Source organism: uncultured Shewanella sp. (assembly GCF_947491715.1).
In the GTDB taxonomy this organism is placed as follows: domain Bacteria; phylum Pseudomonadota; class Gammaproteobacteria; order Enterobacterales; family Shewanellaceae; genus Shewanella.
This window is the reverse complement of record NZ_CANLKR010000006.1, coordinates 1-57,671: the sequence shown is the minus strand read 5'-3', so window position 1 is coordinate 57,671 and position 57,671 is coordinate 1. Positions and strand designations below refer to the sequence as shown.

44 protein-coding genes (1 of these 44 running past the window's edge) are annotated in these 57,671 nt (G+C 39.7%); 18 read left to right on the top strand and 26 right to left on the bottom strand.

The annotated features are described in order from the left end of the window. A protein-coding gene (locus tag Q0779_RS07070; RefSeq protein ID WP_298770985.1) for an amino acid adenylation domain-containing protein crosses the window boundary here: on the bottom strand, positions 1–1,052 show its 5' end (the start). The gene continues 2,866 nt to the left of window position 1, outside the view; only the first 1,052 of its 3,918 coding nucleotides appear in the window; it begins with the start codon at positions 1,050–1,052; the stop codon falls past the left edge of the window. Between the two features lie 270 nt (positions 1,053–1,322). On the opposite strand from Q0779_RS07070, the gene Q0779_RS07065 reads away from it, so the two are divergent. Then, positions 1,323–1,817: a MarR family winged helix-turn-helix transcriptional regulator gene (locus tag Q0779_RS07065; protein ID WP_298770983.1), complete on the top strand. Its 495-nt coding sequence runs from the start codon at positions 1,323–1,325 to the stop codon at positions 1,815–1,817. A 693-nt stretch (positions 1,818–2,510) separates the two neighbouring features. Here the strand turns inward: Q0779_RS07065 and Q0779_RS07060 are convergent. The 6 genes from Q0779_RS07060 to Q0779_RS07035 form a co-directional block, all read right to left on the bottom strand. Further along, a complete protein-coding gene (locus tag Q0779_RS07060; protein WP_298770981.1) occupies positions 2,511–3,590 on the bottom strand; it encodes an alkene reductase in 1,080 nt (359 codons plus the stop codon). A 12-nt stretch (positions 3,591–3,602) separates the two neighbouring features. Beyond that, positions 3,603–4,508 carry an EamA family transporter gene (locus Q0779_RS07055; protein WP_298770979.1) on the bottom strand — a complete coding sequence of 302 codons (906 nt, stop codon included), beginning with the start codon at positions 4,506–4,508 and terminating at the stop codon, positions 3,603–3,605. Continuing rightward, entirely contained in the window at positions 4,505–5,167 is a 663-nt protein-coding gene (gene upp, locus Q0779_RS07050; RefSeq protein ID WP_298770977.1) for a uracil phosphoribosyltransferase, read from the bottom strand. The genes Q0779_RS07055 and upp overlap by 4 nt, the downstream gene beginning before the upstream one ends. A gap of 96 nt (positions 5,168–5,263) precedes the next feature. Next, a complete protein-coding gene (locus tag Q0779_RS07045) occupies positions 5,264–5,938 on the bottom strand; it encodes a phosphoribosylanthranilate isomerase (RefSeq protein ID WP_298770975.1) in 675 nt (224 codons plus the stop codon). A gap of 336 nt (positions 5,939–6,274) precedes the next feature. Further along, positions 6,275–7,429: an amino acid permease gene (locus tag Q0779_RS07040; RefSeq protein ID WP_298770973.1), complete on the bottom strand. Its 1,155-nt coding sequence runs from the start codon at positions 7,427–7,429 to the stop codon at positions 6,275–6,277. Positions 7,430–7,812: 383 nt separating this feature from the next. Then, the gene (locus tag Q0779_RS07035) at positions 7,813–8,133 is read right to left on the bottom strand and encodes a hypothetical protein (RefSeq protein WP_298770972.1); all 321 of its coding nucleotides are present in this window, start codon (positions 8,131–8,133) and stop codon (positions 7,813–7,815) included. Positions 8,134–8,995: 862 nt separating this feature from the next. Between Q0779_RS07035 and Q0779_RS07030 the strand changes: the two genes are divergently transcribed. After that, positions 8,996–11,194, top strand: coding sequence for a hypothetical protein (locus Q0779_RS07030; protein WP_298770970.1), 2,199 nt, complete (start codon positions 8,996–8,998; stop codon positions 11,192–11,194). Between the two features lie 193 nt (positions 11,195–11,387). Here the strand turns inward: Q0779_RS07030 and glyS are convergent, their stop codons facing one another. Beyond that, positions 11,388–13,460 (bottom strand): glycine--tRNA ligase subunit beta, encoded by a 2,073-nt coding sequence (gene glyS / locus Q0779_RS07025; RefSeq protein ID WP_298770968.1) that lies wholly within the window; start codon positions 13,458–13,460, stop codon positions 11,388–11,390. 11 nt (positions 13,461–13,471) lie between these two features. Beyond that, positions 13,472–14,377, bottom strand: coding sequence for a glycine--tRNA ligase subunit alpha (gene glyQ / locus Q0779_RS07020; protein ID WP_298770965.1), 906 nt, complete (start codon positions 14,375–14,377; stop codon positions 13,472–13,474). A 426-nt stretch (positions 14,378–14,803) separates the two neighbouring features. Here glyQ and Q0779_RS07015 point away from each other — a divergent pair, with 426 nt between their 5' ends. Then, positions 14,804–15,367: a DNA-3-methyladenine glycosylase I gene (locus tag Q0779_RS07015; protein ID WP_298770963.1), complete on the top strand. Its 564-nt coding sequence runs from the start codon at positions 14,804–14,806 to the stop codon at positions 15,365–15,367. Between the two features lie 85 nt (positions 15,368–15,452). Here the strand turns inward: Q0779_RS07015 and Q0779_RS07010 are convergent, their stop codons facing one another. From Q0779_RS07010 to Q0779_RS06990, 5 genes are all read right to left on the bottom strand, one after another. Continuing rightward, positions 15,453–18,653, bottom strand: coding sequence for an amidohydrolase family protein (locus Q0779_RS07010; protein WP_298771158.1), 3,201 nt, complete (start codon positions 18,651–18,653; stop codon positions 15,453–15,455). Positions 18,654–18,868: 215 nt separating this feature from the next. After that, positions 18,869–19,132, bottom strand: coding sequence for a sulfurtransferase TusA (tusA, locus tag Q0779_RS07005; protein ID WP_298770961.1), 264 nt, complete (start codon positions 19,130–19,132; stop codon positions 18,869–18,871). A 238-nt stretch (positions 19,133–19,370) separates the two neighbouring features. Further along, a complete protein-coding gene (gene ybaK, locus Q0779_RS07000; protein ID WP_298770958.1) occupies positions 19,371–19,838 on the bottom strand; it encodes a Cys-tRNA(Pro) deacylase in 468 nt (155 codons plus the stop codon). Further along, positions 19,835–20,320 (bottom strand): GNAT family N-acetyltransferase, encoded by a 486-nt coding sequence (locus Q0779_RS06995; RefSeq protein ID WP_298770956.1) that lies wholly within the window; start codon positions 20,318–20,320, stop codon positions 19,835–19,837. The genes ybaK and Q0779_RS06995 overlap by 4 nt, the downstream gene beginning before the upstream one ends. Before the next feature lie 87 nt (positions 20,321–20,407). Continuing rightward, on the bottom strand, positions 20,408–22,441 hold the full coding sequence (locus Q0779_RS06990; RefSeq protein ID WP_298770954.1) for an FAD-dependent oxidoreductase: 2,034 nt from the start codon (positions 22,439–22,441) through the stop codon (positions 20,408–20,410). A gap of 138 nt (positions 22,442–22,579) precedes the next feature. On the opposite strand from Q0779_RS06990, the gene Q0779_RS06985 reads away from it, so the two are divergent. Then, positions 22,580–23,629: an AraC family transcriptional regulator gene (locus Q0779_RS06985; RefSeq protein WP_298770952.1), complete on the top strand. Its 1,050-nt coding sequence runs from the start codon at positions 22,580–22,582 to the stop codon at positions 23,627–23,629. 38 nt (positions 23,630–23,667) lie between these two features. Here Q0779_RS06985 and Q0779_RS06980 read toward each other — a convergent pair whose 3' ends face one another. From Q0779_RS06980 to fadB, 4 genes are all read right to left on the bottom strand, one after another. Next, complete coding sequence (locus tag Q0779_RS06980; protein ID WP_298770950.1) at positions 23,668–24,900, bottom strand: kynureninase; 1,233 nt, start codon at positions 24,898–24,900, stop codon at positions 23,668–23,670. 26 nt (positions 24,901–24,926) lie between these two features. After that, on the bottom strand, positions 24,927–25,679 hold the full coding sequence (locus Q0779_RS06975) for a tryptophan 2,3-dioxygenase family protein (RefSeq protein WP_298770948.1): 753 nt from the start codon (positions 25,677–25,679) through the stop codon (positions 24,927–24,929). Positions 25,680–25,885: 206 nt separating this feature from the next. Next, entirely contained in the window at positions 25,886–27,049 is a 1,164-nt protein-coding gene (gene fadA / locus Q0779_RS06970; RefSeq protein ID WP_298770947.1) for an acetyl-CoA C-acyltransferase FadA, read from the bottom strand. Positions 27,050–27,070: 21 nt separating this feature from the next. Further along, complete coding sequence (gene fadB / locus Q0779_RS06965; protein WP_298770945.1) at positions 27,071–29,221, bottom strand: fatty acid oxidation complex subunit alpha FadB; 2,151 nt, start codon at positions 29,219–29,221, stop codon at positions 27,071–27,073. Positions 29,222–30,024: 803 nt separating this feature from the next. Between fadB and Q0779_RS06960 the strand changes: the two genes are divergently transcribed. From Q0779_RS06960 to Q0779_RS06900, 13 genes are all read left to right on the top strand, one after another. Then, positions 30,025–30,996, top strand: a complete 972-nt coding sequence (locus Q0779_RS06960) for a hypothetical protein (RefSeq protein ID WP_298770943.1) — start codon at positions 30,025–30,027, stop codon at positions 30,994–30,996. Between the two features lie 133 nt (positions 30,997–31,129). Next, positions 31,130–32,449: a Xaa-Pro dipeptidase gene (gene pepQ, locus Q0779_RS06955; RefSeq protein WP_298770941.1), complete on the top strand. Its 1,320-nt coding sequence runs from the start codon at positions 31,130–31,132 to the stop codon at positions 32,447–32,449. Between the two features lie 353 nt (positions 32,450–32,802). Beyond that, a complete protein-coding gene (locus Q0779_RS06950) occupies positions 32,803–33,417 on the top strand; it encodes a YigZ family protein (RefSeq protein ID WP_298770939.1) in 615 nt (204 codons plus the stop codon). Positions 33,418–33,435: 18 nt separating this feature from the next. Next, positions 33,436–34,893, top strand: coding sequence for a TrkH family potassium uptake protein (locus Q0779_RS06945; RefSeq protein ID WP_298770937.1), 1,458 nt, complete (start codon positions 33,436–33,438; stop codon positions 34,891–34,893). Between the two features lie 13 nt (positions 34,894–34,906). Next, positions 34,907–35,446: a menaquinone-dependent protoporphyrinogen IX dehydrogenase gene (gene hemG, locus Q0779_RS06940; RefSeq protein WP_298770935.1), complete on the top strand. Its 540-nt coding sequence runs from the start codon at positions 34,907–34,909 to the stop codon at positions 35,444–35,446. Between the two features lie 398 nt (positions 35,447–35,844). Continuing rightward, the gene (locus Q0779_RS06935) at positions 35,845–37,152 is read left to right on the top strand and encodes a short-chain fatty acid transporter (RefSeq protein WP_298770933.1); all 1,308 of its coding nucleotides are present in this window, start codon (positions 35,845–35,847) and stop codon (positions 37,150–37,152) included. A 403-nt stretch (positions 37,153–37,555) separates the two neighbouring features. Beyond that, positions 37,556–39,646, top strand: a complete 2,091-nt coding sequence (locus Q0779_RS06930) for an urea transporter (RefSeq protein WP_298770931.1) — start codon at positions 37,556–37,558, stop codon at positions 39,644–39,646. Positions 39,647–39,670: 24 nt separating this feature from the next. After that, positions 39,671–40,309, top strand: coding sequence for a tetratricopeptide repeat protein (locus Q0779_RS06925; RefSeq protein WP_298770929.1), 639 nt, complete (start codon positions 39,671–39,673; stop codon positions 40,307–40,309). Positions 40,310–40,318: 9 nt separating this feature from the next. Beyond that, the gene (locus Q0779_RS06920; RefSeq protein WP_298770927.1) at positions 40,319–43,057 is read left to right on the top strand and encodes a hypothetical protein; all 2,739 of its coding nucleotides are present in this window, start codon (positions 40,319–40,321) and stop codon (positions 43,055–43,057) included. A 22-nt stretch (positions 43,058–43,079) separates the two neighbouring features. Further along, on the top strand, positions 43,080–44,639 hold the full coding sequence (locus Q0779_RS06915) for a hypothetical protein (protein ID WP_298770925.1): 1,560 nt from the start codon (positions 43,080–43,082) through the stop codon (positions 44,637–44,639). Further along, on the top strand, positions 44,636–45,616 hold the full coding sequence (locus Q0779_RS06910; RefSeq protein WP_298770923.1) for a C45 family peptidase: 981 nt from the start codon (positions 44,636–44,638) through the stop codon (positions 45,614–45,616). Before Q0779_RS06915 ends, Q0779_RS06910 begins: the two co-directional genes overlap by 4 nt. Beyond that, complete coding sequence (locus Q0779_RS06905; protein WP_298770921.1) at positions 45,601–46,488, top strand: hypothetical protein; 888 nt, start codon at positions 45,601–45,603, stop codon at positions 46,486–46,488. Before Q0779_RS06910 ends, Q0779_RS06905 begins: the two co-directional genes overlap by 16 nt. A 14-nt stretch (positions 46,489–46,502) precedes the next feature. Next, complete coding sequence (locus tag Q0779_RS06900; RefSeq protein WP_298770920.1) at positions 46,503–47,204, top strand: tetratricopeptide repeat protein; 702 nt, start codon at positions 46,503–46,505, stop codon at positions 47,202–47,204. 103 nt (positions 47,205–47,307) lie between these two features. Here Q0779_RS06900 and Q0779_RS06895 read toward each other — a convergent pair whose 3' ends face one another. The 8 genes from Q0779_RS06895 to Q0779_RS06860 form a co-directional block, all read right to left on the bottom strand. Continuing rightward, positions 47,308–48,942: an endonuclease gene (locus Q0779_RS06895; RefSeq protein WP_298770918.1), complete on the bottom strand. Its 1,635-nt coding sequence runs from the start codon at positions 48,940–48,942 to the stop codon at positions 47,308–47,310. 993 nt (positions 48,943–49,935) lie between these two features. Beyond that, complete coding sequence (locus Q0779_RS06890) at positions 49,936–50,085, bottom strand: hypothetical protein (RefSeq protein WP_298770916.1); 150 nt, start codon at positions 50,083–50,085, stop codon at positions 49,936–49,938. A gap of 184 nt (positions 50,086–50,269) precedes the next feature. Further along, positions 50,270–51,712 carry a TrkH family potassium uptake protein gene (locus tag Q0779_RS06885; RefSeq protein WP_298770913.1) on the bottom strand — a complete coding sequence of 481 codons (1,443 nt, stop codon included), beginning with the start codon at positions 51,710–51,712 and terminating at the stop codon, positions 50,270–50,272. Between the two features lie 15 nt (positions 51,713–51,727). After that, positions 51,728–53,137: a Trk system potassium transporter TrkA gene (gene trkA, locus Q0779_RS06880; RefSeq protein WP_298770911.1), complete on the bottom strand. Its 1,410-nt coding sequence runs from the start codon at positions 53,135–53,137 to the stop codon at positions 51,728–51,730. 5 nt (positions 53,138–53,142) lie between these two features. After that, entirely contained in the window at positions 53,143–54,423 is a 1,281-nt protein-coding gene (rsmB, locus tag Q0779_RS06875) for a 16S rRNA (cytosine(967)-C(5))-methyltransferase RsmB (protein WP_298770909.1), read from the bottom strand. Between the two features lie 4 nt (positions 54,424–54,427). Next, the gene (fmt, locus tag Q0779_RS06870; RefSeq protein WP_298770907.1) at positions 54,428–55,405 is read right to left on the bottom strand and encodes a methionyl-tRNA formyltransferase; all 978 of its coding nucleotides are present in this window, start codon (positions 55,403–55,405) and stop codon (positions 54,428–54,430) included. Between the two features lie 7 nt (positions 55,406–55,412). Next, positions 55,413–55,925: a peptide deformylase gene (gene def / locus Q0779_RS06865; RefSeq protein ID WP_298770905.1), complete on the bottom strand. Its 513-nt coding sequence runs from the start codon at positions 55,923–55,925 to the stop codon at positions 55,413–55,415. 418 nt (positions 55,926–56,343) lie between these two features. Beyond that, the gene (locus tag Q0779_RS06860) at positions 56,344–56,595 is read right to left on the bottom strand and encodes a hypothetical protein (RefSeq protein WP_298770903.1); all 252 of its coding nucleotides are present in this window, start codon (positions 56,593–56,595) and stop codon (positions 56,344–56,346) included. A 312-nt stretch (positions 56,596–56,907) separates the two neighbouring features. Between Q0779_RS06860 and Q0779_RS06855 the strand changes: the two genes are divergently transcribed. After that, on the top strand, positions 56,908–57,078 hold the full coding sequence (locus tag Q0779_RS06855; RefSeq protein ID WP_298770883.1) for a hypothetical protein: 171 nt from the start codon (positions 56,908–56,910) through the stop codon (positions 57,076–57,078). The last annotated feature ends 593 nt before the right edge of the window (positions 57,079–57,671 follow it).

Sequence of the window (57,671 nt, the reverse complement as noted above, 5' to 3'; positions counted from 1 at the left end):
GCAACAGGCTTGCCAATTGAAATTGAGTTGGCTCCTTCTGTGAGAGTGTCTTTATTAACGATAAAAGCTGATGAATTAATTGTGCACTCTGTTGGCCCATATAAATTAATAAGATTACAATTTGGTAGAGTATCAAAACATTGTTTTGATAAATGTTTGGTGAGAGTTTCTCCACCACTGAATATATGAGAGAGGGAATGACAATCATGACAGCCAACAGTATCAAATAGCGCTTGAAGTAATGTTGGTACGCCTTGAAAACTGGTAACTTGGTGGCGAATAATGGTTTTAATAAGCCCTTCGGGATCTCGATATATGCCAGGGGAGCCAACAACTACGGTGGCACCAAAACATAATGCTAAGATCTCCCATTGAGCGGCATCAAAACTCATGGGGGTTTTTTGTAAAATAATACTTTGATTATTAAAGTTAAACTCTTTTTTTAGCCAAAGCATCTGATTAACAATACTCTGGTGTTCAATCATAACTCCTTTAGGTTTACCTGTGCTGCCAGAAGTGTAAATAATGTAAGCAAGATTATTTTTATTGAGTTGTTTTTTTATTGGTAGTGAAGTTTGGCTTTTTTGGTTTGACACAAAATTAGACACATCTTTAGACGTAACGATTAAAATATCATCCGATATTATCGATGCTAATTTGGTTTTTAGATTCGTTAAGCAATAAATAATCTTTATACCCGAATCTTCAATCATATATTTTAGTCGTTCTTCTGGGTACTCTGGTGACAGGGGTAAGTAAGCAGCACCTGAGCGGATGATCCCCCATGTCCCTATCATTAGTTCAAGAGAAGGATCAGTAAAAATACCAATACATACATCTGATACCACGCCTAAAGATTGCAAGTAACTGGCAACTTCATTACTGGATTGAGCAAGCTCGCGATAAGTCAGTTGTTCGTGTTCAAAAATAACTGCAGTGTGTTCTGGATTTTTATTTAGTTGTTTTTCGAAAAGTTCAGGTAAACATTCTGTTTTCGATACGTTAAGCGTATTTATGGTTGTCATTTGTGTTATTTCCATATTGCTTGTCATTTTTATATCCATGTTATAAGTACTTAAGTTTCTGTATTAAGTATCTTTTTTATCCTGAGATATTTGGTTTACAAGCGAATAACTAACCAATTAATCTTGTGTTTTCCTTCAAGAGACTCAGTTTTATTGTACGTTTTAAGCTTTATTCTTTACTCAATTAATTTTTATGTAAAGTATTTAAACGTGAAGATACTTTACACAAAGATACACGATGTGAAAATATAGTCAACTATCTTTACGTGAAGAGATATGAATGTTAGTATTTCAAGCATGAAAACAGACCATGTAGACCTTATCCTAGAACAATGGCGCCTTGAGCGGCCGGATATCGATGCTTCTCCAATGGCAGTAATGGGGAGACTAGCTAGAGCCAGTAACCATTTTAATTCTGAATTACAGCGAGTTTTTGCTGAATTTGGTCTTAACAGTGGTGAATTTGATGTGCTTGCTACTCTGTTACGCTCTGGAGCCCCTTACACACTGACTCCTAATCACTTATTACAAACATTGATGCTTTCTTCTGGCGCGATGACAAATAGAGTTGATCGATTAGAAGCAAAAAAATTGGTGCAACGTAATGCAGATCCTAATGATAGAAGAGGCGTATTAGTTTCGTTGACTTCTCTTGGAATGGATTTAATTAATTCTGCTATAGAGCAACATGTAAAAAAAGGCGAAGATTTACTCAGTCCGCTAACGAAAAGCGAACAAGGATCTTTAGCTATTTTACTCAAAAAACTGCTTATTACCCATGAGTCAAAATGACTGAATATTCATGTTGTTAGCTATGTTTGACTTGTAGCTGCTTTGTTGTTTTCTTGTATAAGAAAATTCCATTAATACTGAAAAAAGAAGTAATGCAGTAAAAGGTTGCTTCTTGGTTCATTCTTCCAATGTTATCAATAATCTTCACTTAATTCTCCTGTGATGACATTGCTTTTTAATCATCATTGGTACTTTTATTTTAATAACAATATTCTTATATTATTTTCTTGGTATAATTTCAAAAATCGTTCGATTAAAAGTATTTAAATGCGGTTTAGTCATCTAAGTCGACTTATTTCAAAAAGGATGGCTCTTAACTAGGTTATCTGTTTTCGACATACGACTTCATGGATGGGGAAGGTCGAGCGACGTTTGAATCTAAGCCGAGAATAACGACACTACATAAGCTTTGCCTTGTATATCGATCCGACAAACTGCTGCAGAAACATTCACTAAAGATTAACAGGCCCTAACGATGACGTTATCAAAGATCATTTAATGTGCTTTAAAATTAGAGTGGGAGTCAAAACTGTTGGAGTCTATTAAGGTGAGCTTGAGTGGTATATCAAGGCCTACGATGCATTAAAGGGTGAATTTATACCTTTAAAAGTCCCCCTTTCTTTCAAAAAAGTGCGCTTTGAATTACGCACTTTGAAAATAAGCATCTTAACATATCACAGGTCAATATTTGCATTATGCTGTTTTGTTCATCAAATTTGGATAATCGGTATATCCTCGATGATCGCCACCATAGAAAGTACCGGCATCAAAGGTGTTGAAGGGGGCGCCGACTTTTATTCTATTAACAAGATCGGGATTCGCAATGAAAAGAGAACCAAAACAGACTGCCTCAGCGAGTTCATCTTTTAATACTTGCTCTGCAATTTCTGGTGTGACTGCACCTTCCTCTTGGGTTTTATGTGGATTAAGAATGAATGGGCCTTGCCATTGGTGACGAATTTTCAGTGTTTGCTCACGGTTATTGGCTTCCATTACGTGTAAGAAAGCAAGTTTAGGTAATCGAGTAATAAGGTTGTTATAAAGCGCTTCGCTATCTGTTTCTTCTATATCATTATAAGGGTTATTTGGGGAGATCCTTATACCTGTTTTGTCTGCGCCAATGGCATTCGCGACAGCTTGTGTCACTTCAATGACAAAGCGATTTCGGTTTTCAATACTGCCGCCATATGCATCGGTTCGAATATTGGTATTACTGGCCATGAATTGATGTAATAGAAACCCATTTCCAGCATGAATTTCAACACCATCAAATCCCGCGTCAATGGCATTACGCGCAGCTAACACAAAATCTTGAATACATTTTTTAATTTCATTTTGACTCAATGTCTTAGGTGGAAGGTAATCCTGCATTCCATTAGGCGTGAAGGTTTGTCCTTTGGCTGCAATGGCTGAAGGTGCAACTGACTGATGGGCACTTTCGTACAGTGATGGGTGACCTATTCGCCCTGAATGCATCAATTGAGCGACAATCAAACCACCTTCATTATGGACAGAGTGAGTGACTTTTCGCCATGACTCTTTTTGTTGCTTACTGTGTAATCCTGGCGAATTCATAAAACCTTGGCCTTGCACACTGGGTTGTATACCTTCAGATATAATCATGCCGGCACTGGCTCTTTGTGCATAATATGTTGCCATTAAATCTGTTGCTAATCCGTCATTAGTTGCTCTATTGCGGCTCATTGGAGCCATGATAATTTTATTTTCTAACTTAAGTGAGCCAAGGTGAGTGGTATTAAATAATTTTTTCATAATAAGTCCCTTTTACTTCACTGGAATGGGTGAATTTGCTATGTCTGTTTTCACAGGTTTTTTTGGGCGTGGTTGAGCCATTAAAATGGCGATAATAATTGCTACAGCTCCTAGGATCTGAATGGTACTAAATTGCTCTCCTAGCACAATGAAACCTAAAATACATGCTGCTAGCGGGCTAGAAAATGATATGAATGATACGGTTATAGCGGGTAAGCGCTCTAAGCCCCTAAACCAAATTGCGTAGGCAAACAGTGCGCCAATGAGACTTAAATAACCAAACCCTATTCCATTCAATAAGGTAATTTCAGTGGGAAAGGGTTCAGTGAGTAATGCAATGGGTAATAACGTGATTCCACCGACTGTTAATTGCCAGCCTGTAAAGTTTAATAGGCTCACACCTTCTGGTCGTTTCCAATGTTTACTCAGTACCATCCCTGTAGCCATACTGAGGGCGCCAGCCAGTCCGGCTAAAACACCAATCATGTCCAACTTTACTGAAGATTGAAGCACTAGCATTGCCACTCCTGCAGCACCGACAATACATGCTAGTATCTGTATTTGCATAATTTTCTCTTTAAGTATAAGGCAACCTAATAAGAGAATGATGATAGGTTGGCATGACATGACTAATGCTGCGACGCCACCAGGTAGATGGTATGCTGCGACAAATAGAAAATAGAAAAATGCCCCAATGTTCAGTACTCCCAGTATAATGGAACGGAACCACCAGACACCTGTAGGAAATTTTTTTCCGATCAATAGTAAAATCAGGCCAGCGGGTAAAGCACGAATAACGGATGCTAATAATGGGCTGTCTGCTGGTAATAGCTCAGTCGTCACTAAGTAAGTGCTTCCCCATATAATGGGGGCAAGTGCGGTGATTAAAGAATTAAAAATTACGCTATTCGTTTTCATTTTGCCCCCGAATCAGCGGTACCAAAATAGCGGTCGCCAAAATCTCCGATGCCTGGGATCATAAAAGCATGTTCATTTAATCTCTGTTCTATGGAAGAGGTTACAACGCGTAATTTAGGATATACATCCAGTACTCGCTCTAAGCCTTCAGGAGAAGTTAATAAATTAATAAAAATGATATTCTTTTCTTTTACACCAGCTTGTATTAATACTTCTATTGCCGATAATGCAGATCCTCCAGTGGCTAGCATAGGTTCTAATAGCAAAACGTGACGTTCGTTTATGTCTTCTGGCAAATTTGAGTAAAATAGTTTTGGGAGTTTTGTTTGCTTATCTCGTTGAATGAGTATTTTCCCCATAGGCATTCCCCAGTGCATGGATCTTAATTCTGTTTCCATACTTTCACCTGCACGAATAACCGAAACCGCGCAAAGTTTTACATCTAGTTTTAGGCCGTTGTATGTTTCTCCTACAGGTGTAGTGACTTGGTGTTCGGTAAAGGGAAGTAAATTCGTGCCTGTTTCGAGTAATAAACGGAATATTTGGTCGGAATAGAAAACGAAGTCATCTTGAGTCGCATGTTTGTTTCTAATGATAGAATGAAGAGCACGTAATTGATTAGTTTGGGGGAGTAAATGAATTGCTTGGCCAGTATTCATGATGTTATATCCAGTATTGAGTATTAAGTATTAAGTAATCGATTTTAGAGCGCATCGCTGGGAGATTGGGCAGCAATACGCTCATTTATTTTATATTTAGGCTATTTCTGCAAAAGCGCTGCGTGATTCAGAGACGAATTTTTTGATTTTTTCTCTGTCTTTTCGTCCGTTAGTTCCTTCTAATCCTGTGTGAGCATCAACGGCGGCGGGACGGACTTTTCTAATTGCATCTGCTACATTTTCTGCGGTAAGTCCACCTGCCATCATGAGAGGTTTAGGGGAGCGACGGACCAATTCAGCACTGACATCCCAATTATGCGTGAGTCCTGTTGCCCCTTTTGCACCTGTTTTAGGGTTGAAGGTATCGGTGATAAACATATCGACATATTCAGCACAGTCATCAACAAGCTTGAGTAGTTCTTCGGCATTATCCTCTTTGACAACTAGGCTTTTTAATACATAAAGATCTGGGCGGTTAAGTTTGAGTTTTTTGAGTTCCGCGACTTCTACATCACCATGAAGTTGTACAGCTTTGACACCCAGTTCATCACAAAAGGCGCTTACTTCATCGGCTTTTGTCATATAGCTAATCAATACCCCTGCTTGAGGCGAAGATAAACTTGAGATGATGTTTGTTGCTGCTTCTTCAGTAATATCGTCTTTACCTGATGGTAATCGTAATGGAAATCCTAACCAATGGACGCCTTCTTCTGCGAGGAGTTGTGCTTCTGTTGCATCGATGATCCCTGCTACTTGAATTAAATCTTTCATAGTTTTTTCCCTAAATGTCTATTTTTTTAATAAGAAGCTCTTGACGATTAATTATCTCTCTTTAAAGATGCTTTACGTTAAGATACTTTAATCAAACATACAGCAAAAAATGTTTGTGTCAAGTATCTTTATGTGGAGATATATAGTGTTTTCTAAAAACCGTACTTTACTGATGGAGAGGGTCTTTGGAATTGAAAATGGGCGAATTAGCGTTATCTGGTGAGGATATGGATAGAAATTCTGTTGGTATAAGCGGTGTTAAAAGGGTTGCTTAGCATTAGGGGAGCCGATGAATACTCCCTTAATGGTTTTTACTGTTTTTTAAAAGAAAAAGATCTATAAATACTGTACAAACAGCATCAAGGTACCAAACATAAGTAAGGTAACCATAGCGGGTACGCCGCCGCCAGCTTGATAAATATGTTCACCAAAGGCTTGCTTTCTAACACTTAACACCATTGCCATGGGAATGAAAATGGCTAAAAAAACCAGAATAATGCCCGCATAGCTTAGTGTATTTAAAAATTGTTCTGGTGCCAATATTGCGCCTGCCAATGGCAGCACAAATGTCATCATAAAGGTGATGGCTTTCGTGCTTTTAATCACATCAGTGTTTTGATCAAATAGTGCTAATGCCACGCCGAGAAAGGAGGTAAGCAGGGCTAATGCGGTGAAGATAGACAAAATCAACTCAAGGTTTTGATATTGTATACTCAAGGCTGAAATTAGCTCTGAGACATTTCTAAAATGTAATAATTGCTCCGCTGGAAGGTTACCGACGACGGCATAGAGCCATAAAAGGTAACAGATCAGCGGAATAATCGAGCCGAGCAGTAACATATTTTTAAGCTCACTCTTACTGGCTTCTTTGTTATAAGTCGCCAGTGACGGGATCACCACTAAAAAACAAAAACTGGTAAAGAGTACCGAGCTCGTTTTAACTAATGCAAGATTATCATGGGTGACCACTTGGCCTAAGCTGCTCAGTGATAGATTGGGGACTAAATGTGCAAAGGTGATGAGTAAGGCCAGCAACATGCCTGCAAAAAGCAGCCGGTTAAACTTATCAATGACAGCGGTGCCACAAGAGACAATGAGCCCTGTGATAAACGTAAAACTGATTTGTGCGGTGGTTTTACTTAAGTTAAAGCCAAAGCTGGTGGCAATGTTTTGAATAAGATCGCCCGCGCCAATAATATAAGCCATCATCAAGCAAACCAATAATGCGTAAAGCAGGATATTCGTGACGAGCTGTCCTCCAACCCCCAGCGTATCTCTGGCAACATTACTCATGCTGACACCTCGACCGACTTTTACGCTGGCTTCTAACAATAATAATGCCGCATAAGTGGTACCGAGCCAAATAAATAACATTAATAGCGTGGCCCATATTAGGCCAAATTGAGCCAGTACCATAGGAATGGCAAGCATTCCTGCCCCTAATGCGGTCCCTGCAATGATCAGCGAGCTGCCGACAAGTTTAAGCTTCACGAAAAGTACTCCGAGGTGAAATTGGCGATCTTGAGTATGAAAAAGTGGGCTAATCTAACATGGCAATAGGGCGGCAGTATAGGCGCGATAAGTCTGAATTAGGTCTTTTAACTCGGTGTTAAAAAATGTAGAACCTAGGGTTAACATACCCGTTGAGGAGTGGACTTTTGACTAAAGGCTGGTGGCTTTTTTATTCATTAAGCTTCGCTTAATGAAAGGTCGTGAGTGCCTTTTCACTTTGGGGCAATCTTATCTTGTGTGAATTCAGAAATAGGACGCCTTTAATATATCCCTATAGTCTCTGGCGAAAAGACTTTATTTTATGTTTAAGAATTGATGGCGAATATGGCAATCTAAGTATTGCGATATTCGCCATTGGATATTTACTTAATCCATAAACTATTGATGACAGGGCGCGTACTTGTGCCCCCCCAGAAAGGAATAATTTCACAGCCCGTGCTGTAAAAGCCGACCTTCTTGCCAGAAGCGAAGGCCGTTAGTGCTGCTGAAACTAAATTTTTATGTCCGGGTAAGTCAGCTTGAATATGCACACGGCCGATATCTGCACATTTATCTGGATTCAAGGTTATGCCTGATACCATTAATGTGACATGGCCTTCAGCATGAGTAAAAACGGAGGTAATCGTGGCCTCTGGGTTATTCAGGGAAGTTAAATACCCTGCTGCAGAGATGGTATTACTCATACACAACAGCCCTAGGGTCAATATGATTTTATAATTTATTTTAGTGATGAATGACATTTTGTCTACTTGTTATAAAAATATTAATTTTAAATAAATAGTTAGTGCTTGTCGACTTTATCCTGATTTTTCTTAATTATTTCAATTAGAATGAACTTGATTCGGTTATGCTTTAAAGTTTATTAATATTTGTTTTTGGTATGATGACAGCCTTACTTTTTACTATGTCTAAGCTCTATACTTAATTCATTATTTTGTATAATAAGTAAACGTTCGCATTGTTTGTCGTTAGTATAACATTTTTTTTTGTTATCATTTTCTTCTTTATGTTTGTTGGATTTTTTCAACTTATTTATACCGAGTATTTAGGGTGTCTTTAGTATGAAGTTCATTATAAATAAAATAGAATTTAAGATTAACTTGATATTTTTTTTAGTGAACTGATTTAGTGGTGTTATATTCTCTATTTAATTAAAGTTATTGAATTAATTTTCTTTTGATAAATGTTGCTTGTTTAATGATAATGTTTGTCTTTTTTGAGGTTTGTGTAAGTTAATTAGTGTTTATTATTGTTAATTTCCTTTACTTTTATTGACGGTTATTCCTAATAACATAGCATTTCTTTATATTTTGCTTACGATATGGGCTGTTTTTACTTCGCACACTCCTCTTCTAGTAGGGAAAGTGTCAAGAGTAAAGCATTACGTCAATTTAGTGTTAAAAAAATAGTTTTAAACTTCATTTAAACACTTTTCAAAATTAATATCTATTATCTGAGTTTTTCATTAAACACTATTTGTCTTATTTTAAATGATAAAAGTGATTTGAGAATACTTTAATTAATAGCAGTTATAAGGTTATTATAGTGAACTTCTCAATTAGAACATTATTTTATTTATTTTATTTTGCTTTCTCATTACTGTTAGTGGCTTGCGGTGGCGGTTCTGGTGGCAGTAATAATAGCTCAAGCAGTATTTCACTGACTCCTGCGATAACTCCATCGCCTTTATTGAGTCAAGATGTTGGCTCAGTCACCATTACTGCGAGCCAATCTCCTGCTAGTGATCTTGTTGTGACAGCGAAAGAAAGCGGTAATTTACTGACATTCTCGCAATCCTCTTGCACTATTTCTACCAACCAAACCCGTTGTACTTTACCCATCACTGCAGCAACGGTCGCAAATAACACCGCTAAATCAGGGACTGTATCTTTTACGACTAATGATAGTCAGCTTTCTGTTCCTTCTTTAAGTTTCAATGTTCAGGGTAAAACGGGTACTAATATTGTATTAACACCATCGTTAACACCGAATCCACTGTCCAGTCAGGGACAAGGTGTCATCACAATTAATGCGAGTAAACCCGTTTCAAGTGATACCCTTGTGACAGCGACAGGAAGTGGGGGGCTACTCACTTTTACACAGCAAGCATGTACTATTTCAGTCAGTAAAAAAAGTTGTACGCTTGCATTGACTGCAGGGAAAGTCACTGGAAGTACAGCGAAATCAGGTCAAGTGACTTTTAGTAGCAATAACCTTAATGCTTCAACTTCTTCACTTCAATTTAGTATTCAAGCCAATACGCCTGCGGGCCAAGGGAAAATGGGTGCCTTATTTGGTGATAAAGCTGATAAGAATCCTTTAATGTATACACCAAGAGACATTACGCATGGACTCGATCTTATTAAGAAAGAAGGTTTTACCATAGTGAAAACCTTTACTGATTTTGGTAATGGTACGATAGCGAATGTTCCTTATCCTTTTTCTGCTCAGAACACGGTAAAGTGTAATCCTGATTACGCCCAATACGAGGATGGGGGGACATTGTCTCTCTCCCCCTCAGCACTCAATAATTGGTGTGCGTTCGCGTTAGGTGCGGTTAACAATAACTTACAAGTCATTTGGGGACTCGCAGATGGTGATGAAGTACAAAAACCCGGCAATCTCGATCCTAATATTGGCAAGTTAGAAGCTTATATTTATATGATGAAGCATTTAGCCGTGCTTGATACTGATGTGTCACTGAATGGCAAGACTGAAAAGTTATACACCGCTTTTTTGAATAAGGTGAGTGTGATGATGCTCGGCAATGAGCAAACGAAAGGCATGCTGACAAGTAAAACATTTTCTGATACTTATGTACGTTCAATCAATGCCTTTGGGACGGTACTCTCTGGGAGTTATGTTCCACCTTCAACGCCCGTCCCTCCCCAAACATCAGTTCAATTTACTGATAATAAAAGCTTGGTGGATAGATATGGTGCGGTGTTAAAGCGTATTTATTTATCGATTAATTTTAAAGTGCAAAGTGATACTTATGGTGGCGCAATTACCATAGATACTCCTAATGGGGCTAGCACGACTAATAATAACATTTGGACATTTATGGGGCGAAATAAACTCAGTTATCCACCACAAAAAGTCTGCCCTACTGATACGAGCTATCAATTTTGCAATCTTTGGCGAGTGATGAGTGCTATTTATCAATATGATAAAAATATTGTCAATAACCCTTACTTATCTGCGACACCCTTTTATTTACATTCATATGGCTTACTATGGTCACACAGTTATGATGCGAATGGTAATGAGATTGTTTTAAATCCAAAGGTGCTTGAAACCGATCAATCGATGCAGATAAAAACCAAACGTTTTTTTGCGAGTATGTATTCTCAAGTTGCCGATGCGTTTGCCGCAGCGGATATTGGTAATACTGCAGCGCAGCCGATTTCATTGCAAATCGGCGAATTTGGTTGGCCAACAGTTTGCCCTACCTCTGCGCAATATTGTACCCATTCGGAGTATGCCAATGAGCACTGGGCTGGGGTTGTTGATAATGCTGTCATCAATGCATTTCAGGCTGCTCAATCATCAACTTTGCCTACAGGGATCGCGGTTCCTACGCAGATCTTATTTGATGAAATGTTTAATGAAAATGGGGCTGGAAGTGGTAATCCCTACGCTGCTTATGAACCCTATTTTGGTTTATATAGCGACGCACGCTGGGCACAGAATGGAGGTAAACCGCCGGTTAAAAAGAACATTACATTAATGATGCCAAAGTAGCGTACTCTTTACTTGATAAGGTGAGTCACAAGCTTGATAACAATCTAAGTTGTGGCTCTGATCATTTATACGATTAAGGCTTTTCACTTAGCTGAGGTTTTTGATTTAGCTGGAGGCTATATAGAATGCTCGCTTTTTATGATAAAAAGCGAGCATTGTTATTGATTAACCATTACTCTGCAATGGTTAACATCTAGCCTTGCAACAGTGAAATATCGGCGACGTGTAAAAACTCGTTACGTAGCTGAGTCAGTAAGGCTAAACGATTATTCTTAAGTGCCACATCATCACACATCACCATGACATCTTCAAAGAAGGTGTCGACACTGTCACGCAATGCGGCCAATAAGCTTAAGGCTTGTTGGTAATCACCCGATGCAAACAAAGGGGCGAGTTGTGGCTGTAGCGCGTTGAGTTGCTTTGAAAGCGCGATTTCAGCGGCTTCTGTAAGCAGGCTGGCATCGATATTGCCGGGCAATTCGCCTTCCACTTTTGCCAAAATATTGGATACTCGTTTGTTTGCTGCGGCAAGTGAGGCGGCTTCATTCAGGGCTCTGAAATGCGTCACAGCTTGAATACGGCTATCAAAATCAGCAGGCTTGGTTGGGCGACGGGCTAATACTGATAAAATTACATCGACATTAATGCCTTTATCTTGGTACCAAGCGCGGAAACGCGCCATAAAGAATTCAAGGACTTGTTCGGCCGCGTTGTCATTGCTTAAGTTTGTACCGTGTAGGCTTTGCGCTTTAGCAATGAGGCTTGTCAAATCAAGAGGCAATTTATTGTCGACGATAATGCGTAAAATGCCGATAGTGGCACGTCTTAGTGCGAAAGGATCGGCTGCACCTTTAGGGGCTTGGCCAATACCGAAAATCCCCACTAACGTATCGAGTTTTTCTGCCAATGCAAGGGCGATACTCACAGGCTCTGTGGGAACACTATCACCGGAGAACTTAGGCTTGTACTGGGCTTCAATGGCTTTGGCGACGGCTTCATTTTCACCATCGAGGCGAGCATAATGCATACCCATAGTGCCTTGAATATCAGTGAACTCCATGACCATGTTACTCATTAAATCAGATTTAGAGAGTAATCCAGCACGGGCTGCGTCGATTTCATTGGCATTGATGAGCGGTGCAATAAAACCTGCCAGCGCTGATATGCGCTCTACTCTTTGCTTTAACGTGCCTAATTGCTTTTGAAAGACAACGGTTTCTAAGCTTTTAAGACGTGACTCAAGCGTTTGTTTTTTATCTGTTTCAAAGAAAAACTCTGCATCGGCTAAGCGAGGACGAACGACTTTTTCATTACCAGAGATAATTTGCTCGGGATCTTTGGACTCAATGTTAGTCACAAAAATGAAGTGAGGCAGTAGTGCGCCCTTGTTATCAAAAACAGGGAAGTATTTCTGATCGCCTTTCATGGTATAGACTAAGGCTTCGGCAGGCACATCCAAAAACTTCTCTTCGAAGTTAGCTGTTAATACCACTGGCCACTCGACGAGTGAGGTTACTTCTTCGAGTAGTTCATCTTCAAGATCGGCGACGCCATTAATCTTTAAGGCAGCGGCTTGAGCATCGGTTTGAATGATTTGCTTACGCGCTTCATAATCGGCGAGCACTTTACCTTGCTCTTTTAACGCTTGTAGATAATTATCGGCATGATCCAGTTCAAAACTGGCTTGTCCCATAAAGCGATGACCACGAATAATACGATTAGACTGTACGCCTAATAACTCGCCTTCGACAATATCACTGCCTAATAACATAGTGACTGTGTGTACGGGGCGTATAAACTGGGTTTTATTGCTGCCCCAACGCATAGGTTTAGGAATGGGCAGTTTATCGAGCGCACGTTGGGCCATATCTGGGATCAGTGACTTAGTGGCTACACCTACCACTGACGCTTTATGCAGTAACCATTCACCTTTATCGGTTACTAAGCGTTCGGCTTGCTCAACACTGATGCCATTACCTCGTGCCCAACCTTGGGCGGCTTTGGTTGGATTACCTTCATTATCAAATGCTTGCGCTATTGCGGGACCACGTTTTTCAACTACTTTATCTTGCTGAGCTGTGGCTAAACCTTGAATAGAAAAAGCCAGACGGCGCGGCGCGGCGTACCATTGACTGGACTCAAAATGTAATTGAGCTTTCGTCAGTTCTTCTTTGAAGTTATTCAAAAAAGCGGTAGCGAGCGTACGCAGGGCTTTTGGTGGAAGTTCTTCAGTGCCTACTTCAATGAGTAAGTTTTCAACATTCATTTTTTTTACCTCTACTTACACATTGGGAAGCCTAAAGCTTCACGGGCTTGATAATAAGACTCTGCCACACCTTTGGCTAAGGTGCGCACACGTAAAATATAACGTTGGCGCTCAGTGACTGAAATAGCATGACGGGCATCGAGTAAATTAAACGCATGAGAGGCTTTCATGACTTGCTCATAGGCGGGCAATGGCAAAGGCTTCTCTAATGCTAATAATGTTTGGCATGCTTTTTCACAATCATCGAAGGTGCGAAATAACACATCAACATCAGCATGCTCAAAGTTATAAGTGGATTGTTCCACTTCATTTTGATGGAAAATATCACCATAGGTGACGCGTCCCATAGGGCCATCAGTCCAGACAAGATCGTATACACTGTCGACTTCTTGAATGTACATGGCAAGACGTTCCAGACCATAGGTGATTTCACCAGTAACAGGACTGCATTCTAAGCCGCCAACTTGTTGGAAGTAAGTAAATTGAGAGACTTCCATACCATTTAGCCAAACTTCCCAACCTAAGCCCCAAGCACCCAATGTAGGGGATTCCCAGTTATCTTCGACAAAACGAATATCATGCACTTGAGTATCGACGCCTAGCGCTTCAAGAGAGCCTAAATACAATTCTTGAATGTTATCTGGTGAAGGCTTTAATACCACCTGAAATTGATAGTAATGTTGTAAGCGATTAGGGTTTTCACCATAACGGCCATCAGTGGGTCGACGACACGGTTGGACATAAGCGCTGCTCATTGGCTCTGGGCCTAATGAACGTAAGAAGGTTTGTGGATGGAATGTTCCCGCGCCTACTTCCATGTCTAAAGGTTGTACTATTGCACAACCTTGCTGTGCCCAATATTCCTGCAGGGTAAGAATAAAGCCCTGAAATGTTTTTACGTCGTGTTTGGTCGTCATTTTTGTTGCGCCAGGCCCTAATAGAAAATGGGACTGATTATACCCTATGTCGGTTATTTTTTACCAGATGCCACAAGCGTATATTGGTTGAAAAGAACATGAGTGGCCAAACAGAGGAAATATTTAATGCAGTGTTTAACGTTAACATTGTCTCAAGATGTAAAGCAAAATGCAGAATTAGACATATTTACATTTTAAAGCACTGTATATCAATCACTTTATATATGACTTAACGTTACACTATAAAAAACTAAATGTGTGCTATTCCTTTATAATTAAGGTGTGGTTATTAATACAGGCTCAAGCCGTTATGTTTAAATTTAATTGTCGTCAGTTTACTCATACGATAGAAAAAATGAGTCAATATTGCGATCAACATCACTGGGGGTTATCTTTAGTTTTTGTTGTTTAATTAGGGAGAAAGTAATGGATATACAGCGGTGTCAATGGGTAAGCGAAGATCCTCAATATCAAGACTACCATGACAAAGTGTGGGGCAGGCCTGTGTATGATAGCCAAGAACTCTTTGCTAAATTATGCTTAGATGGACAACAAGCGGGTTTGTCTTGGTTAACGATTTTAAAAAAACAGGCTAATTATGAGGCTGCTTTTGCTCAATTTGACCCTGCTAAAATTGCTTTATTTGATGAAGCAAAAATTGAGTCTCTGATGCAAGATACCGGTATCGTCCGTAATCGATTGAAGGTTAACTCTATTATCAAAAATGCGCGAGCTTATATGGCATTCATTAATGAAGGCCATAATTTCTCTGATTTTTTATGGAGTTTTGTTGGTGGTGAAGTCAAATTTAATGCTTTTGTTCATGGCTCTGAAATTCCCGCTCAAACTAAAGAGTCTTTAGCGATGTCCAAGGCATTAAAAAAACTGGGCTTTAATTTTGTTGGGCCCACGATTTGTTATGCATTCATGCAAGCGGTGGGCATGGTGAATGACCATACTTTAGATTGTTTTTGTTACAGTGAAGGATAGTTTTATTGAACAAAAAAGCAGATGTTCCACGTGGAACATCTGCTTTTTTAGTTTTGGTAACTCTTTTTAAATGAAAATGATTTATCTATTCAAAATAAAAAGATTGCCGCTCAGTTTCATTATTTTGATTGATGAGGTTCATGGTTTCACTGTTATACAGCTTGCCATTGACCATGGTATAAATGACTTTATCTGTGGTGCGAATATTGTTGAGTGGATCGCCATCAATTACGATTAAATCGGCCAGTTTACCCACTTCAATAGAACCTAGCTGTTTATCCATACCAAATGTCATCGCGGGATTAATGGTTGCCGTTTTGAGTACATCGAGATTATCCATTCCCCCTTGTGCGAACATCCACATTTCCCAGTGTGCCGCTAAGCCTTCACGTTGCCCATGGGCGCCGATATTGGGATGAATACCGACATCATTAAGCTGTTTGGCCACTCTTGCAACAGCAAAGTGATTGTAGTGTTCATCGGGAGCTTTGGTTCGGCGCATTGAGCGTGCATTAAGAATATCGGCTGGCACATATTGAGATAGTCTTGGATGGCTCCACACATCGGTTTTATCATACCAGTAATGTTCACCTGAAATCCCTCCGTAGGCCACCACTAGTGTAGGCGTGTATCCGACTTTTGTTTGGCTCCAAAATTGTTCAATGTCTTGATAAATTTTGGCGACAGGTAAAGAGTGCTCAACTGTAGTATGACCGTCAGCTACCATGGTTAGATTATGTTGTAATAAACTACCGCCTTCAGGAACGACCATCATTTCTAACTCGCGAGCGGCTGCAATGACTTGCTGACGTTGATCACGTCTCGGTTGGTTGTAACTTTTGACACTAAAAGCCCCCACTTTTTTCAATCGTTCTAGATGAAATTTAGCATCATCGAGTGAATCAACGTGAGAAGTATAACCTGGAAGGTTTGCGCCATAGAGAATAGTGCCAGTTGAGAATAACCTCGGTGCTGTGATCAGTCCTGCTTTTTGTTGTTCGGCCGCGGCAAATATTTCAGTTGTATCATTGGAAGGATCATGGATAGTTGTCACGCCTAGCGATAAGTTTGAAAATTGCTGCCAGTTTTGTTGGGGAATGATTTCATCTTCTGCTTGCGCCCCATGAGCATGAGCATCAAATAATCCTGGCATTAAGGTTTTTCCGCTGATGTCGATGACTTGTGCATAAGTTGGCACATCGATGTCTTTTGCCTTACCCAGTTTGACGATATGGTTATTTTTGACGATGACTGTGCCGTTTTCTATGACCTTATCACCTTGCATGGTGATAATCTTTCCGCCCACAAAAGCAATGGTTCCACGTGGAACATCTGCTTTTTGTGTGAAACCTAAGTCGGTGATTTGAGGTTCTTCAGGTTCGAATTTTGCATCTTGTTTGATATAACTATTATCAATATTAACTTGATATAGCTCGGGGCCAAGGGTCCAATACACTTGTTGATTATCGCCACTCCAGCTGATGCTTTCACCGGCTCGAACACTGAGTTGTCTTACAGGTAAGTTCGTCGCCTTGGGGCCAATCTCAATGGTTTCTGCATGTTTAGCAAAAGGCGTAATCCACACTTTAAAACGTTCAGCAAAGGCGAGTTCCTTACCGTTGGGAGATAGCCTAAACTCGGTGGCATGCTTGCTTGTGTAATGAATTTTTTTGTCGAAACCGTCTAAGTTAATGGATGCTAATTCAGGTGTTTCTCCAGAATCCATAAAATAAACCCTATTCGAACTGGCGCCAAATTGGGGTTGATGTCCTGTTGATGTGATTTTCTTAGTTTGTTTTGTTTTGATATCGAGACGATAGAGCCCCGTATTTTGAGACCATGTTGGTGAGGTCAGGTAGCCACCTTTTACCTTGCGATATACGATTAATTCACCATTGGGCGAAAAGGTCGGCTCAACATACTTACCGGGTTCTTGGGTTAAGGTGGTGACTTTTTGGGTCTCTACATTGATTACACGAATGCTTCCTTGCTGTTTATCATCCCATGTTGTGAAGACAATATTTTTACCATCTCTAGACCACTGAGGATAGAGTTCTCTCAACTTTGGAGCGAGTGTGGTGAGACGAGTATGTTTTTCATCTTTTAGATCTCTGAGCCAGAGTTTACCTAATGCTTCAAAGATGACTTGTTCTCCATTGGGGGAGATCTGTGCCATGCGTAGCATTTTTACATTAAATTCATCTTTATCGATATCTTGTTGAAAGCGAACCGCAGGTTGAATGGAGCGTTTGACATCAAGGCTAAAAGGGATCACTTGCGCTCGTTTTGATGCTAAATTGAATTGATTAATTTTACCGTTAGCCCAAAATATGAGTGTTTTATTATCTGGTGTCCAAGACATATGAGGATAGACACCGTGAATGGCCCAAGTCTCTTGCATGTCTCTGTCTAACTTGTCATACAACAGCTCTGTTTTTCCTGAGGCTAAATCGAGTAAATAGAGGGATGATTGAAAGTCGTCTCGTTTGATATAGGCCAGTTTTTTGCCATCTGGGCTGGGAGTTGGCCTTATAGCGCCACCTGTACCTTCAATAAGAATGTCGATGTCGCCTGTTTGCGTATCGTATCGTTTAATTTTATAAATACCTTTCACCGAGTCTTTAGAATAGTGAAAGGTTTTTCCTGGTGTGGCATCTTGGCTGAAATAGATATAGCGGCCATCGGGTGAGTAGGCTGGTTCGCCTAAGTCTTTTTGTTCATTGGGGCGCTCTGTTAACTTGACACCATCGCCGCCTGCAACATGATATAACCAGACTTCACCAGCACCTAAACTACGACTGCCGGTAAAGTGTTTACGTGCGACTAAGTATTGTGAGTCAGGGCTCCATGCTGGGCTATTGAGTAATCGAAATGTTTCTGTGGTGATAGCGCGTTTTTCACTGCCATCGGCTTTCATTATCCAAATATTGTCCCCACCATCTTCATCGGAGGTAAAGGCTATCCACTTTCCATCGGGACTATAGACAGGTTGCATTTGCCAAGCTATGCCGCTGGCGAGAACTTTTGCTTGGCCGCCTTTAATGGGCATTTGATAAATGTCACCGAGTAAATCAAAAATGATGTGTTGACCATCGGGACTCACACTGACATTCATCCATGTGCCTTCATTGACCGTAATGTTGATTTTATCCAGTGGTGCTCCTTCAGGGGCATTAACCTGCCATTTCTGTGTCTCTTCTTCAGTGGCAAAAGTGGATGTGTGAATACCGAATTGCAAGCCAAGTGCGATGGCGATGCTTAAGGGAGTCAATCTTTTTTTCATTATTAAAAACCCAATGACAGCTTATTTATTTGGCGTTATTTATCGCACAAAATCATTAACATTAATACCTCAATTTTGTTTCAATTAATTATAAAAAGGAATATATACTTAAGTGAAGCTTGTACCTTGATTTCACTCGGGTATTAAGAGGGGGATAAAACGAGTATTAAGATGGAAGGGAAGGGGCTGGCAATCTTATGTTGGAGATTGCCAATTTGTTACGCGGATCCTTTTTTAATCAGGTATCGGTAAGGTAATACTGAGGTATCACTCGTAATGAGAGTATGATCCATAAATTCACAAAAACTGGGAATATCGCGAGTCGTTGCAGGATCATCGGCAATGACCAATAATGTTTCTCCATCACTTAGGCGACGGACAGATTTTCTGAGCATCATTACGGGCTCTGGGCAACGAAGGCCCAATGCATCAAGCTGGTGCTGTGCTGTGTCAAAGCTGTCAGTTTCAAAAATGTCGCTCATAATGTATTGTTCTTTATCACACGAATAAAATAGAGAGGCAATTTTACGCTAGCTTGTAGTAATTTCCAACTCTATTTAAAAGTCGGATAAGTTCAACATGATAAGTGTTCCACGTGGAACACTTGAAAAATAATAATGGCTAGGGTACTGAATTAAGTGATTGTCTATCCTGTATCTGAATTTAACGATTAGAATTGATAATCAGAGTCAGTTTATATTGATATTTTGCTGTATTATTTCATGACGTGAGTGCTGCCCATTTTGCTTGAGTGATACAATATAAATCATTGGGACTAAGTTCTATATCTAAACCGCGTTTTCCGCCACTGATATACAGACTGGTCAATTGACTGGCAGAGCTATCAATAAAAGTAGCAAGTTGTTTTTTTTGGCCAATAGGGCTGACACCACCTAATACATACCCTGTGCTACGCAGCACATCTTGAGGTTTAGCCATATGGGCTTTTTTACTGTTAGCCGCTTTTGCCAATTGCTTTAAATTGAGCGTTGAGCTTACGGGAATAATGGCAACCACTAATATGGCATTATCAGTTTGTGCTACTAAGGTTTTAAACACATATTCGGCTTGAACTCCGATTTTTTCAGCGGCTTCTAATCCATAAGATGAGCTATTGGGGTTGTGTTGATATTCATGTAGGGTAAATGAAATGTCATTGCGGGTTAATTGCTTAATTGCGGGGGTCATAAGGTTTTTTCCATCACAAGAACATCGACATTTTTATAAGTGACATGTTCAATCGGTTGCCAACCAAGTTGGGCATACAGGCCACCACTTTTATCTTCTGTCTGCAAGTATAAGTATGGGATTTGATGTTGCTTGGCGAGTGTGATGACTTGATTTATCAGTCTCGTCCCTAGACCTTGCCCTCGAAAGGTTTCATCAATATAAACGCCACCTAGCCAATGTTCTTTGTCGGGGTAAATGTCCATTTCATGGAATTTGAGCTGTGCGGCGCCTAACAAGTTGTCATTGTCTGTAATAAGGACTATGAGCGGTAAGGTATCTCGATTAAGGTAGTCGGTTAATTTGAGCGCCAAGGCTTCAGTGCTGCGGCCTGCATCTATACTTTCACCTATATTCTCATCTATATAGCCCCATTCGTCACTGTACCATTTGGCTATTTGGGGAATGAATTCAGGTTTGTCGGCGAGTAAGTGTAATTCCATTTATGCTTAGCCCTTTTAAACTAGCGCGCTTTTAAAAGATGGTAACTTATGTATACCATCTTTTATTGCATAAATACAATGCCTTGATTATAACGTAGCGGCCAATTCACAGCCTTGTTTAATGGCGCGTTTAGCATCAAGCTCTGCGGCAACATCGGCGCCACCAATGAGATGAACGGTTTGCTTGGCATCTTCTAATTGGTTTTGTAGTTCTCTTAATGGTTCTTGGCCAGCACACACAATGACATTATCAACATCCAATATTTGAGGCTCCCCCGCAATACGAATATGTAGGCCGTTATCATCGACTTTTTCATACTCGACACTATTGAGCATATTGACTTCTTTGGCTGCTAGTCCAGCTCTATGAACCCAACCGGATGTTTTGCCAAGGCCTGCGCCGACTTTGGTTGGTTTACGTTGTAATAAATACACTTTACGATGGGAGGTGACAGGTTTTGCGGGGATTAAACCGCCTCGATGTTCCATGTTTAAATCGACGCCCCATTCATTCATGAAGGCATCGATATTTAAACTGGATGAAAGACTTGAATCGTGAGTTAAATATTCTGCGACATCAAAGCCTATTCCACCAGCGCCTATGATAGCCACTTTTTGTCCTACCGATTTTTTGTCTTGCAGTACATCCAGATAGCTCAGGACTTTTGAATGCGTTATGCCTTCTATTTCTGGAGTGCGAGGGTGAATACCTGTGGCGAGGACAATATCATCATAGCCTTGTTCAACCAGCTCTTTTGCTGTGATGCGTTTATTCAGTACCGTTTCAACATTCAGTTTTTGCGTCATGGTTTTGAAATAACGTAAGGTTTCGAAAAATTCTTCTTTACCGGGGATTAGTTTGGCAATATTAAATTGGCCGCCCACTTCAGCCTTATCGTCAAATAAGGTGACACTATGGCCACGTTGTGCAGCGACTGTGGCAAAAGCCAGCCCTGCTGGACCTGCGCCGACGACGGCAATACGTTTACTGATAGATGACTTGATATAAACAAGCTCGGTTTCATGGCAAGCTCGCGGATTAACTAGGCAAGTGGTGAGTTTCATGCTAAAGGTATGATCTAAACAGGCTTGATTACAGCCTATGCAGGTATTGATTTCATCGGCTTGATTGGCCATGGCTTTATTGACAAATTCTGGATCGGCCAAGAAAGGACGGGCCATTGAAACCATATCGGCATGGCCTTGAGCTAATACGGATTCTGCCACCTCAGGCGTATTAATTCGATTAGTGGTGATGAGTGGAATAGCGACTTCACCTTTGAGTTTTTCAGTGACTTTTGTAAACGCGGCTCTTGGTACTTTGGTGACTATGGTAGGGACTCTTGCCTCATGCCAGCCGATCCCTGTGTTAATGATAGTGGCACCTGCTTGCTCTATCGCTTTGGCAAGGTGAACCACTTCTTGCCACGTACTGCCTTTTTCAATGAGATCTAACATGGAAAGACGATAAATAATGATGAAGTTAGGGCCGACTTTCTCTCTTACTTGACGCACTATTTCCAGTGGAAAGCGGATCCGATTTTCAAAGCTGCCGCCCCATTCATCATCACGCTGATTCGTTCGTTCAACAATAAATTGATTAATCAGATAACCTTCAGAGCCCATGATCTCGACGCCATCGTAGTGGGCATATTGGGCGAGGCTGGCACAATTAACAAAATCATCAATTTGTTTATGTACTTCTTCACGGCTTAGGGCGCGGGGCTTAGCGGGATTGATAGGCGCTTGAATAGCCGATGGGGCTACGGGCTCTTTACTATAGGCATAACGGCCCGCATGTAAAATTTGCATGCAAATTTTTCCCCCAGCATCATGAACGGCCTGAGTAACCACTTTGTGCTTTTCAGCTTCCTTGATGGAGTCCATTTTGGCGCCACCTTGAAATACTGCGCCTTCTGGATTTGGTCCAAATCCCCCAGTGACAATGAGTCCGACGCCTCCAGCAGCTCGTTCTTTAAAGTAGGCCGCCATACGAGCAAAGCCATTAGGCGTTTCTTCTAAGCCTGTATGCATAGATCCCATCAAGACACGATTTTTGATTTGGGTAAACCCAAGATCTAATGGACTCAGTAAATGGGGGTATGGATTGGTTGTTTGCATGCTTCACTCGATAATATATTTATTCTTTACATTCAATTTAGCGAGAGACTAGCCTTCAAACAAGACATTGTCGCTACAATTTATTATCCTTAGTTAGCACTTTTATTTTTAATTGATACATGTTTGAGGTGGCCATTTGTGAGTGAAATTAAAATAAGTTTAGGGGATATTTCAGTTAATTTTATTCAACAAATGGATTTTACCGTGGAGCAGTTAGGGTATGACTTAACCCCTTTGTTGAATAAATATCATATTTCAATTCAGCAGCTTGCTGCTCATAATGGTCGTATTGCCATTCCTAAGTATATGCGACTAGGTTTTGATGCTATTGAACTTACTGGGCGTGCTGATTTGGGGCTAGAGATGGGGCGAAATAGCGGCTTTCAGTATTATGGCGTATTAGGCTTTGCAGCCATGGCAGCAAATAATATGGCGGACATGGCGAAGTTATTTGCTGAGTATGAAATTTTGCTTAGCGATAATATTCGTGGCCAGTCGTGTTTTAATGTGTCAGAGGGCAGATTATCTTTTTATTCGATCGCTCCTTATAACCAATATAATTTTTTTGTGGTCGATTCGGTGTTGGCCAGCTGGCTTTGTTTATTACAATCTCGATGGGAAAAATTACCTAAGCAGTCAAAGCCCTTTTTAAAGGCGGTACATATTGAATATCCTGAGCCAGCGGATCCCGCTCTTTATGAAGCGTTTTTTTCTTGTCCTGTTATTTTTAATTCTCACTTTAATGGCTTAGTGTTTAATAAAACGTGTTTATCGCTTTCATTAGCTGATGGCTGTATGGCGAGCTTTTTATTGGCAAAAACCATGTGTGACACACAAAGAGCACGCTTGATTGATAATCAGACTTGGCAAGTTAAAGTGGCCGATAAAATGAGCCAACATTTAGTGGGGAAAATGCCGAACATTGATGAAATGGCGCAACTGTTAGGCACTACGTCTTGGACGCTAAGGCGACGCCTTTATCAAGAATCAACCAATTATCAAACCATTATGGATACCACTAGGCGAGGTTTAGCGGTTAGCTATGTGAGAGAAACGACACTGACATTCAGCGAAATCGCTTATTTGCTCGGGTTCTCCACTCCCGCTGCATTTTATAAAGCTTTTAAACGTTGGGTGGGAGCAACGCCCAAGCATTATCGACAGCAGTACATTAATAAAAACTTTTAATGAGTGTGAGTGCTTACCAACTCCTCTTGGGTTGTATTTTAGAGTGATGAGTGTATTGGTGGGTTGGTTAGGATTTTATGATGAAGATGCTCTATCACTTCTAGTGTTTCATTGAGTTGATTATTACTCACATAAGGTGCTGGGCCCAATCTGAGCTGATTGCCTCGACTGTCACATAAAATATTGTGCTTGGCGAGCTCTTTTACCCAAATCTGTGCTTGAGGTGCGGTGAGTGATAAAAATCCAGCGTTATTTTCAATACCATGTTGCGGTAAGGACAGAACATTGGGGTTTAGCTTGATGGACTCAATACCTGTGTAGAGTGTTTTGATTTGTGCATGATTGATTTGATGTAAGGCGACATCTGTCAATTGATGCTCATCAAAAAAATCAAACACGGCTGCAGCGCGATAGTGGCTGGCGGGATCGTAGGTTGAGCCTGAAAATGCGCTATGACCTAAACCATAACCCACTGAAGAGGCATGTTTATTCAAGCTTTCAAATTCGGCAAACCAGCCTGTAATTAACGGACTGCCATGATAATTCTTGGGAAGACGCATGAAACAATTGCCTTCACCCGCTTGGCAGTATTTATAGCCACCACCAATGATAAAAGTTGAATTTAATTGCCAATCATTGAGATTAAAAGGAATAACATTCAGTGCGTGGTAAGCATCAACTAAGCAAGGAATGGTTAACTCTTTGGCTGCTTGAGCGACTTGACCTATATCGTTAAATATTTCACTGCTTGAAAAAAAGACCGCTGAGAGCATCACTGCATCGGTCGCTGCATCGAGCTTTTCAATTATGCGTGTTGCTAAAGTTGCACTTGGGGAAACGGGCACTTTTTCTATGATGAAATTAATATCTTGCAATCTATCGAGTTGTCTGCGCATCGAATGAAACTCACCATCTGTGGTGATAATTTTTATCGGTCTATGGGGCCTTTTTGTTTTTAATAGAGGTAAATCAGATAAAAACCGTAAAATGAGCTCATGAGTTGAAGTGCCGAGTGTGATTTCGCTTGTCGGTTCACCGAGTAAATTGGCATAAAAGTGTCTGACTCTTTCGGCTTTTTCAAAGGCAGCTTGCCACTTGTCATCTATGTGTAAAGCTGCATCATTGAAGCTTTGGAGTAATCCATGTTTGGCAACATTAGGCCAGGCTTGGTGTGAATGCCCGGATAATAAAATGCGACTGTCTACTTGGAAGTCGCTGTAGTGAGCTTGTAATAATGGAGGCTTTGGTAATATAACGGAGTTATTAAGCATAATATTATCGACTTTCTGACCTTAGATTAAAGTTTGGCGCGAATATTCCACAGGCTGGGGAATAGGGGTTTAAACAAGGTTTTAGTGAGGTACTCAGCGCCACTTGATCCTCCCGTGCCCATTTTAGTGCCTATGGTACGCTGGACCATTTTAACGTGACGATAACGCCATTCTTGCAAGCCTTCATCGAGATCAACGAGTAATTCGCATACTTGAGATAGCGGAAAGTTGTACTGATAAATTTCAATCAATAAGGCTTCAAGTGCATTATCTTGAAGATGGGGGTCTGTTTGCCAGTGTGGAATAACGTTATAGTTTTCAGTAGCCACTAACGATAAAAAATCACTCCAAATGGAAGGGGCTTCTAATCGTTTTATCAGCTTTTGTTTGCTGATGTCATCATGAATATGAATTAAATTTTCACGTTTATAACCAAGAACAAATTCAATTTCTCTAAATTGCGCACTTTCAAAGCCACTTGCGGTATCAAGCCTGTCTCGAAAACTTTTAAACTCCAGTGGTGTCATGGTTTCTAAAATATCCACTTGACCCACTAAGGTTTTTAAAATAGTTAAGGTGCGTTTTAATGTGTGTAGTGATTTAGGAATATTACCTTGAACGAGACTGATTTTAAGAAAATCGAGCTCGTGTAAAATTTGTTTAAACCAAAGCTCATAGGTTTGATGAATAAGGATAAATAGCATTTCATCATGTTCTTCCGATTTAGGTTGTTGCAGTGTCAGCAGTTCATTGATTTTAAGGTATTCAGGGTAATTCATTTTATTATTATTGTTCGTGAGCGTTACCTTAATGTTTCATATTTACAGAAGAATACCAAGAGGCGGTAGAGTAAGGGATGATAGGTGAACTGTAACGATTTTTTGACTGAGAGAGATAGCTGGAAGGAAAATCTTAGGGAGAAAAAGCCAATCACAAACGGATTGGCTTCATATAGGGATATAATTTAACTAAATGATTTTAATAATTAAACTCTTTCAAATACAGTAGCGATACCTTGACCTAAACCGATACACATAGTGGCAAGGCCTAATGTGGCATCTTTGCTTTCCATGAGATTAATCAAGGTGGTTGAGATCCTTGCACCAGAGCAGCCTAATGGATGACCTAGAGCGATTGCGCCACCATTAAGGTTAATTTTATCATCGACTACATCCATTAAACCGAGATCTTTGACGCAGGGTAATGATTGTGCGGCAAAGGCTTCGTTGAGTTCAATGACATCTAAATCATTAATGGCGATGCCGCCACGAGCTAAGGCTTTTTGCGTTGCAGGTACTGGACCGTAACCCATAATTGCAGCATCACACCCTGCCACCGCCATAGAACGAATACGGGCACGAATAGGTAATCCAAGTGCACGAGCTTTTGACTCTTCCATGACTAACATGGCTGAGGCACCATCAGATAAGGCTGAAGAGCTACCTGCGGTAACGGTACCGTTAACTGGGTCAAAAGCTGGGCGTAAACCTGATAATGATTCCAATGATGTTTCTGGGCGGATCACTTCATCATGCTGTACTTTTATGAGTGCACCTGTTGCATCATGACCTTCGATGGCATGGATTTCATTCGCGAAGCGACCTTCAATCGTTGCTGCATGAGCACGTTGGTGCGAGCGGACGGCGAATTCATCTTGCATTTGACGGCTAATACCGTGCATTTTACCCAGCATTTCAGCGGTTAAGCCCATCATACCAGAGGCCTTTGCCACGTTATTGGCAAGACCCGGATGGAAATCAACCCCATGTGACATTGGCACATGACCCATATGCTCAACACCACCAATAATAAAGGTGTCACCCATGCCGGTCATTATCGCGCGTGCAGCTTGATGCATGGCTTCCATGGACGATCCACAAAGGCGGTTAACAGTGACTGCCCCCGCTTGTTTTGGGATCCCTGCTAACAGCGAGGCGTTGCGAGCAATGTTAAAACCTTGCTCTAATGTTTGCTGTACACAACCCCAGATCACATCTTCAATGGTATTGGGATCCAGCTGTGGATTACGGATCAGTAGAGCTTTCATTAATTCTGCAGATAAGGTTTCTGCGCGTACATTTCTAAATACTCCAGCCTTTGAGCGGCCCATGGGAGTACGAATGCAATCTACGATAACGGCTTGTTTCATTATTTTATTCCTTCCCACTGATTAGGCTTGGTAATAGCTACCGTTATTGGCTGCCAATTCACGCATAGCGTCTGTTACCTGATAAAGGCCACCTAAGTGAGCATATTTGTCTGCTAGTGCGACAAAATTAGCGACACCCATGGTATCAAGGTAACGGAATACACCTCCTCTAAATGGAGGGAAGCCAATACCATAAACGAGACCCATATCCGCTTCAGCGGGTGAAGCTATGATACCTTCTTCTAAACAACGCACTGTTTCAATGATCATTGGGATCATAGTGCGGGCAATAATTTCATCACTTTCAAAGGCTTTTGTATCGCCAAACGCAGTGTTGAGTAATTCATAACTGCTTGGGTCGATATCTTTCTTGGGTTTTCCGCGACGATCGAGTGAATAGGCATAAAAACCTTTAGTGTTTTTCTGGCCTAAACGATCGTTATTGAATAAGACATCAACGGCATCTTTACTGGGTTTAGCCATGCGATCAGGGAAACCTTCAGCCATCACCGCTTGAGCATGATGTGCCGTGTCTAAGCCGACAACATCCAGTAGATAAGCTGGGCCCATTGGCCAGCCAAATTGTTTTTCCATCACTTTATCAATAGCACTGAAATCAGCGCCGTCAACTAACAGACCATTAAAGCCAGCAAAGTAGGGGAAAAGCACACGATTGACGAAAAAGCCTGGGCAATCATTGACGACGATAGGGGTTTTACCCATTTTACTGGCATAGGCAACAACTGAAGCGACCGTTTTTTCTGATGTCTTTTCACCACGAATGACTTCAACTAAAGGCATTTTATGTACTGGATTGAAAAAATGCATACCACAGAAGCGCTCAGGATTTTTAAGGCTTTTAGCAAGTAAATTTATTGAAATGGTGGATGTATTAGAAGTGAGGATTGTCTCATCACCGACTTGTTGTTCCACTTCGGCCAACACGGTGGCTTTGACTTTTGGATGCTCAACAACGGCTTCAACAATCACATCCACATCTTTTACGGCAGCATAATCTAAGGTTGGAGTGATGTTATTCAGTACCTTAGCCATTTTTTCAGGTGTGCTGCGGCCTCGTTTAATTTGACTTGTGAGTAATTTGGAAGCCTCATTTAAGCCTAAATCTAATGCGGGCTGCGCAATATCTTTCATGATGATCGGCGTGCCTTTACTGGCACTTTGATAAGCAATGCCGCCCCCCATGATACCTGCACCTAATACGGCAGCCTGATTAATTGTTAATGCTTGCTTACTGGCTTTTTTGGCTTTTCCTTTGACAAATTGGTCATTTAAGAAAATACCAATAAGTGATTTAGCGACATCACTTTTAGCCAGTGATAAGAATGCATTATGCTCAACTTTTAAGGCATCTGCTCGAGTGCTTTTAGCGGCTTGTTCAACCACATTGACTGCCGCCATCGGGGCTGGGTAATGTTTACCCGCCACTTTAAATACCATGCCTTTGGCGGTGGTAAATGACATGATGGCTTCTAATTTTGGCAGGTTGAGTGGCGCTTGTTTCTTCGCGCGGCGGTTTTGCCAGTCAAGTTTTTCGGCTAAGGCATCTTGCAGCATTTGTAGTGCGGCTGCTTTTAATTGATCTGGTTCAACGACGGCATCAATCGCGCCCACTTTCAACGCCGCTTCTGGGCGATGTTCTTTACCTGTAGTGATCCATTCTAATGCGTTATCTGCGCCAATGACGCGAGGTAGGCGTACTGTACCACCGAAGCCGGGGATCAGTCCTAGCTTGGTTTCAGGTAAGCCAATGCGAGCATTGGTGTCAGCGATACGAAAGTCAGTCGCTAAAATGGTTTCACAACCTCCGCCTAATGCAAAACCATTAATGGCAGAAATCGTTGGAAAAGGGAGGTCTTCTAATTTATTAAAAATCGCATTGGTTTTTTCGAGCCAAGCAATAATCTTGGCGTCATCTTGGGCGAATAAGCCGAGAAACTCTGTGATATCCGCACCAACGATAAAAGTTTGTTTACCAGAACTTAAATACAGTGCTTGAATGTTTGAATTTGACATGATGCTATCGAGTGCGGCATCAAATGATTCGAGGGTTTCTTTATCGAATTTGTTTACCGAGCCTGGTGCATCAAAGCACAGGTGTGCGATATTACCCTCAAGTAACTCAACTTGAATTGTAGGACTTTGGTAGATCATTGCTTGCTTCCTTTTTGCTTTAGAGCCACTCCCGCATATTAGATTCATTTTAAACTGGGAATGATCTTCTATCTCACAGCAGCTTCGGCCATCATTTGACCACTTCCTTCCAGTGTGCTTAAAAAAAGAAAAAAATACAACACCCAATTTAAACGTATGTTTGATTTTTGGCAGTGAAATTTCATTTTTTATGGATAGATTTATACCCGTGATACTTGAAGATGCCTGTTTTCAGAGCCTGTAAAATTGCCTAATTCAAGGCGTATTATTGCAAGAATGCTTATTGTGATACAACTTCGATGTAGGTGATTTTACAGACTCCCAAAGGGCTGGTTTAAAAGCCTTTTATACTGCGTTATTGAACATCAGCTTAGAATGACTAGGCACGCTGTTCAAAGCCTTGTCTAAAAGGCTTTTAATTCCAGCTGAATCCTGCATTTTCAAGTATCACGGGTATAGAGCCTGTTGACCTTTGGAGGTTAAATTATGTCCGAGATAAACGTGTTTTAATGCGACGGGAGGGATGACGCTTAGTGATCTAAGTAAATTTCTCCCAACAAAGAGTAAAACACGTTTAGCCGGATCCTACGGACAGCGTTTGTGGCTCCTTTCTACGGCGTTATCGCTTATTTATGTAGAATAACTACACCGCATAAGCTCTGCCTTGTATAAAGAACCCACAAGCTGTTGCAGAAATCATCACCAAAGATCAACAGGCCCTAGAGCATTATCTTTATTTTTGGACGTCATCATCGCTGAACTTCTATCATTACAGAGGGATATCAACAAAGCTGGGAATAAGTATGTATAAAGGAATAGTGATGATTTGTTGTATTTGGATGAGTTGGGCTGTTCAAGGGAGAAGTGTTGATGACATAACGGCGACTAAAACGGAACATCAGCCCGTTATTTTTGATTTTTTAATGGCCATTAATACTCAATTTCGTCAAACCTACAATGAAGCCGTTTTAGATGAAGTGCAGCAAATTAAAGCGGGAAAAATTCCTGTTATGATTGTGTCGAGTGGTTATCTGACCTTTTACTATCAAGGAAAGAGAAGGCAAGAAAAGATACTTTCTAGTCAATTTCATGAGGTTAAAGCTATAAATCATATCGTGTTAGGGATTTATGTTTATTTGAGTGGTTTAACCGAAGGTGAATTATCTGCTGGATCATTACTCAGACTTGAAGCAAAAAAAGATCAAATCACTAAAATATTGAACTTGATAAAAAAACAACCCAGTAAGCATTATCAACTGAGCATGTTTACCTTGTCTCTACGGTACCTAAATTCTTTAATTGAGACTGGTCATTATTCTTATAAAGGATTAAAAGATTATGTACAGACAATGAGAAGTGAAGTGGATCAATCATTTAAGTTTGCTGCAAAGAGCCAATTGGATTTAATACACCACTATGTCAGCCTTTGGAAAAATAACATGTCGGTTATTGATTGGCTGGCTTTAAAAGTGGTTATTTGTGCTTCTCATCAAGCGAGATATGGTGAGCTTAGTTATAGCTACTTTTCCCGTTTATTGAATGAGAAGCCGACTATTGGAGCGCTTGGAGAGGAGCAAATTATATATTCAGAATCACGATATTCTGAAGAAGAGGCATTAAAGTTACTGAGCAGACACATTATCGATCAGCGTATTGGTCAGGATTTTTTTAATGATCCTTTTAGGATGCAAAAAGACTTGCTGATTGATGTTACAGAGTCTTATTTGAAGAGAATATTGCCTAGTATGACGGAACGTTCATTACAGGATAAGTGAGTTTACCATTCAGTTTGTGAATAATCATCGAGTGACGTGTTAAACTAATGAGAAAATGTTTATTCATCGAATGCATGGCAAAGGTCATATTTGATTGAATGAAGCGTGCATTAATAAAAATAGGATAATAATTATGAATTTATTCGCTCAGCATTACCCCGAACATATACAAACATTGAATCAAAGAGTGGCAGAGATTGTTTCAAGAGAGGGACTGGCTGGGTTGATTATTCATTCTGGTCGCCCGCAGCGTCAATTTTTAGATGATATGGATTATCCTTTTAAGGTGAACCCACAATTTAAGGCGTGGTTGCCTATTATTGATAATCCCCACTGTTGGCTGTTGGTGAATGGTACTGATAAGCCGACATTGTTATTTTATCGTCCGGTAGATTTTTGGCATAAAGTGGCTGATTTACCTGATGCATTTTGGTGTGATCATTTTAATATTCATGTGTTAACAAACGCTGATGCCGTTAGGGATTTTTTGCCAAAAGACCTTGAAGCTTGGAGTTATATTGGTGAACATGTTGAGTATGCATTAGAAGTCGGCTTAACATCATTCAATCCCAGCGCAGTATTAAATTATTTACATTTTCATCGCACGATAAAAACCGACTATGAGCTCGAATGCATGCGTGAAGCTAACCGTATTGCTGTGACTGGGCATTTAGCGGCAAAAAATGCGTTTTATCATGGTGCTTGCGAATTTGATATTCAGCAAGCTTATTTATCAGCCGTAGGGCAGACTGAAAATGAAATGCCCTATGGTAATATTATCGCGCTAAATGAAAATGCCGCGATTTTGCATTACACAGGGCTTGCTCGTCAAAATCCGCAACATAGACATTCTTTTCTTATTGATGCGGGTGCTCAGTTTCATGGTTATGCATCGGATATTACTCGAACTTACTCTTTTGAAAAGAATCTATTTGATGAACTTGTGATGCAGATGGATAACTCACAACGCGCTATTATTGATATGATGGCACCTAATGTCAGTTATGTGGATTTACATTTAGCGTGTCATGAGCAGATTGCACAATTGTTACTGGACTTTAAATTGGCTTCTGGTGATAAACAAGGTCTGATAGAGCAGAAAATCACGGGAGCTTTTTTCCCTCATGGTCTCGGTCATATGTTAGGGCTGCAGGTACATGATATGGGGGGATTTTTAAGTGATGATATTGGCACGCATATCGCGTCTCCCGATGCGCATCCTTTTTTACGTTGTACTCGAACATTAGCGGCTAATCAGGTACTGACTATTGAGCCCGGTTTGTATATTATTGATTCATTACTGTCTGAACTGAAGCAAGATAAGCGGCAATCGCAAGTTAATTGGGATGCTGTGGCATTATTACGTGACTTTGGTGGTATACGTATAGAAGATAATATCATTGTTCATGATACACATAATGAGAACATGACCCGAGATGCGGGGTTGAGTTAACATCATGGTTAAGTCGTTAATACTAGGGGCTGTTGAACTTTGGTGATGATTTCTGCAGCAGTTTGTGGGGGTTTTATACAAGGCAGAGCTTATGGGGTGTAGTTATTCTACATGAATAAGCGATAACGCTGTAGAAAGGCGCCACAAACACTGTCCGTAGGATCCAGCTAAACGTGTTTTACTCTTTGTTGTAGCCCTCTTTATTAAAGAAAGGGGCTTAGAAGACTAGGCAGTACTCACTACGCCGTGATTAAAATACGTTTATCTCGGACATAATTTAACCACGAAAGATCAACAGCCCCTAACCATTTTTAGCTGAAAAGTAAAAATGGCTTTTGAGTTAAGGTATCAATGTGAGTGAGTGTTATTTAATTCCGGCTAGCGAATGTGTGGTGGAAGAAGATATTAAACATAGCCGATTTATCTCTATTTTGTTTCATTGCTCGGATCCACAAATGATGAAAGAGCAATTAGAAACCGTTAAATATCGTTATCCTAATGCTAATCATTATTGCTATGCTTTTGTATGTGGCCAACCAAAATCAACTTTGTCCTCAGGCTCTAGCGATGATGGAGAGCCTTCTGGTAGTGCTGGAAGACCTATGCTGGCGCATTTGCAGGGGAGTGATATTGGCGAAATTGGCGTGATTGTTGTACGTTATTTTGGAGGAACGAAATTAGGCGTGGGTGGACTGGTTCGAGCTTATAGTTCTGGCATCAAACAAGGATTAAAAAGACTTGAAACGACACTTAAGCAGTTACGTTACCCAGGGTTTTTAGAGTGTGAATATGCGCAATTAACGGATGTTGAGTATTTTTTAACTCAGTATGATGCCGTTATTGAAGATAAGTTGTTTACTGATAAAGTGAAAGTTTCTTTTTCGATTGGAAAAGGAAAGGAACAAGCACTCAATCGTGATCTGGCTTTGATGAGTCAAGGTCGCCTAGTTGCCACATTTATCCCTTAATATAAGAAAGCAAAATGAATGCAATATAGAACAATTATAAGAATTACTGGCTTGCTCATTGGACTTTTTTCTTTGTCTTTGCTGCCTTCAGCTTGTATTGCTGTGATTTATAAAGACGGTGGCGGTATGGCATTTATCAAAGCCTTTATGCTAAGTCTCATTTGTGGTTTCGCGCTGTGGTATCCCAACCGCCGTTATAAAAAAGAGTTAAAGACTCGTGAAGGTTTTTTATTAGTTGTATTGTTTTGGGTCGTACTAGGCTCTATAGGGGCTGTTCCTTTCATTTTTACCAGTCAGCCCAATTTAAGTCTTACGGATAGTTTTTTTGAATCTTTCTCTGCGTTGACGACGACTGGGGCGACCGTTATTGTCGGGCTCGATGTGTTACCTAAGGCCATTTTATTTTATCGGCACTTATTACAATGGTTAGGGGGAATGGGGATCATTGTATTGGCTGTGGCCATTTTACCGGTATTGGGAGTGGGGGGAATGCAGTTATACCGAGCAGAAATGCCCGGCCCTGTGAAGGATACCAAAATGACCCCAAGGATCGCAGAAACAGCTAAAGCACTTTGGTATATTTATGTTTCTTTAACTATTGCCTGTGCACTTTGCTATCGGCTGGCTGGCATGGACATGTTTGATGCGATTTGCCATTCATTTTCGACCATTGCCATTGGTGGCTTTTCTACCCATGATGCGAGTATTGGCTATTTCAATAGTACTGCGGTGAATATGACCTGTGTGGTGTTCTTATTGATTGCAGCATTAAATTTCAGTTTGCATTTTGCTGCCTTTTCACGTCGAGGTATGGACTTACGTGTTTATTTTAAAGATGCAGAATTTAAGGCGCTTATTTTAATACAATTATTTCTTGTTGCTATTAGCTTTATTACTTTATTAAAAAGTGGATTATATGATTCTACAGAAGAGACGTTAGACTATGCAGTGTTTCAGGCAGTGTCTATTTCAACGACTGCGGGTTTTAGTATAGAAAGCTTTCACGTTTGGCCCCTTTTCTTACCTATATTGCTTATTTTTTCAAGTTTTATCGGCGGCAGTGGTGGCTCGACTGCGGGTGGCATAAAAGTGATCCGCATTGTTTTATTATTATTGCAAGGTTCGAGAGAATTAAAGCGTTTAGTGCATCCAAGGGGACTATTTTCTATTAAATTAAGTGGTAAAGCCCTTCCCGATCGAGTCATTGATGCGATTTGGGGATTCTTTTCTGCTTATGCGTTGGTATTTGTTATCTGTATGCTCATTTTGATGGGGTTTGGCTTGGATAATGTGACTGCGTTTAGTGCGACTGCTGCGTGTTTAAATAATCTAGGGCCTGGATTGGGTGAAGTGGCCAGTAATTACGCCAGTATTAACGATGGTTCAAAATGGGTGTTAATCCTTGCTATGTTATTTGGGCGATTAGAAGTCTTTACTTTATTAGTGCTATTTACGCCAACATTTTGGCGAAATTAAAGAAGGTTGATTTATGAGTCAAACTCTCGTGATTTACTCTACAGTAGATGGTCAAACTAAGGCTATCTGCCAGAAAATAAAAGAGATTAATATGCAAATGGGAGATGATGTGACTTTACTTTCCCTAGCTGAGGCTAAAAAAGCCATATTGAAAGATTATGATAAAATTTTACTTGGTGCGAGTATTCGTTATGGTAAACATCGAGCGGAACTGTATCAATTTATTGATGAAAATAATGCACTGCTCTCTAAGAAAATCAGTGGTTTTTTTAGTGTGAATGTGGTGGCGAGAAAGCCTGAAAAAAATACGCCAGAAACGAACCCGTATATGTTGAAGTTTTTGACTTTGTCGTCTTGGAAACCGCAGATGTTAGGGGTTTTCGCAGGGAAAATAGATTACCCTAAATATGGTTTTTTTGATCGCTTTATGATTCGGTTTATTATGAAAATGACAAAAGGTCCGACCGATATTAAGGGGACCTTTGAGTTTACTGACTGGGAGCAAGTGACAAATTTTGCAGAGAAGTTTGCGAAACTCAAGCCTGTCGAATAATAGTTCAGATTTTTAATCTCAATGTTGTTGCTGATTTATTGTCGACCTTCGGGGTGAGGGAGGTCGAAACCTAAGCCGATAAGCTAAAGACGCTCTACCTGATAGTTCAATACCGTAAACTGTTGCTTCAATCATTATTGAAGTGCTACATCTACTATCATATTTTGAACTGCTTGCTTATGTGATTTTTCCTCTTATTGCGAGTTTATCTGTGATCTTTTGGCTTGTGTATAAGTCTTTGTAGTCAATTCTTACTAATACTTCCTTTGTTTAATGCGTTTATTTCATGAAGCAGTACTTTATTGTTTTTTACTGTTTTTAATACCAGTATTGAGTAAAAATGATATTGTCTTTACTGTAAAACTGTGAATTGTGCTTATTTTTTACTGGGGATAACTATGTTAACTAATGCGGCTAAACCTCTGGTCAAACTTGTGGATCGTTATTTACCTGATCCTTATATTTTTGTACTCATCCTGAGTTTGATTGTGATGATTGCAGCTGTTCTTTTTGAGCAAAAATCTCCCATTGAAGTGATTGAATATTGGGGGCAGGGATTTTGGGGGTTACTGACATTTTCTATGCAAATGCTTTTGGTGCTTATTGTTGGATTTATTTTGGCAAGCAGTCCACTGATCAAAAAAGGGCTTAACTATATTGCGACTTTACCCGAAAGTGCTTCTCAAGCGATTATATTAGTGACTTTTGTTTCATTATTGGCGAGTTGGATTAATTGGGGGTTTGGACTTGTTGTTGGGGCCTTATTGGCTAAAGCCATAGCACGAAAGGTGAAAGTCGATTATCGATTATTGATTGCTAGTGTGTACTCAGGCTTTTTGGTTTGGCATGGAGGCTTGTCAGGATCGATTCCCTTAACGATTGCAACGCCAGGTAATTTCTCTGAAGCATCTATTGGACTGATCAGTACCAGTGAGACAATTTTCTCCGGTTTCAATTTGGCCTTAGTTGGGATTTTGTTTATTGTTGTTCCTTTGGTTAATCGCTGGATGCTTCCTAAAGCTGAGGACAGTTTTTATATTGATGAGAACAAAATATTAGAAGATGTGAATAAAACATTTGATGCTACTCGGCCCGCTGAGCGTCTGGAAAATAGTCGATTATTAGCTTATTTAATAGGTTTTTGTGGACTCATCTATTTAGGGTATTACTTTTTTCACGGCGGAGGTATTAATTTAAATATCATCAATTTTTTATTTCTTACTTTTGCCATTATTTTACATAAGACCCCTAGAAGTTTTCTTAATAGTCTAAATGAAGCCGTTAAAAGTGGCGGTGGGATTATCATACAGTTTCCTTTTTATGCGGGCATTATGGCGATAATGACCCAATCCGGATTAGCGGTGAGTATTTCTCAAGGTTTTGTCGCCATTGCTAATGCAGACACCTTGCCTTTTTGGAGCTTTTTGAGTGCAGGAGTTGTTAATATGTTTGTTCCTTCAGGTGGTGGGCAGTGGGCTGTACAGGCACCTGTTGTATTGCCTGCTGCTAAGCTGCTAAATGCGGATGTTGCTCGAGTTGCAATGGGAGTCGCTTGGGGGGATGCTTGGACTAATATGATCCAACCCTTTTGGGCGTTACCTATTTTGGCCATAGCGGGTTTAAAAGCGAAAGATATCATGGGATTTTGCTTAATGCAGTTAATGATTTCGGGTGTGATAATTAGTATAGCGCTGACTTGGTTTTAACCGTAAAGCTTTCTGCCTCATCTTTTCTAGGTGAGGTTGAAATTTACACTTAATTATAATAAAAGTGAATAGCTATCAAAAAATACCTCGCTTTAGATTTAAGTCTATATTTTTAATCTGTAAAGTAATATATAAACCGTTATGTACTTTCGTGTTAATTGTAACATTATTTTAGTTGAATATTAGTCGATATTAATATTTAATCAACTTAAATTCCTTAGTTGTTATTCAATAAAAACAATACTATAAAATATAGCCTAAACATTGACGCTTCTTGACAATAGTTTTTATCTGTTTACTTTGTTGATATTGAGAATCATTTTCTTTAATAATACTCTGTTCATCGAAAACTAACCTTTATTTTAGTTGTTAAAACGATGTTTCTGGAAATGATGAACATATTATGACAGTGATTGACGTAAAAAAATGGCGTTTACCGACTCATATGAATGCTATATTGAGTAGTTATTCAGATGTATTTTTTATACAGGGAAAAATATCAGGTACGCTGCTTTTTATTGTTGGGCTGATAAATTATAACACGGCATTATCTGGATTATTTTCCATTATTATTGCTTATGCATTTGCTCATTTTATTGGTTTCAACAAAGAGTTTTTAAAATCAGGGTTCTATACCTATAACCCTTTACTGTCTGGATTAGCTATTGGTCACCTTTATGAGATAAATATATTAACGCTAAGTATTATCGCGTTGGCAAGTATTCTATCATTTTTAATCACAGTTTTTCTTTCTAATGTATTTTATCATTTCCTTGGATTACAAGTTCTCAGTATTCCGTTTGTCATCATTAGTAGTCTAGTTTATTTAGCCAGCGGAAGGCTAAGTAATTTATATGTCAATAGTCTATATACTGATAGTCTTTACGATGATTTTTATTTTTTACCTCATTTTCTTAATGCCTTTTTTAAATCTATGGGCGCAATTATCTTTATGCCCAATGTTATTACCGGCGCATTAATATCAGGTTTGATATTCTTTAAATCTCGACTGATCCTCGTTGTTGCTATTTTTGGTTTTTTATTAGGGTGTGGTATCAATTCTGTATTTAATGGTTCTTGGGAGCAATCATTAAATAATATGAATAATTTTAACTACATTCTAATAGCAATATCTATTGGGTGTGTGTTTAATATTCCATCGCCTAAAAGCCTTATTTTAGCAGGCATTGCTGTCGCTCTTTCTACTTTACTCATCAATGCTGTTAATGTTTTCTGGGCTCAATATGGTATTCCAGTATTTACTTTACCTTTTACTTTGATCACTTTGTCTTTTGTTTATGTACTTGGTGTTGTGGGGTATCCTTTAAGACCCACTGTATTTCGTTCTAGCCCAGAAGAGACGTTGGATCATTATTTAACGGCGAAAGATCGCTTTGCGAATACCTTTATTACTTTAGCTTTACCTTTTTCTGGTATTTGGTCAGTTTGGCAGGGGTTTAATGGTCAATGGACGCATCAAGGTTTTTGGCGTTATGCTTATGATTTTGTGATTACTGATGAGCTGAATAATACTTACAGAGATAAAGGCACTCGTTTGGAAGATTACTATGCTTTTGGGCAAACGGTTTTGTCACCAGTTCGCGGCAGAGTGATTAAAGTTATTTCTCATTTAGTGGATAACCCTATAGGTGCAGTTGATACGATTAATAATTGGGGGAATCTAGTCATTATTCATGATGAACGTGGCTACTTTGTTGAAATTTCACATTTTGCAAAAGAAAGTATTGTCGTTTACGAAGGTCAATGGGTTGAACCAGGTGCGCATTTGGGATTATGTGGAAATTCAGGTTATTCTCCACAGCCACACATTCATCTTCAAGTACAAGCGACTGCTTTTATGGGGTCGGAAACATTGCCTTTTACTTTTGTACATTATCATGAAGAAAATCAATATTTCTCCCATGGTTTGCCACAGGAAATGACGAGAGTTTGTTCAGTGCTTCCTACTGCTTTTCATGAGCAATTAACCACATTTATTCTCGATGAAACATTGACATATAATGTTTATAAAGATGGCAAAAAAATAGACGAAGCGACTTTTGTTGTCAGAATGGCAGCCGACAGTACTTTCTATTTTTCAAGAGGGGATGCAAAACTTTTTTTTGGTAAATATGCAGGAACATTTTTTATCTATCATTTAGAAGGTCATGATCCTTATTTGAAATGTTTATATTTATCGCTTCCATCTGTGCCATTGGCTTATAAAAAGGAACTTTTTTGGAAAGATAATATATCAAACATGACTTACTTAGGGTATTTTAGTGGTGGATTAAGTGCATTTTTAAATGCCTTTACTCCATCAAAAATATCTACTAAAGCAGAGTACAAATTCATTTCTGAAACACAAATATCAGGGCGGATTAATAATCAGTTTTTCAAATCAAAATCAGACACGAATATAGAGTTGGACGCCTATTTGAAACTTAAAAGTTTTAAGGTTAATAATATAGAGTTAAAACGCAAGTCTAATTAATAAATCTATCTTTAGGATGTATAAATGAAAAACCTATGCTGTATCTTTACTGCTATCAGCCTGTTCTTTTTTAGTTTTAATGCTTTCTCTTCGAATGAGGAACTTCAGAAAACCTCTTTTCATAAGTCTTATGGTTATGAAAGGGTCGGTGATTATAAAAATGCCATAAATAGTTTAATTGGTCTTTATAAAAAAACACCTAAAGATTATATTTTAAATCTAAGGTTAGGTTATCTTTATTATCTTCAGGGTAGCTTTTCAAATGCTAAGTTTCATTACTTAGCCGCAAAAAAAATATCACCTAATGCTTTATCTCCTCAGTTAGGGATGATGAGAATATCAAATGTCAAAGAGAATTTCGATGATGCTGAATTATTAGGTTATAAGGTGATTAAAAAAGATTTTTATAACTACTATGCTAATTTATATTTAAGCTATGCATTAAGGAAAAATAAAAAATATGATAATGCTGCAGAAATAGATAAGAAAATGCTTGATGTTTATCCTGATGACACCACTTTTTTATTAGAATATGGGCTGTTAAAATTTCAACAAAAAGATTATGCCAAAACAAAAGAAATTTTATCTTTATTGTTAGTGCTTGAGCCTGAAAATGTTTCAGCAAAAGAAGTTCTATCACAAATTAGTCAAACTCAAGGGTGATATGATTATATGTATCATTCAATAGAAGAAAATTCATTAGTCGCCTTTGATCTTGAAGAAAAAAGGCTTGCTAGTTGGCAGTTGATGGAAGGTTTGTCGAGATCGAACCAATTATCTCATGCCGTTGGTGATGTCGTTGAAGTAGAAAGGGTGTTAGCTTATCTTTTTGAAATAGAGCGGTTTTGGGCGTACCCCGGCTATGGTGTTATGTTACAACTAAAACATTATTTCCATGCGGGTCAATATGAATTGTTTTATCAGTTGTGCCTCAATACTTATACGCAATTACAGTCACTCGATTATCGGCGTCAAAGCTTTGTGCCTTTTAAAACTAATTTATCTGATCTCGACAGACCAATTGTTATCGATCAAACGGAATTACAAGGAAAAAGCAGTCGAAGAACCAGTTGTAAAACTTACTTTGAAGTCTTGATTATTCATCCTGATCCTGCTGATTATGAACTGATTTATCGTAATAGTTTGGCCATGTTTAAATCAGAGCGTGATGAGTTTATTTATGATGTACTGTTTGTGAACAATGCTGAAGATGCCATGGTAGCTATCTTAGCTAACCCGAGTATTCAAGCTTGTGTTTATGTTTATGGGTATCAAATACAAAGCTCTTTTGATACTTACAGTAAAGAATATGCTGACTTTATTAATTATTATATTGATTTTAATGAAATTACCGATAATTCGCTAACGGGGTTACAAAGTGCTCTACACACTTTACGCCCAGAAGTGACACATTATTTAATTAGTGAGCTTGCGCTTGTGGGTATTGATGTCAAGATAAAGGAGCAATTTGACAGAGTGCTTTATCATGTCGAGCCTTTTCAAGAACTACATCATACTATTTTAAGTGGTATAAGAGATCGTTATTCCACTCCTTTCTTCGATGCATTAAGAACATACAGCAAAAAACCCAAAGGGGTTTTTCATGCTTTGCCTTTATCCAGAGGACAATCACTTAAAGATTCTCATTGGATCACAGACATGCTGAGTTTTTATGGCGCGAATACGTTTCTTGCTGAGACGTCCTCGACTCAAGGTGGAATGGACTCGTTATTAGATCCAAAGGGAGCCATTAAGCAAGCACACTTTAAAGCATCTAAAGCGTTTCGATCAAAGGAAACATATTTTGTAACGAATGGAACTTCCACGTCGAATAAAATTGTTATGCAGGCAAATTTAGAGCCTGGTGATATTGTGTTAACTGCGGCTGATTGTCATAAGTCAATTCCCTACGCCATTATGTTGTCTGGTGCTTATCCGCTCTTTTTAGAAACTTACCCACTTGATGAATTAGATTTATACGGTGCGGTTCCTTTAAAGCGAATTAAAAGGGTTTTACTGGATTTACGTAAGCAAGGCCAGCTGCATAGAGTGAAGCAAATTACACTCACCAACTCGACTTTTGATGGTGTTATTTATAACACTAAACGTTACATGTTGGATATTTTGGCGATTAAGCCTGACATTATTTTTCATTGGGATGAGGCTTGGTTTGCTTTTGCTTATTTTAATCCTTTGTATGAACATCGAACGGCGATGAGTGTGGCTAATTTTTTGCAAACATTGCTGCAGCAAACCGATTATCAGCAAGAGTATCAAGCTTGGTTTAAAAAGTTTGGGGATATTTTAGCCAGTGATGAGCGTGACGATCATGACTTACTCATTGATTTACCTTTGATGCCCAATCCTGACTTAGTCAAGCTGCGTGTTTATTCGACTCAATCGACTCACAAGACCTTAACGTCTTTTCGGCAGGGGTCAATGTTGCATATTTTTGATGAGCAATACAATAAAGAGTTGTTTCTTGAGTCTTATCGTATGCATACCTCCACGTCGCCGAATTATCAGATTATTGCTTCATTGGATGCTGGAAGGCGCCAAGTTAGCTTAGAAGGTTATGAACGCGTCAAGCGAGCCATAAGACTGGCAACATTATTACGTCAAAGGATTTCAAAAAATACCGTATTGCAGCGCTATTTTTCAGTATTGGCAGATGATGCTCTTGTGCCTAATGAGTATCGAGATACCAATTCAGCATTAGTACAGGACAGTACATCGAAGAAGGCGTCTTCACACTATTACCGTTATGCAGATCTGCCCAAATTTTGGGGGCAGTCAGATTTTGTGGTTGATCCGACAAAAGTGACAGTAGATATCAGCCGAACAGGAATGGATGGCACTGTTTTTCGTGAGTTGTTGATTAATAAGTATGACATTCAAGTCAATAAGACTTCTCGTAAAACCGTGCTGTTTATTGTCAACATTGGTGCTAATGAATCGACAATTGATTATTTAATCAATGTATTAAGTGAGATTTCTAATCGCTTAATCGACTCGGAATTAGCTGGGCAAGTCAATGATATGCCTCAATCAGAGCAAGTGATTAGTTTGCCATTGCATCGTGATTACCATGAGGCCTTTGTTCCCTATGAAGGGGATCACTTTTCGACGGTTGATATGCGCCGAGCTTATTATGCTGCATTTGATGAGCAGCAAATAGAATTTGTTACCCTTGATACCGATATGATCAAGCAAGTGATGAATGAGCGCCGCTTAGTGTCAGCCTCTTTTGTGACACCTTATCCGCCAGGGTTTCCCGTTCTCGTGCCTGGGCAATTAATTACGTATGATATTTTATTGTATTTACAAAAAATTCGCATAAAAGAAATTCACGGTTATAACCCAGCAGTGGGACTTAAAGTCTTTACCCAAGATTATCTCCAGTCCTTATAATTTTTAGACGTAAAGGTTAAATATGAGCGCTAATACTCAGTTAAGTTCGATTCAAGATGTAAAACAATATTTTGCGACATTAGATACGCCTCATTATTTTATTAGTTCGACTAATTTTAATTTAATGAATTTAGAGCAGTGGGTAAAGCGCTGGACCAATATCAATTTTATAGACTGTTATGATAAGTCGAATACTAGCGTCATGCTGCCTAGTAAAGTGGGAACACCGGTATTTGATAGCATTGAATCTGTAAATGATTTCCTGTTGGGACATAAAGATGTCGTGAGTCAAATTGAGAAGGACATTGCCCATTGGCACGCTGGAGAAAGGCAAGATTCACAAGCAAAAGCCTTGTTCTTGTTTTTTGATAAAACATTGGAAGAGACTTGTCGCTCCATGGATCTTCAAGTTTGTCTACCACCCAATCACCTTGTTAAGAAAATCGATAATAAGATCACGACCACGGAAATAGGCAATGAAGCAGGGGTGGCGAGTGTACCCAATGCATTGGAAAAGGTGACCAGCTATGAAAGCTTACAAGCAATTGCTGAGCAATATCAATTAGGTGAGCGTTTAGTGGTACAAAGTGCGTATGGGGATTCAGGTAAAACGACTTATTTTATTTCGTCGAAAGCAGAATATGACAAAGTTGCGACAGAAATCGAATCTGAAGAACAAGTAAAAATAATGAAGCAGATCCGTTGTGCGGGAACGGCAATAGAAGCTTGTGCGACTCGATCGGGGACTTTTGTTGGCCCGCTCATGACAGAGCTGGTCGGTTTATCAGAATTAACGCCTTATCAAGGCGGATGGTGTGGCAACGAATTGTACCAAGAGGCATTTTCAGATGCCATTCGCGCCAAAGCACAGCAAATGACGGAGAACTTAGGCAATACTCTGTATGACAGAGGCTATAAAGGGTATTTCGAAGTTGATTATTTAATTGATCTCGATACTGGAGAATTATATTTAGGTGAGTTAAACCCAAGGATCACCGGAATTAGCGCAATGACGAATATGTCAGATTTTTGCTATAAGACAGTGCCATTATTTTTATTCCATTTATTGGAATATTCTGATGTGAAATTTAATCTTGACCCTAATGAATATAATCAACTTGCGTTAACTAAGGGCGCGGCGGCAACAAGTGGGCAAATGATTTTTAAATATACGGATCCTGAACTCAAAATTCTCACAGCAGCGCCTGAATCAGGGGTTTATAAATTGCTTGATGATGAGTTAACGCTTATCTCAAAACATCATGATAGACGTCAAGCTTTGGCCGAAGATGAAGTGTTTATTATGCGGATAATGGATACTGCAGAGTATGCCTATAAAGGGGCTGATTTGGCGATTGTATTTACTCATTTTCGACTGCAATCTGCTGAAAAAATGTTAACTGACACAGCGAGAAAACTGCTTGATGCATTACAAGAGCAATTTAGTTATCGGGGATTAACAGAAGAAGAGAAAATCTTGGTTGAGCGTTATAACTCCAGTAGCTCACTAAAAGGAGCCTCTTATGCGGAGAGCATACTAGCGACCACTGAAAGTGATGCTATTGTTGAGGATGTATCATGAACCTCAATAATTCTAAACGATTTCAATTTGTCGAAGAAGTGAAACCGGGCAGTAAATGGCTCGCTTTTTATAATGAGGCTAAGGAAAGTTATAAGCAATGGTTTTTAAAGGAAGGTGAGCTGAATCGTCCTTCTTTTATGAGTTGTAAAAATGCATTGCAAGAGCATATGCCTGAACTTATTCCTTATTGGGAACATTTATTAGAACTGTCTAAAGCGGATGATATTGATGCCCGCTTGCTGAGTTTTTATTGTCCTACGCCCTATGTCAGTGGCGGATCTCAAGCAGTTTGGATACGCTATCACCCTGTTTTGATTAAAAACTATGATAATGCTCCAGCACTTTTTGAGGCACGCATTTTAAAAAGTTGCTGGGATCAAACCCAAGTTATTGCCTCAACGGATGGTCTGTGGGGGGTGCTTGATGGTATGAATGAGCATGGTTTGTCTGTTTCTTGGTCTTTTGGTGGGCGAAGCCGTACGGGTAAAGGCTTTAGCATGTCGATAATCTTACGGTATATTTTGGAGTGCTGTAAAACAACAGAAGAAGCTGTTGCTGTACTTCGGCGAGTACCGGTTAATTTAACCTATAATGTCACGCTGTTAGATGCAAATTTTAATATTAAAACGGTTGAGCTATCACCTTTTATTGCACCTGTTGTGTCGCACATTCCTTTAGCTGTGAATCATCAAGGTGGCTTTGAATTATCAAATTATGCGATGTTTTCTAATTCACATGAACGTAAACAAGAATTGATAGAAAAGCTTTATGACCCTTTAGTTAACATCGACTCTTTCATTAGTGCCTTTGAGTATGCACCGCTGTTTTCAACCGATTATGATCATGGTTTAGGCACCTTGTATACGGGCATTTATAATCCACAATTGAAAGCAATGGAGTTCAGGTGGCCATACTATATAAAACAATATCAATCATTTACTAATTTCGAAGAGAAAGAGTTATGGATCACTTATTAAGATCCTTACTGGGTGGTATTGCTGCTGTATTATTTGTTCCCTTGGCTAACGCAGATGAATCTCCTTGGTCTACTCAGTTAGCTTTGAATTACTTATCAGGGGTTTATTCTGGCGATACGATAAAAGATGAGTTAAGTGGCTATGGTGTTAAAGGTCAATTTAACTATCTAGCTGCTTATGATATTAATTTAGGTTATAGCCGATTAGGGATAGCATTTGATAGTGCTACTTTTAGTGACACGCTTTATCAAGAAGCGTTTCAATTAGAACTGAAGAGTCATTATTTCATTGATGTACTAAATGGTGCTCTAACGCCGAGCATACAGTTTTCTCAAATAGATGGGAATTTATCAGACAGTGCATTAGGCGGGTTATCCTATGTTGGGGGGGCGTTGAATTATATGAGCTATGAGCGCGATCTATCCTTTGACTTGCATTATTCAAGAACAGCTTATGAGTTCAACACTGGTGTATATCAATACGATGCTGCTATAGGTGGTAGTCTTTTTGGCTCTAGAAATTGGGGGCAAGTTAGATTGTATGATATTGCGAGTCAATCTTTTGACCGTCACTATGTATCAGCTGACATGCTCATTAAACACTGGCTCTCTGCTTATTCTTTGTTATTGCCTGATAGCTTATATTTAGCATTTACCGTTGGGGATAGGTTATTAGCGGTAGATCCCGATACGTTAGTGATTGCTAATTTAAATCAAATTCAAAAGCAGTACATTCGAGTGGGGAGTGACTGGGCGCTGCCTAATCGAAGTCAACTCACACTTGCTTTAGCGTACAGCGAATATGAGTTGTCAACATCTAGTAGTGATTATTCCGGTACGTTTTTATTTTTGCAATATGCGACAAAATGGTGAGTTTTTATACTGTTATGAATAAAGAAATTTCCGCTTTAATTTTACTTATTTTATCGTTCCATTGCGAAGCAATAGAGCAAGATTGGAATGCTTCTTATTTATTTGAAGCACAAGGGCTATATGAAAAAGCCATTGATGTTATCCGTGTACCAGAATCTGCTATGAGTGTATCGAATTTGGTGATGAATATTGATATGCAAAAATTTTTAAATGGCGATAGGGTTGAGGCCGTCGAGTGGACGCCAAAAATGGAGAGGATTTCATCAACTTATGAATTTACTCTAATGCGTATCGCTTGGTTATATTTTCAAAATAAGGATTATAGTCAGTCGATTGAAACTTATCGAAAAGCCTTGGCGCTGAATCCTGAGTCGATTGATGCTCAAATTGCACTTCTTTCTCCATTGGCAGCATTGAACCGATGGAAAGAGGTGGCAATGTTATCGAGTAAAGTGCTTGAGTCACAGCGTTTATCCTATCAAGCTCATTTGTTTCTCATGCAAGCTAGGGAGCATACTCAGGCTTGGTTAGCGTTAGAGGATGAAGCGCGAATATTGATTGCGAAGTTTCCAACTGAGGTTGACGCTTGGGTTTATTTAGGCCGATCACTGCGGCATCAGCATAAAACCACAGAGGCGATTAATGCGTATCAGCAGGTATTGGTTCGATATCCGAATAATATGGAGGCTTTGCGCTATTTACAGAGTGAATTGTAGTTTACATTGAATGTGATATTGAGCCTTGTCTTATCGTTGAAAAAATCGGTGCTAAGGATTGGGCACCGATTTTTTTGGGTGATAACAGTATGGTTAAATACTGTTAATTACATTGATTGGCATAAATGTCATTAGCCCAATCAGCATAGTCGATAAATGGATTTCGATTGCCTTGTATAGCATAAACTTTGTTATTTCTTATTTGTTCTGCACTGTCAACAGGATCGGCATTATGCCAAGCGAGTAGTGTACAAAGTTTTCCAATATAACCATTGCCCGATGAAGATGTTGCTGTGCCAGTGAAATTACTGATCTGCAAATCGCCGACGCCCGTGCTGCTAGTATCAAGTCCTTGGTAGCGAACATCCATATAGAAAATCATACGGGCCACATCGCCCTTTAAGCTGTCCATAGGTTCCAAGCTATCTGAATCATAGTAAGTTCCTGGAGCCTCACTGATGCTATTACTGCTTGAATTATCAAAGTCTAAGTTTCCACGAGTACTATTCACTGACTCATCTGATGGGCGTAAGTGGTGAATATCGGTATAGGCATCATCACCTGAAGAGGGAAAACCATGGCTTTTTGGCCAAATATGTTCACGGTTCCAATCATTTTGATCATTGTTGGCGCCTGAACCACCGACTCGGTTTACTTTGTCTTGAGAACGTTGAGTATAAAATAAGATGATGTTACTGCTATTATCGGGATCCTCATCTGTGACCGCTAGGGCATCCCATACCTGAGAATAAGACAAAGAGGTATGGCCGTCTATGATGGTATTTAATGCACTTTTTAAGGTTTCACCCGTTAGGTTAATGGCATTGGCATAGTAAGTATTGAAGTCTTCAAAACTTGTGTTTCCCCCGCCAGTATTGCTTGAATCTTCAGTATAACTGGCAGAAAGTGAGACGCCATTAAAGCTTTCATAGGCTAAAACAGTAATATAATAAGTGCCTGCAGAAATACTAGAAAAAGAGCAAGATTCATTATTGCCACTTAAGTAGGGAGCACAATCATAACTAGTGGTTGTTGGGCTGCTTCCTTGTTTTACGTATAAATCGGCATCGCCAGTGCCACCATTGATAGCAATCCTTAGGTTTGAGCCTGCTGTGGTATTGAGGGTATAACTAAGACTATTACCACTTGTCGTCGAGTTTAAGCTGATCGAACTGCCATTGGTTAGTTCAGTATTGTTGATTGTCGTTGATTGATTGTTATTGGTTGAGCATGACGAGTTGAAAATACCTGATTTAGGTGAGCCTATTGAATTTGAATTTTTCCAATCACTGACTGAGTCAGTGTCTTCAGCGCTACCTCGAGCAAGACTCGTATTGCTGGCAGAGATATTCCAGCCACTGATTTTATTTTCCCAAGCCAGCATGTCAATTTCTGAATTATTATTTTTTAAATACAAATAATCGCCAGAATTCCCTAATGATAAATTTAAATCGGTAAAATCTGCACTAATGGAATACAAGTTATAAAATGCTGTCGCATCTTTTGCGATAGTAATATATTCCCCTGCGGCTATTTCACCACTGAGGGCATAGGTTCCGCCATTATCATTGAGAGTATAGGTCGATAAATCGATGGTATTACAACTTGAGTTATAGAGTTCGACCCACTCTTCTGTGAGATCATTATTTGGACTGTCGTAGAGTACTTCACTAATTAACACATTTGCTGTTGCTGAAAAGTGAAGTGTAGAGAGAGCTAAGCATATTATTTTTTTCATTTACTTATCCAATCAAACCTTATTATTATTTAGTGGAATGTAGACTATAGTTGTGAATAAATAAATACAAAAATATTAAAAGAGTTAAAAATATTGTTTTAAGCTGTGTATTAGTTTATTTGCTAGTGTTTTTTGTTATTTATGCATTTGTTTGTTTTATTTTATTCCTTACGCTTGTAATCATATCGATGACAAGTATTTTGAGTTTGTTGATGACTAGAAAATAGTGATTTATATGAGGTTGTAATTATTTAATCTATATTTATCAATTGATTATGAATAAAAGTTGCAGTGTTTATTTTGTAATGGATATTTTCCAGCTTGTATAAAAGATACATCAATGTGTTTTATGTTAATTATTTGTTTCTTTTAAAGGGTGTTATTTTCAGTAATCAATTTTGCTAAGGTTAAAACTTAACGCTATAAGTTATATTCTGAATTGTATTATCAATATATACCCAAACCACTTGAAGATGCAGGATTCAGCTGGAATTAAAACGCGTTTAGGCAAGGTCATTAATTGCTCCTGCATAAATGACATTTCCATCATCCATGATGGTCAGCTTGAACAGCGTGCTTAGTTATTCTAAGTTGATATTCAATAACGCAGAATAAAAGTTTTTTAAACCAGCCCGTTGGGAGCCTGTAAAAAGACTAACTTCTACGTTGCATCACCTTAAAAGGCAATAAGCATTCTTTCAATAATGCGCCTTGAATTAAGCCTTTTTACGGGCTCTGAAAACATGCACTTTCAAGTGGTTTGGGTATAGTGAATGACTTAAAATTTGAAGAGCAACAATAATGTGTTCGTTTACATAATAAGTGTTTTTTTAATGTAAAAAATTCTATCTTGAACGAGGTGCATTAAACAGGTTATTTGATGTATCACTGTGGCGGGTAACAAAAGCATACTACTCAGCAGTATGGGGTCATACTGCTGAGTAGGGGATGATTGTTACCTAAAATAAGAATGTTTACTTGACGGGATTGCGATCATTTTTCGGCTAGCTCGCTGTTGAATATCGTTAATGTGCTTTTTGCGAGAATGTCAGTGGTTTTTTGATGAGTATATTCAAGGGCACTTCCTAACACTAAAAGTGAAATGACAAAGAAGTAACTGTATATCTTGGTCGACAATGACATGATCCCGCCTCAGTGTTAAAGTGAAGCGTTAGCATAATAAAAAACAGTGTTAAATGTGTGTTTTCTAGTCACACTTTTTATGCTTTTTGTAACTTAAAATGTCTATAATATTTATTTTCAATAAAAACAATTCATTATATATGTGTTCATGATTGTATTATTGATATCGGCGCTGCAAATAAATTTAAAATCGCCAAAACTTAGGGTGAAATAAGACGGCAACAGTGAGGATTTCTAGTCGCCCCATTAGCATTCCTATAGCGAGAGCCCATTTTGCCACTTCAGGTATAGAAGCAAAATTACTGGAAGGGCCAATTTCAGGCCCAATACCAGGACCCACATTACTGATGGCGGTAATCGATCCAGAAATGCTGGTCATTAAATCGAGCCCAGTGGCGACCAAAATGACGGTGATAATGACAAACAACATAATAAACAATAGCATGAAAGTGACGAGTGAGTTCACAATTTCGGGGTTGATAATTTGTTCATTATATCGGCTTTTAAACACGCTTTTAGGGTGAAATTGCTGTTTTAGTTGCTGTACCATCACGGCAAAAGCAATTTGAAAGCGAAAGATTTTAATGCCGCCAGAGGTAGAGCCAGAACAGCCTCCAACGAATAATAGGAAGAAGAAAGTGATACTGGCGAGTGTCCCCCATGAATCAAAATCGGTGAGGCCAAAGCCTGTCGTTGTGACTACTGATACAACATTGAACGTGGATAGACGTAAAGCGTCAATGAAAGGCATATCTTTGACGAAGGAAAGCCAGGTGCCTAACGCTAGAGAAACTAAGGTTATAAAGATTAAAAAGCCTTTGACTTGCGCATCATTCCAAACCTTTAAACTACTTTGCTGTAAGCTATAAACAAATAATAACAGGGGCAAGGATCCTGAAATCATAAATATAATACCGAACCACTGAGCTTCATGAGAAAACGCCGCCATGGATTGATCGGAAGTCGAAAAGCCGCCAGTTGAGACCGTTCCCATTGCATGGTTAATGGCATCAAACCAGCTCATGCCGCTGTAATGAAAGGCCACATAGCACAGTAAAGTGAGAGAGCAATAGACAAAGAGTAGGTTTTTGGCCATTAATTGCGTTCTTGGAACCGTTTTGTCACTCCAGTCCGATGATTCTGTTCTAAATAGTCTCATTCCCCCTACGTTTAAGAAAGGCAAAATGGCAACAGCCATGACAATAAAGCCTATACCACCAAACCATTGTAGTAATGAGCGCCAAATGAGAATGCTGCGATCCATGTTATCGAGTCCTGAGAGCACCGTTGAGCCTGTTGTTGTGATCCCTGACATAGTTTCAAAGAACGCATCGGTGTAATTGATGCCGATATAAATGGTAAAGGGGAGGGCTGCAAATAGGCTGACGATGATCCAAGTGAAACTAGTGAGAATAAACATATCTCTAATATTGAGTTGTAAGCGCTTCTTTTGGCCGTTATGTAAGCATATGGCTGCAGCAATACCACAATAGATGCAAGATCTGGCAAAGGCGCCACTTGTGCTTTCTCCTAAATATATTGCTAAGCTTAAAGGAATAAGCATAAAGCCCGTCAGGGCTGATAAAAAAATCCCTAAAATAAACAGTAGCGCTCTAAAATTCAGCATGCTTTCTCCGTATTTTTAGAAGAAAAAAGCGCTTGGCTGGAAAAGTTTTTCAACCTCACCAATGAACTTTTTATCGACTAAGAAGAGAATGACGTGATCGTCTTGTTCAATAATGGTGTTGTCGTGTGCCATCAATACCTCTTCATCTCTCACGATTGCGCCAATCGTAGTCCCCGGAGGCAGTTTTATTTCGCTAATTTTTTTGCCCACGACTTTTGAAGTACTTTTATCGCCATGAGCTATAGCTTCAATGGCTTCAGCCGCGCCACGTCTTAATGAGTATACGTTACAGATATCACCTTGGCGGATATGAGTGAGCATGGCTGATATGGTTGCTTGTTGGGGAGATATTGCGATATCAATATTGGCTTCTTGAACGATATCAACATAAGCTTCTCGTTGAATGAGAACCATCACATTTTTCGCGCCCATGCGCTTAGCTAATAACGAAGACATAATATTGGCTTCATCATCATTAGTGACGGCAATAAACACATCTGTTTGTTCGATATGCTCTTCAACAAGCAGTTCTTGATCCGATGCATCACCACAAAAAACGGTGGCGTTTTCTAAACGTTCAGATAAAGCTTCGGCCCGATCATGATTTCTTTCAATGAGTTTTACGCTGTGATTGCGCTGCAGTTGTTTCGCTAAACCAAAACCGATATTACCGCCACCGGCAATCATGATGTTGCGATAGGAATTATCAAGTTTTTGCATCTCTCCCATAACGGCTCGAATATGGCGAGTATCGGCGAGAAAGAAGACTTCATCGTCGGCTTCCATTATGGTTGTGCCACGGGGCATAATAGGCCTACCTTGGCGAAAAATAGCGGCGACGCGAGTATCAATATTAGGCATATGTTCCCGCAATGCAGCAAGCGCATTACCAACTAATGGTCCACCATAATAGACTCTTACTGCAACTAGGCTTAATCGGCCTTCAGCAAACTCCAGCACTTGTAATGCACCAGGGTGTTCCACTAATCGTCGAATGTAAGCAGTGACGAGTTGTTCTGGTGCAATAAGCTCATCGATGACAAAGCCGCCGCGGGTTCGATTATCATTTTGTTTGGTTTCGCTGTCGATAAATAGCTTATCGCGAATACGAATATATTGCTCTGAGCGTATGCGGGCAATTTTTGTGGGCGTACCAAATAATGAGAAAGCAATCTGGCAAGCAGACATATTACATTCATCACTGCTGGTCACTGCTATCAGCATATCAGCATCTTCTGCGCCAGCTTCTTTTAGGACATCGGGATGCGCGCCATGACCAATAACGACGCGTAAATCAAATTTATCCTGTAGACTTTGTAGGCGGTTCTTATTATGGTCGACGATAGTGATATCATTATTTTCGCCAACTAAATTTTCTGCTAATGTGCCGCCCACTTGACCTGCACCTAAAATGATAATCTTCATGCTTGCTAGTCCTTAATAAGACGTGCGTAATAAAAACCATCCATATTTTCTTGTCCTGGTGTAATTTGCCAGCCTATTGCTTGTTTATCTTCTTGTTGCACTAAGGGAACTAATCTTGCATCGGGAGTACGGGCTAGAAATGCTTCAATTTGTTCGCTATTTTCTTGAGGTAAAATAGAGCAAGTAGCATATAAAAGTGTGCCCCCTGATTTCAACCAATGCCAGCAGTGATCAATTATAGCAGACTGGATATTTGCAAGTTCTTCAATATCATTGTTTTTTCTTAGCCATTTGATGTCTGGATGGCGCCTAATGACACCCGTTGCTGAACAGGGGGCGTCTAATAAAATACGATCAAACTTGTCTCCATTCCACCAAGTTGAAATGTTAGCGGCATCGCCATGGATTAATTTTGCGTCTAGCGACAATCTATCGAGATTTTGTTGCACCCGTTCTAACCTTTTCTCATCATTATCAACGGCAACTAGTTCAATATTAGATTCGATTTCGAGAATATGACAGGTTTTCCCCCCGGGCGCTGCACAGGCATCAAGAATTAACTCTCCAGCTTTTGGTGCGAGTAGACTTGCAGCCCATTGAGCGGCGCCATCTTGTACTGACACTGCTCCATGACTAAATTCAGGTAATTGCATCACATCTGTTGGTTTTTCAAGTAAAATCGAATCATGGCTGTGACCTGCACTGGCAGTGATATTTTCAGCCTGTAAGCGATTGAGATAATCATTTCGCGATTGTCTTTGTTGATTGTTTCGCAACCACATTGGGGGTCTTTGGTGGCTTTGCGCTATGATGTGTTGCCAATTGCTAGGGTAAGCGGCTTTTAAGCGTTTAATGATCCAAGCGGGCGTATTGTATTGTAAGGTTTCATTGTCGCAAGACAAGGGTTTTTCTTGTCGTTGAATGTTTCTTAAAATACCATTGACGACTTTAACTAAACCCTCAAATTTTAACTGCCTGCAGGCTTCCGCCGTTTCTGAAATAGCGGCATGACTGGGAATGCGAGTGAAATATAATTGATAACAGCCGATCAATAATAATTGATGAATAATGCGCTGTTTGCCTTTAAGCGGTTTGCTCATGCAGTCACTGATTTGTTTATCAAGTTGTGGCAAAACACGCATGACACCGTAACAAAGCTCAGCGAGAAGAGCTTTGTCTTTTCCGCTGTGAAGGTGGCGTTGTTGATCAGGAAGGGCGACTGAAAGAGACAGGCCTTTTTCTAATACTTGAAAAATGACTTTTGCAGCTAATGCTCTTAAATTCATTGAATTACTCAGTTTCTGTAGCGTTATTTATAACAGGTGATGTCAGTACTGTATTTGGCATGAACCAATCGGCTTTTGAGTTTAAAATGTCGGCAATGGGAAGTGACTTTTTACCGGGAAGTTGCATGTGGGTGAGGATAATAATTCCATCACCTGTTGCGATATGTAATCCGGTTTTATCGGCTTGTATTATGGTACCTGGAGCGGCGTCAGTGTGTAATTCACTGAGCTGACTTTGCCATACTTTTATGCTACAGCCTTCATGTTCAAAGTGACTCATTGGCCAAGGATTAAAAGCGCGAATTTCACGAGATAACGACAATGCACTTTTATGCCAATCGAGTCTTGCTTCTTCTTTACTGAGTTTTGCTGCGTAATTGGCCAAGTTGTCATCTTGTTTGACCGGAAGCAAGGTTTTATTTGCGATACCACTCAATGCCTCAATTAGGGCTTCAGGTCCTTGTGCGGCGAGTTTTTCGTAAAGTGTCGCAGACGTGTCTTCGTCTTCAATAGGCAGTGATGTTTTGAGTAACATATCGCCCGTATCTAAGCCGATATCCATTTGCATTATGGTGACACCGGTTTCAGTATCGCCAGCCCATAAAGCACGTTGAATTGGCGCCGCACCTCGCCAACGAGGCAGTATTGAACCATGGACATTAATGCAGCCTAATTTGGGAGTGTCCAAAACGACTTGAGGCAATAATAAGCCATAGGCGACAACAACCATAATATCGGCATTGAATTGAGCAAGCACTTGTTGAGCGTTCTCATTTTTCAAGGATGTTGGTTGCATGACGTCAATATTGTGAGCAAGGGCTAACGCTTTGACGGGGCTTGCTTGTAGCTTTTTCCCTCGTCCAGCGGGTCTATCGGGTTGAGTATAGACGGCAATGACATTATGTTGTGAATCAATTAACGCTTGCAGGTGGCGAGCAGCAAAGTCGGGCGTACCTGCAAAAATAATATTGAGTGGTTTCAAGCGGTTTTTATCCTTGTTTAGCTTCTAATCGAGCTGCTTTTTCGAGCTTTTGTTTTATGCGCTGACGCTTTAGCGGTGATAAATAATCAACAAAGAGCTTACCCATTAAATGATCCAACTCATGTTGTAAGCAAATGGCAAATAACTCAGTTGCTTCTAAAGTAAAAGGTTGGCCATGTCTGTCGAGTGCTTTGATAGTCACAAATTCTGCACGTTCAACTTCAGCATAAATCCCAGGTACTGATAAACAGCCTTCTTCATTAATGAAATGACCATCTTTTTCAATGATTTCTAGATTAATAAAGACCTTGGGGCGCTCCACCTCATCTTGCAAGTCCATGACGATAAGTTGTTGATGAAAATCGACTTGTGTTGCAGCAAGTCCAATGCCCTTTTCTTCATACATGGTCTCAAACATGTCATCAATTTTGGTTTGTAATTCTGGGCCAAAATCGGTGACAGGCTTAGCGACGGTTCTTAATTTTTCATCAGGAAAACGCAGTACTTTTAATAAACTCATACATCCACTCTATTTTTACTCAATACTATCAAACATGGCGTCAAAACAGTTTGACGCTAAGGAATGGGACAATTTTAGTCTTTCGTGCCGCTCAATAACAGCAAAAGCTCGATATATGTGCAAATTTCCTGTGACTTTTTGTGTAAATGTTTTTTGATTGCTCATATTGGGGGCTAACGCAATGCCTTGCTTTACCTTTATGATGGGACGTTTTTGCTTGTGTCTGGACTCAGCAAAGTCAGAATGGACTGAATGGCCTCTTGCTTCCAGATGAGCCTTTTATGGCTTATTGCAGTTTACTTAGTTGGTTTTGTAACAAAAGCAACTAACAGTCAGCCAACTGCCAGCCAGATGGAATAATCGAACCTTTAAAAAATAGAAAAAACTTAAAATTAAAAGCCACGCAGCGTTCGCCGTTTTAAACCGCTTTTGGTGCTTTTGGTGCTTTTGGTGCTTTTGGTGCTTTTGGTGATCGGTCGGTGATTGAGTTTTCCTGTCCTAATTGAACTAATTTATCCGCTTTGGATATTCGTAATACACCATGCAATAAGGCCAGTACGGCAAACAATAATCCCGTTACTGAAAATATTGCCATTGCTATGTTTGCTTTCTGGTAATCTTGATATACATACAGTGCGGTAATACAAATGAATAAAATTGAAAATGTCATTAATATGCAACTTGTTAATGTGATTGATAATCTTATTAACTTATATTTAAACAAACACTTAAAACTGAATGTGTTGTGTTTTTTGTTACCTAGGGTTATGTCATAAATAAGTTTAGTGAGTCCTATGACAGTAACGATCGTCGTTATTGTTTGGGTAAATATTTTTATTGTATCTGCTTCCATTTACTCTTTCCTTGTATGTGTTTCTCCTTTTACATCGAACAGTATCAAACTCGATAGGGTTTACCATCGCCCGTATTTCCCATTTTTCCTTTTTCAAAAACCATGCAGTGTTCGCAGTTTTAAATCGCTGTGGATGAGCAACAAAAACTCATGGCGGCTTGGGATAAACCCCATTCTGTCAAAAGAGGGGTTATCGTCACGGGCGTAAAATGGGAATGTACTCGCGCACTATTTACCGAACATGTCACCGAACATGAGTGCATTCAACACATTCAAGCCCGTGATTGGAATGAGTGTTAACCCAGTGGTCGTCAGCCGCTGCAAAGCGGCTGGGTTTTAATGGCCTATTTCAGCTGGCTCACTTGATTTTGTTACACTATCAAATATTGTAGCTAGCTTTAAATGAAGGTGAATGTCTGCCTTATAACAAAGAATATTTGTAATACACTCTTAGCTTGTAACGCCCATTTAATAAGGAAAGTAAAACCACGGAGTGGTCGACGTCTAGGACCGCCTTAATGGCTGATATCAATAACCCAAGGGGTAAATGTCACCGAACATGAGTGCATTCAACACATTCAAGCCCGTGATTGGAATGAGTGTTAACCCAGTGGTCGTCAGCCGCTGCAAAGCGGCTGGGTTTTAATGGCCTATTTCAGCTGGCTCACTTGATTTTGTTACACTATCAAATATTGTAGCTAGCTTTAAATGAAGGTGAATGTCTGCCTTATAACAAAGAATATTTGTAATACACTCTTAGCTTGTAACGCCCATTTAATAAGGAAAGTAAAACCACGGAGTGGTCGACGTCTAGGACCGCCTTAATGGCTGATATCAATAACCCAAGGGGTAAAATAGTACTGATAACAGGCTTTATCGTAGCCCGGTTCGTT

Excerpts from the sequence above, each read along its gene's own strand:
- Q0779_RS07065 (WP_298770983.1), top strand. The coding sequence starts at position 1,323 with ATGAAAACAGACCATGTAGACCTTATCCTAGAACAATGGCGCCTTGAG.
- Q0779_RS07060 (WP_298770981.1), bottom strand. The coding sequence starts at position 3,590 with ATGAAAAAATTATTTAATACCACTCACCTTGGCTCACTTAAGTTAGAA.
- Q0779_RS07055 (WP_298770979.1), bottom strand. The coding sequence starts at position 4,508 with ATGAAAACGAATAGCGTAATTTTTAATTCTTTAATCACCGCACTTGCC.
- upp (WP_298770977.1), bottom strand. The coding sequence starts at position 5,167 with ATGAATACTGGCCAAGCAATTCATTTACTCCCCCAAACTAATCAATTA.
- Q0779_RS07045 (WP_298770975.1), bottom strand. The coding sequence starts at position 5,938 with ATGAAAGATTTAATTCAAGTAGCAGGGATCATCGATGCAACAGAAGCA.
- Q0779_RS07035 (WP_298770972.1), bottom strand. The coding sequence starts at position 8,133 with ATGAGTAATACCATCTCTGCAGCAGGGTATTTAACTTCCCTGAATAAC.
- glyS (WP_298770968.1), bottom strand. The coding sequence starts at position 13,460 with ATGAATGTTGAAAACTTACTCATTGAAGTAGGCACTGAAGAACTTCCA.
- glyQ (WP_298770965.1), bottom strand. The coding sequence starts at position 14,377 with ATGACGACCAAACACGACGTAAAAACATTTCAGGGCTTTATTCTTACC.
- Q0779_RS07015 (WP_298770963.1), top strand. The coding sequence starts at position 14,804 with ATGGATATACAGCGGTGTCAATGGGTAAGCGAAGATCCTCAATATCAA.
- tusA (WP_298770961.1), bottom strand. The coding sequence starts at position 19,132 with ATGAGCGACATTTTTGAAACTGACAGCTTTGACACAGCACAGCACCAG.
- ybaK (WP_298770958.1), bottom strand. The coding sequence starts at position 19,838 with ATGACCCCCGCAATTAAGCAATTAACCCGCAATGACATTTCATTTACC.
- Q0779_RS06995 (WP_298770956.1), bottom strand. The coding sequence starts at position 20,320 with ATGGAATTACACTTACTCGCCGACAAACCTGAATTCATTCCCCAAATA.
- Q0779_RS06990 (WP_298770954.1), bottom strand. The coding sequence starts at position 22,441 with ATGCAAACAACCAATCCATACCCCCATTTACTGAGTCCATTAGATCTT.
- Q0779_RS06980 (WP_298770950.1), bottom strand. The coding sequence starts at position 24,900 with ATGCTTAATAACTCCGTTATATTACCAAAGCCTCCATTATTACAAGCT.
- Q0779_RS06975 (WP_298770948.1), bottom strand. The coding sequence starts at position 25,679 with ATGAATTACCCTGAATACCTTAAAATCAATGAACTGCTGACACTGCAA.
- fadA (WP_298770947.1), bottom strand. The coding sequence starts at position 27,049 with ATGAAACAAGCCGTTATCGTAGATTGCATTCGTACTCCCATGGGCCGC.
- fadB (WP_298770945.1), bottom strand. The coding sequence starts at position 29,221 with ATGATCTACCAAAGTCCTACAATTCAAGTTGAGTTACTTGAGGGTAAT.
- Q0779_RS06960 (WP_298770943.1), top strand. The coding sequence starts at position 30,025 with ATGTATAAAGGAATAGTGATGATTTGTTGTATTTGGATGAGTTGGGCT.
- pepQ (WP_298770941.1), top strand. The coding sequence starts at position 31,130 with ATGAATTTATTCGCTCAGCATTACCCCGAACATATACAAACATTGAAT.
- Q0779_RS06945 (WP_298770937.1), top strand. The coding sequence starts at position 33,436 with ATGCAATATAGAACAATTATAAGAATTACTGGCTTGCTCATTGGACTT.
- hemG (WP_298770935.1), top strand. The coding sequence starts at position 34,907 with ATGAGTCAAACTCTCGTGATTTACTCTACAGTAGATGGTCAAACTAAG.
- Q0779_RS06935 (WP_298770933.1), top strand. The coding sequence starts at position 35,845 with ATGTTAACTAATGCGGCTAAACCTCTGGTCAAACTTGTGGATCGTTAT.
- Q0779_RS06930 (WP_298770931.1), top strand. The coding sequence starts at position 37,556 with ATGACAGTGATTGACGTAAAAAAATGGCGTTTACCGACTCATATGAAT.
- Q0779_RS06925 (WP_298770929.1), top strand. The coding sequence starts at position 39,671 with ATGAAAAACCTATGCTGTATCTTTACTGCTATCAGCCTGTTCTTTTTT.
- Q0779_RS06920 (WP_298770927.1), top strand. The coding sequence starts at position 40,319 with ATGTATCATTCAATAGAAGAAAATTCATTAGTCGCCTTTGATCTTGAA.
- Q0779_RS06915 (WP_298770925.1), top strand. The coding sequence starts at position 43,080 with ATGAGCGCTAATACTCAGTTAAGTTCGATTCAAGATGTAAAACAATAT.
- Q0779_RS06910 (WP_298770923.1), top strand. The coding sequence starts at position 44,636 with ATGAACCTCAATAATTCTAAACGATTTCAATTTGTCGAAGAAGTGAAA.
- Q0779_RS06905 (WP_298770921.1), top strand. The coding sequence starts at position 45,601 with ATGGATCACTTATTAAGATCCTTACTGGGTGGTATTGCTGCTGTATTA.
- Q0779_RS06900 (WP_298770920.1), top strand. The coding sequence starts at position 46,503 with ATGAATAAAGAAATTTCCGCTTTAATTTTACTTATTTTATCGTTCCAT.
- Q0779_RS06895 (WP_298770918.1), bottom strand. The coding sequence starts at position 48,942 with ATGAAAAAAATAATATGCTTAGCTCTCTCTACACTTCACTTTTCAGCA.
- Q0779_RS06890 (WP_298770916.1), bottom strand. The coding sequence starts at position 50,085 with ATGTCATTGTCGACCAAGATATACAGTTACTTCTTTGTCATTTCACTT.
- Q0779_RS06885 (WP_298770913.1), bottom strand. The coding sequence starts at position 51,712 with ATGCTGAATTTTAGAGCGCTACTGTTTATTTTAGGGATTTTTTTATCA.
- trkA (WP_298770911.1), bottom strand. The coding sequence starts at position 53,137 with ATGAAGATTATCATTTTAGGTGCAGGTCAAGTGGGCGGCACATTAGCA.
- rsmB (WP_298770909.1), bottom strand. The coding sequence starts at position 54,423 with ATGAATTTAAGAGCATTAGCTGCAAAAGTCATTTTTCAAGTATTAGAA.
- def (WP_298770905.1), bottom strand. The coding sequence starts at position 55,925 with ATGAGTTTATTAAAAGTACTGCGTTTTCCTGATGAAAAATTAAGAACC.
- Q0779_RS06860 (WP_298770903.1), bottom strand. The coding sequence starts at position 56,595 with ATGACATTTTCAATTTTATTCATTTGTATTACCGCACTGTATGTATAT.